Source organism: Serratia sp. KH_031 (assembly GCF_057839655.1).
In genome coordinates, this window is sequence record NZ_CM174496.1 from 3632719 (window position 1) to 3690389 (window position 57671).

Consider the following 57671-nt stretch of genomic DNA (forward strand, 5'->3'; position numbering starts at 1 on the left):
TTTTTTCCGGGGGTTCTGGTGCGGTAGAGGCCTATATTGAACGAGTCAGTCGTACCAACCGCTTTGAATATGGTCAGGTTCGCGTATCCGGCTGTATAGGCTGGGCAATTTGCGCCTCGTTGACCGGCATCTTATTCAGCATTAACCCTAATATCACCTTCTGGATCGCTTCCGGTTTTGCGCTGGTGCTGGCGGTTTTGTTGTTACTGTCGCGCCCGGCTCCGGCAACCTCTATGGATGTCGATATCAAGCAAAACCAAGAATTCTCGCTGCGCATGGTGGTGGAATTATTGAAGATGCCACGCTTCTGGGCATTTTTAATTTATGTCATCGGCGTTGCCAGCATTTACGACGTATTTGATCAGCAATTCGCCAACTTCTTCAAAGGGTTCTTTTCATCACCACAAAAAGGCACCGAAGTCTTTGGTTATGTCACCACGGGCGGTGAATTGCTGAATGCTACCATTATGTTTTTTGCCCCGTTCATTATTAATCGCATTGGCGCTAAAAATGCACTACTTATTGCCGGTGTCATTATGTCCGCCAGGATCACGGGTTCGTCTTTTGCTACCACCAGCACCGAAGTGATTATTCTCAAAATGCTGCATATGTTTGAACTGCCATTCTTGTTGGTCGGGACGTTTAAATATATTTCTTCAGTATTCGATCCGCGCTTATCGGCCACACTATTTTTAATTGGCTTTAATTTATCAAAACAGCTTTCTGGTGTAGTGCTATCCACTTGGGCTGGCTCAATGTACGACTCGGTGGGGTTCAGTCAGGCGTATCTGGTGCTCGGTCTGATAACGGCATCTTTCACCGTGCTTTCGTTCTTCACACTGAGTAACTCGCCAAAGCAGCCGTTTTTGGCTCAGGAAGTCGGTAAAGCATAAACTAACAGTCAATATCGAATATTAGCTTGTGGTTTTTCAATAACAAGTTGATTTTATTGGTGGTATATCGTTTCTCCGGCTTAATGGAGCGCTTGTTGGACAGCTTCTACACACAGGGGTAGTCAGAAATCACCGGGTAAGTCGCGCTATGCCTTGCCCGGTTTGATTTCAGACCAAAAGAACGTTACTTCACCTCTACCTGATAAAAAATATGCTTCCCAAACGGATCGATTTCATACCCGGTGACTTCTTTACGTACTGGCTCGAAAATCGTTGAGTGGGCAATCATCACCGCAGGCATCTGGTCATGCATAATCTGCTGGGCTTCCTTGTATAGGGTCACCCGTTTGTCGCGATCCCCCTCTGCACGCGCTTCCAAAATCAACTTATCAAACGGCGGATAACACCACTTCGATGAGTTAGAGCCGCCGTTCGCTGCCGTACAGGTAAACAGTGGGCCAAAGAAATTGTCTGGATCACCCGTTGCTGTGGTCCACCCCATTAACGCAGCCTGATGTTCACCACGTTTCACACGCGTCAGGTATTCCCCCCATTCATAAGTGACAACTTTCGTCATGACACCTACTTTCGCCCAGTCAGCCTGGATCATCTCCGCCATACGCTTAGCATTAGGGTTATATGGGCGCTGAACCGGCATCGCCCACAGATCGATAGTCATGCCGTTTGCGAAACCTGCTTCTTTCAGCAACGTTTTGGCTTTTTCTGGATCGTAATCGTAGTCTTTCAGTTGAGAATCCGCACTCCACACACCCGGCGGTAACAAGTTCTTCGCTACCGTACCAGTGCCGTGAAATACCGCAGCGATTATCGCCGGTTTATTGATAGCAAGAGCCAGCGCCTGGCGGACTTTCACATTATCCAACGGCGCTTTCTGAGTATTAAACGCCAAGAAACCGGTGTTTAATCCTGCCTTTTGCATCAAGTTTATCTCTTTGTTTTCCCTCATACTCGGTAGATCTGCCGGGTTAGGAAACGGCATCACCTGACATTCATTTTTCTCTAATTTGGCATAACGTACCGACGCGTCCGGTGTGATGGAGAAAACCAGACGGTCAAGTTTCGCTCTACCCTGCCAGTAATCTGGGAAGGCGGTAAACAGGATGCGGGAATCTTTCTGATACTGCTTCAGTTCGAACGGCCCGGTACCTATTGGATTCATATCCACCCGCTCAGGCGTGCCCGATTTCAACATCGCATCAGCATATTCTGCACTGAGAATTGAGGCAAAATACCAGCCCAAATCAGCGATGAATGGCGCTTCAGGATGAGCCAGCGTGAAACGCACTGTATGGTCATCAATCTTGTCGATAGCGGTGATCAACTTGCCAAATTCAAGACTTTCAAAGTTGGAGTAATTACCATTGGAGACATTGTGAAAAGGATGTTTTGGATCTTTCTGGCGCATAAACGAGAAGATCACATCATCGGCATTAAAACTACGCGTTGGTTTGAAATATTTGTTGCTCTGGAATTTCACCTCTTTGCGAAGATGAAATGTATATACCTTACCGTCTGCACTGACGTCCCAACTCTCCGCCAAGCTAGGCTGCAACTCGGTGGTACCGACTTTAAAATCCACCAAGCGATTATAGATGGGCACTGCGCTGGCATCCACGCTGGTACCGGAGGTATACAGTTGCGGGTTAAAGTTTTCTGGTGAGCCTTCCGAGCAATAAACCAGCGTGCTTGCCGCTGCGCCAGAGCTGATTGAAAGTGTGGCTATGGCCAACGTAAACGCAGTCATTTTTATTTTCATCGCTACCTTCCTATTGGTTATCCTGCCCCTGAACGAATAAAACTTGTACTAATCACCTTAATAAATAACATTATGTTTACATTGTCAGCAAACAACATCGAACAATAAGGAAATACTATGCCCGCGCCGCTCGCCACGCAGTTAACCCAACGTTTCTTCCGCTACCTAGCAGTGACTAGCCAGAGCGCCCCTGAAGTTAACACTCTGCCAAGTACCCTCGGCCAACATGAGATGGCAAAAATGCTGGCCGAGGAATTACGCCAACTCGGTTTGAGCAATGTGATCATTGACGAGCATGCGACAGTCACCGCGGTGAAAAAAGGCAATGTTTCTGGTGCGCCACGAGTCGGTTTTATCACACATATTGATACCGTTGATGTCGGTCTATCGCCGGATATCCATCCACAAATTTTGCGTTTTTCCGGTGAAGATCTTTGCCTGAATACAGAGAAAAACATCTGGTTTCGCACCGCTGAACATCCAGAAATCAACGCTTATCCGGGGGAGGAGATTATTTTTAGCGACGGTACCAGCGTGTTAGGTGCGGATAACAAAGCGGCAATAACGGTGGTGATGACGTTGCTAGAAAACCTCACTGCTGAGCACAAACACGGGGATATCGTGGTGGCATTTGTACCAGACGAAGAGATTGGTTTGCGTGGTGCAAAAGCTCTGGATCTAACGCGTTTCGATGTCGATTTTGCCTGGACCATCGACTGCTGCGAATTGGGCGAAGTGGTGTATGAAAACTTTAATGCCGCCAGCGCCGAGCTGCGCTTTACCGGGGTAACCAGCCACCCAATGTCCTCCAAAGGCGTACTCGTGAACCCACTGTTGATGGCGATGGATTACATCAGTCACTTTGATCGCCAGCAAACCCCTGAACATACTGAAGAACGTGAAGGTTATATCTGGTTTAACAGCATACAGGCATCACAAAGCGAAGCACTGCTGAAGGCCGCTATCCGTGATTTCGATTTAGCGAAATTTGAGCAGCGCAAAAAACAGATTGGTGAAATCGCAGATAAGGTTGCCAAACAGTATCCGACGGCTCGTGTGGAGTATCACATCAGTGACACCTACAGCAATATCAGCAACGCCATTACCGATGACCGCCGGGCAATTGATTTGATTTTTGCCGCATTGGCCGAGTTAAACATTGAGCCCAAAGTCATTCCGATGCGCGGTGGGACAGACGGCGCAGCGCTGTCTGCCAAAGGATTATTAACGCCAAATTTCTTTACCGGTGCGCACAACTTCCATTCACAGTTTGAGTTTTTACCCATTAAGTCGTTCGAGGCATCTTATAATGTGGCTTTAACGCTTTGTTTATTGGCGGCTAAGTAGGGCAAGATTCAAATCCTCAAGCTTGTAGTGGAATACTAAATCTAGCCACCTGAACAGAGGTGATTATTCTCAAGAGGCGGGCTCAATGTACGATTCAGTGGGATTCAGTCAGGTGTATTTGGCTCTGGAAACCGGTAAAGCATAGCCTAACAGGCAATATCGAATAGAATTCGACACAAATGCCATATCGAAAGACGCATGTTCAAACGGCAGAAACAACAAAGACCGGGCTCATGGTAGATCCCGGTCTTTGGCTGATAAATATCCCCTTTACGGGCGGTTTCTTAGGTCATGTGTCAGAAATTAACGCGCAACCCTAAATTCCCCGTGAGAGGTGATTCAGTATATTCACTCTTACCATAACTGGCTTCGAGCCAAACCTGAGTCGATGGCGTAACGGCCACGCTAACGCCACCCGTGATTCTCCCGCCAGTGCCGGTGAAATCATTGGTAAATTCATGGGCATCGTTAATCTTGGTACTTTCACTTTTCACCAGTTCTTGGAGAAGTGCCGTCGTTGCGAAAGGTGTCACTACCATTTTGCCAGCTTGCAGACTCGCCGCGATCCGCAGGCCAGCCTCTCCACGCAGTGAACGACCTGCGCCAGTCTCCGCGGTCATACCGTTGCTCAGGGTGACTGAATCAGACTGGTTCTGCCATGCGTTCACCCCCAGATAAGGTGTCAGGCTAAGCATCTCAGACAACGAGAGCTGACGCCCACCTTCCAGCGACAAGCCATAGCCCCAAGTCTCCCAGTTGCCACTAGCACTCACACCGTCACTCATCTTCGCGGAGAGTTTGCTATCAAAGTGGTTCAACTGCAGGGTGCCATTGGCATACCAGCCGTCACCTGAATATAAAGTGGCGTATATCCCACCACCATAACTGGTGATGCGGCTATCACCGCCACGAGCATGTTTCACTTTGCCGTTGGAATGGCTGAGAAAAGCACCAGTGGCGAGTTCACCCACGCTAAGCGACGAGACTTTGTCCCCGCCGAGCATAAAACCGTTCTGTTCCAGACGATAGGCGGATTGCCACGCACCGTCTACATCATTGCGGTTATTCAAATAAGTGCCCCAGGCTCCAGATTTGTGGTTCTGCTGGATATCTACCACGCGGGATTGCAGACTGGTCAACTCACCTTCATGCATAAATATCGGTGCTGAGGCCATGCTGAGCAGAGCGTCGGTCGAAGCCGATGTCGTGCGACCAGAAGACGACCCGTTGCCACCGGTTTGCACCAGCTCCCAGTTGTCACCGTTTTGGATTAATTCATGCTGCCAGGCACCGATGTCCAACAAACCGCCATCCAGCGCAAACTTTGCATCCCCACCACCAGCACGAACCAGATTTAATGCATCACTGCTTGAAGCATCCAGCCCCGTCGCTGCGATATGCAATACGTGTTGCCCAGTTGCACTGTCGGTAATATCAAGCAAATCGGCACGCCAATTGTTGATATCAACGTTCATATAAAAGTGACCATTACCGAGGAGCGAACCAAGAGTCAGTGTGCGGTGGCCATCCTCCGATGGCGGAGCAAACTTCACCGCCCCGCCTTCCATCGTCATGGTTTTAATGTCGGAATCAGCGGTCATTTCATAAATAGAGGCATTGCCTAGGCTCAACGTCCGAACGTTGGTCATCCCACCACTGAGTACACTGCCGTTAGTGAGAGAAACATCAACAATTCCCCCCTCTTCAGCGCGCACATTACCTGCTGCGCTGCTGCCATTCAGAGACAGAGAAACATTTGAACGCGCATCCGCGACTAACAGTTCACCACTCTGCGAACCCGCATGGCTGCCGTTGCCAAGAGAAATATCATAGTTTCCGTGGGCGACGTCAAAAGCCGGTCCATCGATTGACCAGACGCGAGAGCTCAGCAGTTGGAGAGAATATCGGTCATTGCCAAAACTTTCTAAATAAAAACCGGCATTTCCTCCAGTCACTATGCTATCGCTGAATGCTCCGCTTGAACTACTGAGATATACGGCACCGACGGAATGGGAGTCTCCTCTATCATCGAAACTCCCCCGATTGATAATAAATCCGCCGTTAGACGCATAAAATTGACGAACACTGATATTTGATGCTGAGAGTGTGGGCGAATCAACACCACCACCAAATAGGATGAGTTGCTGTTCAATCACTGTATTCGTAATGTCAGCTTTACCGTCTATGAATGCACTCCCGGTAATAGTGGTACTATCAATATTAGCGGTACCACCTTCCCACACGGTTAAATTACCATTCACTTTTGTACCATCATTCATAGCAAGATGGCTGCCACTCGCGACATCAATACTTCCGGTTGTGGCTCCATTTGCGGTGAGCGTCGATTTATTTTCAACGCTATACTCCTCATCAACCGGAGAATTACCATCAATAAGTGTGTCTTTTTCAATAATGGTGACTGCATTAGCCGCGCTCCCCCATCCGAGTAAAGCGATCAGAACAGCCTGTCTGATAAGGCTATAATTGTACGTTGTTTTCATTAATTCCCCGTGAAGTAAAAATAGTGCAATACCTAGGGTTACTATCGGGGGAAATCAAAATGACTAAAATTTAATATCTAAGTAAATAGAAATAAAAAAGTGAAAACAAAAAGATAGGAAATACAGGCCGTTTTTTGCTAAAAGCGGCCGATAAATAACGCGTTAACTAAGCTTTCGATTCTAACGGCTGTATGAGTTCACGTTTTTTGATAAGACGCCGGAGCCAATCGCATTCCCAGTAGCGTAATCACACAAATGATCGCACCAGCATAAAACGTGGAAGCCGCACCCCATGTTTCCCACAAAATACCGGCCCCCACGCTAGCCATCAGCAGTGCCACTCCACTCATCAGGTTAAATACCCCAAATGCCGTGCCGCGTAAATCTGCTGGTGAGGTATTCGCGATCATGGCGGCTAGCAGGCCTTGCGTCATCCCCATGTGGATACCCCACAGTGCCACACCGAACAACAATCCCACCCAATGGGTGCTGAGGGCAAGTACGATATCCGCCAGAATCAGCACCACCAGACCGGCCTGCAACATACCGCGGTGACTCATGCGGTCGGAGAGTTTCCCAAAAGGATACGCCGATGCCGCATACAGCAGGTTCATTGCGACCATGACCAATGGGATCAAGGCCAGGGGGATATCCATTTGTTGTGCTCGCAGTACGAGAAAAGCCTCACTGAAACGGGCGAGAGTGAAAATGGCCCCCAACCCGACAACCCACCAATAAGTTCGCCCTAACCTGACCAGATTTTCCTTTTTAATTGGATTACTGCGTTTATGTTCAACAGGGGATCTCGGTTCTTTAAGCCCAAAGAACAGTAAAATAATGGCCAATACCCCTGGGATCACCGCGACCCAGAAAATCGCCCGAAAATCATCGTGCCATAACAGCATCAGACCGACAGCCAGCAATGGCCCCAAAAATGCACCGACGGTATCCAGTGACTGGCGTAACCCATAAGCAGCACCGCGGATCTCAGGTGGGGTGACATCAGCCACCAGAGCGTCACGAGGTGCTCCACGAATCCCTTTGCCCACGCGGTCAATCATGCGGGCGCCAAAGACCCAACCTGAGCTGGACGCCATCGCAAACAAAGGTTTACTCAACGCACCCAGCCCGTATCCCAACAGGGCTAACCCCTTTCGCTTCCCTAAATAATCACTGAGTACACCGGAGAAGACCTTGATGATTAATGCCGTCGCTTCAGCGAGGCCTTCTATTAAACCAATGATGATGACACTCACTCCCAATGTGGTGGCCATGAACAACGGCAGCAAGCTATGGATCATTTCTGAAGACACATCCATCAACATACTGACACCACCCAACACCCAAACACCTTTAGGGATACGAGCTAATGTAGAAAACCGTGAAAACATGAGCCAACTCCAACACTGACGAGCATGATTGTAATCAATGGGCTATTAAATCAATCCTGAGAGCGTTTGGTAAGCTCCAAAAGAAAATAATTCTCAATTACATAGAGATGAAAACTGTGTCACTCAGGCATCGATCGCGCTCGATAGATTTGCCGATCGGCAGACTCTTGCGGAGATGTTGCATGCAATACCGCGCATGGAACAGCGAGATGTGGTTGTTTCAGGTTATTACCGAGTATCATCCCCTAGCACAAAAGGATAAAAGTCGGCTTGAAAATGCCACGCTAAGCGATCAGGAAATACAAGTCCAAGTGGTCGATAGCGATTGGTAGGATATCAACTTAGCGGCGTTCGATGCTTTATTAGTTGTCGAAAATCTGGACTGCTTTTATCAGCTGTCCCAATTTGGGCTTCCTACTAAAAACTTCCACTCACCGCTGATCATTTATCCTACAGTAAAGGCTCATCAACACAGAGATAGCTTCAAGTATGAATAACATACTACAAGTGATAAGGAAAGAAACTGTTCCTTTCCTTATCACCAGATAATTAATAATATAACATGGAGTTATTATATGTTATTCAAATATAATCACAAGATAATTCCGCGAACCTTCCCCAAACCTATAACCGATTTGAATGCCATTTACAGAAACCTCTAATAATATATATTAACCACGAAGTGCAGCCAATAGAAACACAGTTTCAAACATAGCCAAATCACAACACATAAGAACATACACTTTATGAAGCAAGGGGATTCAAGAAAAAAATGATATTCCTAAAGAAATTGACTCTATAATCAATAAAAGAAAAAGAGCTGTTAATAGAAACCAATATTTATACCCTGCGACGTTAGCATCTAATCCCATGCATTTGTTTTTTTTTGAATTGCTTTCTTCCTGTTTACTTAATACATGAACCTGGGCTACATTCATATTCTCTGACTCGCTCACATCTCCGTCTATGCACTCAACGATTACATCATCAGCCAAGGAAAAGCCTTTACGCCTGATAGTAACAATAATATCGTCGGTCAATCCGACTAACTTTAGTGATTTTCTCAGTATAGATATATTCTGGTAGAAGGTATTTTCAGCCACACATGAGCCATTAGACCTCCAAACCGTCTCCAGAAAGTCATCCCTTGAAATAACTCGATTTCTGTTCTCAAGTAAGAACTTCAAACATCGACTGGCTGGGAGGTTAAGATTGACTTTTTGATCTCCCTCACCGATATATGCCAGCTTACTTTCTTGCGGAAAGTATAGAACCTCTCTATTTATAATATAATACATACCCACTGGTTTAGTCATTCACAATGCATCCTTTCCTAAAATTCACATCATATTCACTACCATTATATCAACTAGTACGATGTCAGATCATAACCGTCTGGAAATGCCATTTAACCATATAGTGATATTAGATGTAAGAAAAAAACAACATAATTCACATACAGCACATATATGTTTCATGCATAACCAACATTCATATGAGCCTCTCAAACATGAATACTTCTGCATGAGAAACAATTCACTTTTAGATTTAGCTGTCAGTCAGTATTCTTCCCTGACAAAAAAAGTGGCAACGTCTATATATTATTGATGATCTAGATCTACTATTGATCTAGATCATCTTTTTTTTAAAAATATTATTATGGAATCTGAAAAATAACTTCGTCTATGAACAAAAATATTCATTAATATTATCTTTGTCCACCTTCAATATTTATTGCTGATGGTGCAGTCAGAAAAACCGATACCACTCTCTATTGGAGTGGTCGCTGAAATACTTAATGATGAATAAGCCAAAGCGCCACTAATCATTTAACAATGCAGTAAAATATCATACAGCAGCAGAAAAACATTACATTAAAATATATTAAAAATCATAAAATAAATAACAGTGATATAGCCAAAGGAATAACCAACGCGCAATGACGTTTGCTATCGAATAATACCAGATGATTAAAACAGTTATTTTTAATGAATAGCTGTTTTACCATGGCTATACATATGTGTGGCCTTTATCCTCCCTATTAAAAAGGGAATTTCTCTACAACTATGGAGTTTTATCAATGAAAGAATTATCTGTTATCGAAATGAATGATGTTTCAGGTGCCTATAGCTGGAACTTTTCTTCCATCACAAGTGCTGTTACGAGTGTTGTCAGTAACACGTTTGAAGCTGGAGCTTCTATTGCATTAGGTGCTGCTGCCGGAGGCGCTGTTGGTTCTATTATTGGTGGTGCTCACGGTGGTGACGGTGGTGGCTTGCTTGGTGTTGGTTCTATTGGGCAGGGTGTTGGCATGTTATATGGTTTGGCAGCTGGGGTTGTCATTGGTGGTGTAGCAGGTGGTTTGGTTGGTTGGGACACAACTTATAATGTTTCCGTCGGCTTTGCAGATGGCATGATCTCTGGCGATTTGGTTCTTTGGTAAGCATCTCTACTAATAAATAAAACAAAGGTCTGGTATGCCAGACCTTTTCCCTATTAAATTAATAATGTGATAATTATGAGCCGTAAGCTTTATCGTAAGGAAGCGATTGATTATAAGAAATACCATTGGAAAGGTAAGGCATTGCTACTTGCGGGGTTACCCGCATGGCTTATTACTTCACTTGCTTTTATATTTATAGCAATATTCCTTCTTGTTCTGATCTTCTGTCACTATACACAACGTATTGATGTGCGTGGTGAAGTCATTACCCTGCCTCATTCAATTAATGTTTTTGCCCCTCAGCAAGGATTCGTGATAAAAAAATGGGTGAATGTAGGTGATCATGTTAAGAAAGGCGATATTTTATATGAGTTGGATATTTCACGTAGTACCAGCAATGGCAATGTCAGTGATACCACCGCAACGACGATTAATGAGAAAATTTCTAATGCCAATGAAATCATTGATAATCTCATGCATAACAAACAAGAGACACTGGAAGCATTAAATATACAACAAGAAAATCTCACTACTTCCCTTAAAGAAACAGCACAAATGCAGGAAACCTCTTTGAAGGGGTTAAGAAAAATGCGTGAGTCACTGGCAAACTATGATAGCTATCTGCGCAGAGGGTTGATTAATAAAGAGCAATATAATTATCAACACTCTCTTTTCTTTCAACAACAAAGCAGTTATCAATCTCTTGCCAGCCAGAAAATGCAGCTAGAATCTCAGCTCACTCAGCTGAGAAGTGACAGAGTGGTAAAGTCTGCTGATTTCGACAATCAAATATCCAGTAATAAAAATCAGATCAACGATTTTAAAAATCAGCTTATCGAGTCTAACGCCAGCGGAAATTTGGTGATTAAGGCAACAACGGGGGGAAGCGTTGAGTCTCTCACGGTGACATCTGGCCAAATGGTAGACAAAGGAAGCAGTCTTGCACAGATAAAACCCATCGGAGATGTAAAGTATTATCTAGTGCTGTGGCTACCCAATAATAGCCTGCCTTATGTCAGCCCAGGAGATCCGATCAATATTCGTTACGACGCCTTTCCTGCAAGTAAATTTGGCCAATTCCCCGGTGTCATTTCTTCGATATCTTCCGTTCCGGCTACCCGACAAGAAATGGCAGAATACAATAATGTCAATAGCAATATGAACCAACCAGAATCTGCTTTATATAAAACCATTGTGGCAATAAAACAAAAAACCTTTACCTACAATGGGAAAAATTTATCACTCTCTAATGGTCTTAAAGCTCAGGCTATTGTTTTCCTTGAGGAACGGCCGCTTTATATGTGGATGTTCACCCCCTTCTATAACATTACACAGAGCGTAAATGGGCCGATTAATGAATAATGCATTGTTTAAAACCATTACTGACAACCTCAACTTCTCTTTAAAGAAGAAAATTCCGGTTATCATACAATCTGAAGCTACCGAATGTGGTATTGCCTGTCTGGCAATGATTTGTGGTTATTATGGACTGAATATTGATCTATTCAATTTCCGTCAGCGTTTTGGCTCAAGTACACAGGGAGCAACACTACTTTCACTGACGAAAATCGCTGAACAGGCCAATTTAAAGAGCCGAGCCCTGTCACTCGACCTAAATGAACTCAATCAGCTTAAGCTGCCCTGCATACTGCACTGGGGTATGAATCACTATGTTGTGCTGGTGAAAATTCGTAAATCTAGTTTTGTCGTTCATGACCCGGCGATGGGCAAACGAATTATCGGCATTCAGGAGATGTCGAACCATTTTACTGGTGTAGCACTCGAATTATGGGCAGATAGTCATTTCCAGCAGGAAACCGCCAAAAGCCGCTTACGGCTGATGGATCTAATGAAAAACATCGTTGGATTAAAAGCGGCCTTACTGAAGATTTTCGCGCTATCCGTCGTCATTGAGAGTATCAACCTGTTAATGCCTGTTGGCACACAACTCGTGACAGACCATGTGATTATTGCTCATGATCACAGCCTGCTGGCCGTTATCTGCATTGGGTTGGTCATGTTTACCTTGTTCCGTACGTTTGTCAGCATGCTACGTGCCTGGACCTCTTTAACGCTTAATACGCTAACCAATATTCAATGGAAAACAACACTATTTGATCATTTACTCAGTCTACCCCTGTCATTTTTTGAGAAACGTCATTTGGGGGATATTCAGTCACGTTTTTCCTCACTAGATACCATCCGTTCTACTTTTACTAACAGTATTGTCACCGGATTGATCGACAGCATTATGACCGTAGGTTTACTGATCATGATGACGTTATATGGGGGTTGGTTGGTATGGGTGGTGGTGGCATTTACACTTTGCTACGCCTTAATGCGCCTAGCAACTTACCGTTTCTATCGTCGTGTCGCAGAGGAACAAGTCATCAAAGGGGCTCGTTCTGGTTCGCATTTTATGGAATCACTGTACGGCATCTCGACCATCAAGGCGTTAAATTTGAAAGAACGACGCTCTCAGCATTGGTTGAATACCAATATTGACGCTTGTAACGCGGGCATTAAACAAACTCGCTTCGATATGCTGTATGGCGGCGTTAACGCGTTTATTACCAGTATGGATCAAGTCATCATTCTTTGGTTAGGTGCCATGATGGTTATCGATAACACTATGACGCTCGGGATGTTTATGGCATTCAATGCTTATCGTGGGCAATTTTCCCAACGAGCATCAAGTCTTATCGATCTCGCGATGCAATTACGCATGTTATCCCTTCATAATGAACGTTTGTCAGAAATTGTGTTCTCTGAACCGGAAGTTGATCAACCGATTCGGCGTATTTTTGAAGCCAATAAAGGAGTCTCACTAGAATTAAGAGGACTAGAATACCAGTATGATTCTTTTTCTCGCCCTATTTTCTCAGGCCTGAACCTCAGGATCCTTCCAGGGGAATCAGTAGCAATCGTAGGCCCATCAGGTGTCGGGAAGACGACTTTATTAAAGATCATGTGTGGTTTGCTGCACACCACAAAAGGTGATGTCATTGTCGATGGATTGGATATAACTAAAATTGGCCTGAATAACTACCGGCTCAATACTGCCTGCGTATTACAGGAAGATCGTCTATTTTCAGGTTCAATTGCCGATAATATCTGTTGCTTTGAAGAGAACGCGGACGAAGAAAGAATGATTGAATGTGCCAGACACTGCAATATCCATGAAGAAATCATGATGATGCCAATGGGTTATGAATCCGTTGTGGGTGAGTTAGGGCTGGGCATTTCTGGTGGTCAAAAGCAGCGTATTTTAATCGCCCGTGCATTGTACCGCCAACCCAGCATTTTATTTATGGACGAGGCAACCAGTCACTTGGATTTGGCAAATGAGTCCTATATTAACCAGTCTATTTCAACACTCAACATCACTCGTATTATTGTTGCACACCGTCCATCTACTATAGCCTCAGCAGATCGCATTATTGATCTCTCGCAGTATTGTGAAAAAAATATGAGAGAAGTTAACTATCAAGGAAGCAATAATGATTAACACTATAAAAGGCATCAATAGCGCACTCATCCTTCATGAGGATAAATTCTTTGCATTGTGTTTGAAAGTTAAAAATGCTGAAAACCAAGAGATGTGTTTTTATCTTCAGGTCCCAGTACTCAAAGATCTTCTACTCACTTTGGCCAGTCGTCTGAAAATCTGTCTTCAGCAGGAACTGAATGAAAATACAGCCATTGAGCAAGAAAGCAATCAATTGATAAATAATGCTCCGTTAATCCATGAAACAGAACTACAACGACCAGAGCCCTTACGGCGGGTAGGTTCCATCATGATGGAACCGAATATTGATAGCTACACCGTCCATTTTATTATGCAAAGCGAACAGATTAATAGCTTGTTGTTCCAAAACACCCAAGTTAAATTCATCTTACAGCTAATAGTGAAAACACTAAACAACGTGAACTCCACTGACCTCATCACCTTTTTGACATCGACTTTAGATTACCTTCCCTTATATGATGTTGAGTTCAAAGATAATGGGCACCTTCAATATGACCAATACCCTCAAGAACCTTGGAAACAGAAATTATTTACCTCGTATATAAAACTAACCTACGAATATAAAAAAGAAAACAATAAAAACGCCTACTTTGGTGCCATTATAAAGACCAGTTTACCACCTAAATCTCCTGAGATAGAACATATCGCCAAGTGCATTGTACAATTTAGTAACAGGCTGTGCGCATATAAAGAGCTACCCTACATAATTCATAGTGATATTATTCCTGCACCAGCAGGAACCATACTAACGATAAAAGAGTGTCTTTATTCATTTAAAAACCTCAAGTTTGACACAGAAGAAAAGTAAAAATAGGTCATGCATGATGATCAACGATTGCGGTCGCTGATCCGGGCAAACCAGTCGATAATAGCTTGACTGATCTCGGTTGGGCTATCTTCCTGCAAAAAATGTAATCCTTTTACTGTCACTTCCTGCTGGTTAGGGAAAGTACGGCATATCGCACGCAAAGATGGCGCGGCGTGCATAACAGGGCTGACAGAAATCACTTTAACGTTCTCCAGAGTGATCCGGTAATACTCCCCCCCTGCCCTGTGTCGTTGATATGGTAGAACCTGAACTCAGCAGAGTTGAGCGTCTGACCAGTAGCCGCAGCTTTGAAAAGATACGGACTGGAACTATCAAGCTCTTTGGTGAACTGGAAAGGTGAATGCTGACGAGTACCAGTGACTTACCCTGTCATTGGATCAGTAGGGATAGTTAAGCTATGGTGCAATCCTCGTAGCTTGATGCTCCCTTCACGTTCTTGCACATCGGAAGAACCGCACCACCGTCATCGGTCAAAAATAAATGTACTGGTACAGCCATTTATAAAGCTCCTTGCCTGGAACAACAACCCCAGCAGTGAGAAAGATGAGAGTAGATTCTAATACTGCGTGGGAGCTGTCACTCCGCCGCGCTGGGATAGAAAACTTCCGCTTTCACGATTTACGCCACACATGGGCAAGCTGGCTGGTTCAGGCTGGCGTTCCGCTATCAATTCTACAAGAAATAGGGGCTTGGGAAAGTATCGAAATGGTTCAACGATATGCACACTTAGCACCGAACCATCTGACTGAACACGCACGTAAAATCGACGCACTCTTGGCACCTGACGACACAAATACGACACAGGGAGATAATCAGGCAGGATTAAGGATTGCTTAAGTAGTTGATTCTTAATGGTACGCCCTACAGGGCTCGAACCTGTGACCTACGGCTTAGAAGGCCGTTGCTCTATCCAACTGAGCTAAGGGCGCATTGGGGATGCGGCAACCGAGGCTGCGGAGTTGGATTATACGGTCAGAGGTTGTCGAGTCAATGCCTTTTCATAGTGTTCCACCAACCCGCGTGTTTTATGCTGGTTTTTCATCCATGTGGAATGCTGGGAATATCCTAAGGCAATGATCTACCAACGCTAATTTCTTGCCATAACCCAGCATCGGCCAATGCCGTGCCATAACCCATTTGAGAAGAAGGATGTTCGGTTTGCTGCGGTGGTTTTTGACGTTGTTGACATAGACGAGTGGACTGAACCACCGCCCCAATATCCCCCCAATCGATACTTTGACCGTTCAGTACATGACAAGTCGCTAGCAGAGTTGGGATTCTTTCGGCATTGGACTGAGAATCCAATGAAGCATAACAAGATGGAATGAAAATCAGCGAGACAGCGAGCAATGGCCACTTAATCATTTTCCACGCCCTCTGCACCAAGCCGCGATACGCATTTTCCATGAAAGCGGTTGATTCTGTGTTTTACTTCGCTGATGTAGCTCAATTAACAACGTCACTTCCGCCGGATGCAATGATGAATCAAACACCGTTTCACCAATGTGTTTCGGCTGTTCTTGCATCATGTCGATAGACTGATGCAGCGGATAGAGCTGGGTAATTTTCATCATGATCGTCACTCCGCCAGTAGGTTGATGCAGCCAATGCTACGCTGCACCGAATAAAAAACTCGTAGAGGATCATTCTGTTGATATAAAAAAAACATAAATCCAAAAGCGCAGAAGGCTCGAATCCAAGAATTAGCTGTATTCAGCGCCTGACAGCGCGCTCAGCTTCTGCCAAAATAGCCACATCCCCCGCTTTTCTTTAATGATGGATTTCCTCACTGATGGCAGCAAAGATTATTGATGGTAAAACGATTGCGCAGCAGGTTAGAAACGAAGTGGCTGAGCAGGTTAAACAACGTCTGGCGGCTGGCAAACGCGCGCCGGGCTTGGCGGTAGTGCTGGTTGGTGAGAATCCGGCCTCGCAGATTTACGTCGCCAGCAAGCGCCGTGCTTGCGAGGAAGTCGGTTTTGTCTCTCGTTCTTACGATCTGCCCGTTACCACCAGCGAATCCGAGCTGCTGGCGTTGATCGACCAACTGAACAACGATACCGAGATCGACGGTATTTTGGTGCAATTACCGCTGCCGGCGGGCATCGATAACGTCAAAGTGCTGGAACGCATCCATCCTGATAAAGACGTTGATGGTTTCCACCCGTACAACGTCGGTCGGTTGTGCCAACGTGCGCCCAAACTGCGCCCTTGCACTCCACGTGGCATTGTGACTTTGCTTGAGCGTTACAACATCGACACCTACGGCCTGAATGCCGTGGTTGTTGGCGCGTCCAATATCGTCGGTCGTCCGATGAGTATGGAACTGTTGTTAGCGGGTTGCACCACCACCGTCACCCACCGTTTCACCAAGAACCTGCGTCATCACGTAGAAAATGCCGATCTGTTGATCGTTGCGGTAGGCAAGCCGGGCTTTATTCCCGGTGATTGGATTAAACCGGGGGCGATCGTGATTGACGTCGGTATTAATCGTCTGGAAAGCGGTAAAGTGGTCGGGGATGTTGATTTTGACGCTGCCAGCGAGCGTGCCGCCTATATCACGCCAGTGCCGGGTGGTGTTGGCCCAATGACCGTTGCAACACTGATTCAAAACACCTTGCAAGCCTGCGAGGAATACCACGACATTCAACCTAAATAGTCACTTACCTAAATAAATAAGGCCGTATGGAAATTTTTAATCTGGACAATCATCCCCACGTCGAACTCTGTGATCTGCTGAAGTTTCAAGGCTGGTGCGAGAGTGGCGGAACCGCCAAAGAAGTGATCGCCAAAGGTTTGGTCAAGGTGGACGGCAAAGTAGAAACGCGCAAGCGTTGCAAGATCGTCGCCGAGCAAGTCGTCGAATTTAATGGTGGCAAGGTCACCGTCAAGCCTTAATATCGTTGATCCGCAACCAGTTCAAACGGTTGCGGATTTCTACTCACACCTAAAATTGATATTTAATCCCAAGGGTAAGCGAAGTATTGCTATAACCCGCACCGCCCCATTGTTGGCTGACATGGCTCCACACACTCAGACCATTGCCCATTTGCCCCTGAGTGCCTAGCAACAGCTCACCGATATTACGACTCCCTGCCTGTTGCACTTCCATATCATTCAAAACAGCACCCGCTAATTCGCTGTTATACAGCCAATTCATCTCACCATAAACGGTGAATAGCCGCCCTTGTGCTTTATCCGCCGCGGTAGCGCCAACACGGGAAAGATTCAGCCCAAGCCGTGTCTGCACATTATCGCTACCGGTTGATTGCACTCGTGTTCCTTGCGCTTCGGTAATATCATCCGCTTGCAAGCCACTCCATATCACTTGCGCTTGCGGCGTCACGATCACCTGAGCATTTTCACTTTCGAGCCAAAGATAGTGATAACCACTTTCTAGAGCAGCACTCCAGCCATTAATGTCGTAGTACTCACTACCCAACGCATCGCCTTTGACACTGGCATTCAACCAACTGTATTGCAGCCAACTGTCAAGGTAAGCGCCTTGTTGACGCACCGCATCTTGATACCAAGTGGCATAGAGTCCGCTGGAATAACCATCCACCTGCCCTTTCGCGGCATAATCGCTACGACCAGAATCCGTATTAGTCGCGGCGGTGCCATAACCAAACATCACGCCCAACGCCAGCCGTTGATCTGCTGAGTTTTCCATGCTGAACAACTCGCCACCGCCTTGTACGACATAGCGATTGGTTGTGTTACGCAGTTGCCCTGAGCCATCATAAAAACGGCTATGCCCGCCCACTTGGCGTAACCATAAACTGGAGTTCTCTGCCTGACCTTCCCGGTCTTCTAGCCGCAAATTAAACAGTGAACTGGCCGCCGCCATGTTTGCCATATAACTCCCCGCCTCCGGGCGATATATCGGTTCATCACTGTGTGGCTGCTGCGAACGTAAATACCAATTACCGTTCTGCTGTGTCGGCGTTCCCTGATACAAAAAGTACTCATAAGCCCCGGCGACTACCCGTCCCGAGAGGTTAAATACCCCATCCGATTGCCCGCCTACCGAGACAACTTCAATCCCATCGACCGTCTGAGCCCCTTTACCACCTGCATTGTTGATCAATAATTGGCTACTGCCGTGGCTATCCCCCTTGATGACAAGCTTGTCAGTTAGAGAATGATCGCCTTCTAGCTGGCTGCTCAAAACCAGCTCGCCATGGCTACCGGTATAATTCCCTTGTACGACGAGTTGGCTGTTGGGTAATGCGCTAGCCATCACCACCCGCCCGGCATTATTCAAATTCCCACCGACGGTAAATTTACCCGTTGCCCCATCCGTAAATAGTGGCAATGCATCAGCCACTGCCAATGTTCCTCGGTTATCAACTTGACCAGTCACACCGCCATAACCCCCCAACACCGCACCGGGGGCAATAATGACCCGCTCACTCGCTAATGTGGTGGAAGAATGCTGTTGGTCACCCACGATCAGCGTCCCTTGTTGAATATCGGTCAGCCCGCGGTAAGTTTGCGTTTGGTTAAACAATAGTGTGTCGCCACCTTGCTTAATCAATTGACCATTGCCACTAATCACGCCGCTGAACTCATCGTCTAACGTCTGGTTTTTCAGGGTTAACGTCGCATTGCCTAGCGCGATATTGCCCGCACCAGATAGTTTATTGATACGTTGCGAGAAATTATTGAGATCGAGGCGAGCACCGCTGGCAACTTGTAGTTCGCTACTGCTAGCCAGCGCATCATCAATCCCCATCTGCAACGTCCCTTCTGCAATCTGCGTTGGGCCGCTGTAACGGTTATGAGCCGCGAGAGTTAATGTGCCAGCTCCTGCTTTATAAAGTGTTTTGCCATCCCATCCGGTGAGTGGGTTAGCCACCTGATCAAATAAGGGCGCTGCCAGTTCGAACGCATCATTGGCATTAACCAGAGTAAAATTCCCATGCGCTAATTCAGGTGTCTGTGTCAGGCCGTTATACCAACTCAAACTGGCATTGATATTGTAATTTTGGTGAAGAGAATCAATCCCATTAGTGATAGAAATATAATCTACCGAGGACGCTGAACCACCAATATGAATCGCAGAGAAATCACCGCTAATGCCTCCCGCAGTGGCAGTATGTATAACTTGGAGTGTTTTCTGTGCGAATGAAGCCAACCCAGCTGTTTCTTGGGCATAAAAACCTGCCAGATTAAATACCGAGTTAGCCCCCAATACGACATGGTTGGCATTAATGATCGGCTCAGTTTGTTCCCCAGCCAAAATAGCCAAAGTGCCATCGACTTCGAGTTGGTTTGTCACTTCAAGGTTAGCGGTTTTACCCAGTAATAACACCGCGCCTTCAGCCATGTTCACATCATGATTAACCGTAAACGCCCCATTTTGAACTAAACCCAAAGTGCCTTGGGTAATGTTGATATCCCCCATAGAAGAATTATCACCACTCAGCAATGCACTATAACTCCCCTGTTTGACTAACTGCCCGCTGCCAGAAAATACATTATTGAACATGCTGTGTTGTTGCATATCCAAGATCAGAGTGGCTTCATTGGTGACCGTTCCCGTTCCTAGGCTTTTGCCATTGGATACTGCCAGAGTGCCGTCATTGATCAGCGTTCCGCCGCTATAACTGCTATTCCCGGAGAGGGTAATCAATCCATCACCGGTTTTTTCCAATTGGAAGCTGCCGCCTTGTTCACTAATATCGCCACTAATAGTCCCGGTATACCCTGCATAAACAGCGGTAATACGGCTATCTCCCGCCAAAATGAGTGGGCCAGAAAGTTGGGCATTACTGTCTAAACGCAGCGCCCCCAGTTGCCCCATCGGTTCTGACCAACCTTCACCTTCAATGACCACCGGGGTGGTGTAATTGGCCGCATTACCCAGCCATAACGTACCGCCGTCTTTGACAAAGATATGGGATAACGGTAGTGGGTTTTTGCCTACCGCCTGCAATCTCGCTCCATTTTCGATAACAATATTACCGGTGAACGCAGTATTATTATTACTCACATCATAAGATGACTGATTGCTAACTCCGGTTCCTTTAAAATTAATCGTACCCGAACCGGTAATTGAAGAGCTAAAATCAAGCCCAAGATCAGAGCGGTAAATATTGAGAACACCTTGAATATTAATGACGCCACCATCAATATAACCATGACTGCCACCATCACCCACAGTTAATACCGTCCCCGCCCCGATATTAACTCCGCCACCATTCATAGCCACATTACCCGTTAAGGCTAAGCTACCTTTGTTAATATTTATTGCCGTGGGGTTGGCACCAGCAAAATTTATGTCACCGCTAAGTGACCAGTTAGTACCATTCATCTCTAACGCTGAAATACCACTATCTGAACTATTCCCATTAAAACTACTGCTCGTCGCTCCCGCACCTTGTAACACCACACGATTATTTAATCCTGCGCTAATGACATTACCTGAAAGGCTAGAACCTTCATTTAAGATCAAGGTGTTATTATCGCCTTGCATATTGATGGCAACACCACCGGTACCGGTTATAGCCCCATTATTGACGATCACCGCGCCGCCACCCGGCAACAGATCGATGCCATTGTTACCCACAATCGAACCATTATTGATGATATGGGTTCCATTAGTCGTTAACGAAGATAATACAACACCGGAATCCGCAGCATTAATTGAACCATCAACAAATAAATGCCAATCACCTGATTCACCTACAATACCATCACCAGTATTTGTTGTTAACGTTGCTGTCGGTAAAAGTAAAAACTCATATTCCGGGGTGTAATCATTTAAATTAATCGTGGTCGTTGATGTTAACGGTAAAGAGATGACCTCTGCCAATAATGGTTGATGAAGTAATAAATATGAAAAAGATAACCCTATACGAAGAGCCCATTTTTTTCGTCTTGAAAAATAATAATTACTAGACCTTGAAGCACACCCCATAGTATTGGCCTTCTATTAAAAATAATTGTTTTTATTCGATTTTTTATTTAATAAGAATAGCAGAGGATCCCTGACATTCCAGCAGAAACGCCAATCAATCTTTTATGTAGCAACGATTTGGATAAAAAAATACCACAGTATTTACCGTGGTATTTTAAACATTATCGAAAATTACTTGCGACGCCAGGTCGTTCCCTGTGCACCATCTTCCAATACGATATTCATCTCGTTCAAGCGATCACGTGCGGCATCCGCCAGCGCCCAATCTTTGGCTTTACGTGCATCATTACGCTGCTTGATCAAAGCTTCGATTTCCGCCACTTCAGCGTCATCTGCTTGCGCACCGTTTTGCAGGAATTGTTCGGGTTCCTGTTGCAGCAACCCCAGCACCTTCGCCAGCTTGCGCAGTTCGGCGGCTAACGCGCTAGCACTGACCATGTCTTCAGTTTTCAGGCGGTTCACTTCACGCGCCAGATCGAACAACACCGAATAGGCTTCTGGCGTATTGAAGTCGTCGTCCATCGCCTCACGGAAACGAGCAATAAAAGCTTCACCACCAGCAGGCTGAGCGTGAATATCGGTGCCACGCAGCGCGGTATATAAACGCTCCAACGCGGTACGAGCCTGCTTCAAGTTCTCTTCGCTGTAGTTCAACTGGCTGCGATAGTGACCTGACATCAGGAAATAACGCACGGTTTCGGCATCGTAATAACCCAACACGTCGCGGATGGTAAAGAAGTTGTCCAACGACTTCGACATCTTCTCTCTGTCGATCATCACCATGCCGGAATGCATCCAGTAGTTGACGTAGGGGCCATCGTGCGCACAGCTAGACTGCGCGATTTCGTTTTCGTGGTGCGGGAACATTAAATCCGAGCCACCACCGTGAATATCGAAATGGGTGCCGAGCTGTTTGCAGTTCATCGCTGAACACTCGATATGCCAGCCCGGACGCCCTGCGCCCCACGGGGATTGCCAGCTTGGCTCGCCCGGTTTGGACATTTTCCACAACACGAAGTCCATCGGATTGCGTTTTACATCATCAATCTCAACGCGAGCACCCGCCTGCAACTGCTCCAGATCCTGACGTGACAGCAAACCGTACTGAGGATCGCTATCAATAGAGAACATCACGTCCCCATTGCTCGCCACATAGGCATGATTACGAGAGATCAAACGCTGAGTGATCTCGATAATCTCCGCGATATGCTGAGTCGCACGCGGTTCTTGATCCGGGCGCTCGATCAGCAACGAATCAAAATCAGCATGCATTTCTGCCAACATGCGCTCAGTGAGTTGATCGCAAGTTTCGCCATTCTCTGCCGCGCGACGGATGATTTTATCGTCCACATCGGTCACGTTACGCACGAAGTTCAGATCGTACCCCAAGTAACGCAGGTAACGAGCAACGACATCGAAAGCGACAAAGGTACGACCATGGCCGATATGACACAGGTCATAGATGGTTACCCCGCACACGTACATGCCGACTTTGCCAGCATGAATGGGTTTGAATTCCTCTTTTTGACGACTCAGGGTATTAAAGATCTTTAGCATCAGGCTATTCCATGGTGTGCGTGATATTGATAGTCATATGAACAATCTTCGTATTGAACCGCGAAGGCGGCGTTTATGCAAGGTCAAGGCGGTGGTTTAGACCGTTACTGACTCATTAATTGAGATATGTTATAAGGTCGGTCTGATTTATCAGCCTCATCACTTCACTTATTTAGGAACATTATTATGGTTACTTTCCACACTAATCACGGCGACATCGTTATCAAAACTCATGCCGATAAAGCGCCTGTTACCGTTGAAAACTTCCTGAACTATTGCCGTGAAGGTTTCTATACCAATACTATTTTCCACCGTGTGATCAATGGCTTTATGATCCAAGGCGGCGGTTTTGAGCCTGGCATGAAGCAGAAAGACACCAAAGACCAAATCAAAAACGAAGCCAACAATGGCCTGAAAAACACCATTGGCACTTTAGCCATGGCGCGTACCAACGATCCACACTCTGCTACTGCCCAGTTCTTCATCAACGTTGCCGATAACGACTTCCTGAACTTCCGCGCTGAAAACAGCCAAGGTTGGGGTTACTGCGTATTTGCTGAAGTGGTTGAAGGCATGGACGTAGTTAACAAGATCAAAGCCGTGAAAACGGGTCGTAGCGGCATGCACCAAGACGTGCCGGTGGAAGATGTTATCGTCACCAGCGTTACCGTCAGCGAGTAATCGCAAACGCATGAGCACTCTGTTCATTGCAGATCTGCATTTATGCGCACAGGAACCGGCAATCACTGCCGGTTTTCTGCGTTTTTTGCAACGCGAAGCGATCCACGCCGACGCATTATACATTCTTGGCGATCTCTTCGAAGCTTGGATTGGTGACGACGATCCCGAGCCGTTACACGCCGAAATTGCTGCCGCACTAAAAACGCTGCAACAAGCCGGTGTTCCCTGCTATTTCATCCACGGCAACCGCGATTTTTTGGTTGGCAAACGCTTTGCCCACGCCAGTGGTACGACTCTGTTACCTGAAGAACAAGTGGTTGATCTGTATGGCCGCCGGATCTTGATCTTGCATGGCGACACACTCTGCACTGACGATCACGCCTATCAACAGTTCCGCCGAAAAGTACATAATCCACTGATTCAAAAACTGTTTCTGGCCTTGCCTCTCCGCTGGCGCTTAAAGATTGCCGCCCGTATGCGGGCTCGCAGCCAGCAAAGTAACCAATACAAGTCTGAAGCGATTATGGACGTCAATCCACAGGCAGTTGAGCAAGCGCTACAACGCTATCAGGTGCAATGGATAATCCACGGTCATACTCACCGCCCGGCGATACATCCACTGACTTTACCGAATGGCGAAGCCCATCGTGCGGTGCTCGGTGCTTGGCACGTTTCTGGTTCCATGATTAAGGTGACGCCAGAGGCCGTCGAGCTGATAGAATTCCCATTCTAACCCCTCAATAAAGTTCTCTTTTAGCCAACAAAACCAGCGACGCAACCGTTTTCCTTGCCGAATACTCGTGATATGCTCTACGCCCTCGAACCGGCCTGCCACGACGTTAATACGACAGCGCAACGGGCCAACGCTTTACAATCACAGGAGCCTTACCCCATGGGAGCCAACGCTGCCTCAGCCACCAATGCTGCGGTGAAAATCGCCATCGTAATGGGTTCAAAAAGTGACTGGGCCACCATGCAGTTTGCGGCTGACGTCCTGACCGAGCTTGCCGTCCCCTTCCATGTTGAAGTCGTTTCAGCCCACCGCACGCCAGACAAACTCTTCAGCTTCGCCGAACAGGCCAGCACGAAGGGTTTTGATGTGATTATTGCCGGTGCCGGTGGTGCTGCGCATCTGCCGGGGATGTTGGCAGCAAAAACGCTAGTTCCCGTTCTAGGTGTACCAGTGCAAAGTGCGGCGTTAAGCGGGGTTGATAGCCTGTATTCCATCGTGCAAATGCCACGCGGTATCCCAGTAGGCACATTGGCCATCGGTAAAGCTGGTGCCGCTAACGCCGGATTGCTGGCTGCGCAAATATTAGCCTTGCACGATCCCGCGCTGGCACAGCGTTTGGCGGCTTGGCGTCAGGCGCAGACCGATGAGGTATTGAATAACCCGGACCCGCGGGAGGAAGCATGAAACCGGTTTGCGTACTGGGCAATGGTCAGTTAGGGCGTATGTTGCGTCAGGCTGGCGAACCCTTAGGTATCGCGGTCTATCCCATAGGTCTCGACGCCGAACCAGAAGCAGTGCCTTATCAAAACAGCGTGATCACCGCCGAAATCGAACGCTGGCCAGAAACCGCGTTAACACGTGAGTTGGCAACCCATAACAGTTTCGTTAACCGTGATATTTTCCCCCGTTTGGCCGATCGCCTGACGCAAAAACAACTGTTGGATCAACTCAAGCTAGCCACCGCGCCATGGCAATTACTGGCCGATACCAGCGAATGGCCACAGGCGTTTGATAAGCTGGGTGAACTGGCGATCGTCAAACGTCGTGTCGGGGGTTACGATGGTCGTGGGCAATGGCGCTTACGCCCAGGGCAAGAATCTGAATTACCCGCAGACGCCTACGGTGAATGTATTGTCGAGCAAGGGATTAATTTCTCTGGTGAAGTCTCGCTGGTTGGTGCCCGTGGGCACGATGGTCAATCGGTGTTTTATCCGCTGACTCACAATCTGCACGAAGACGGCATTCTGCGTACCAGCGTGGCGTTGCCGCACCCCAATCCCGCGTTGCAACAGCAGGCGCAGCAGATGCTCAGTGCCATCCTCAACGAATTGAATTACGTCGGCGTGATGGCGATGGAATGCTTTATCGTTGGCGATCGTTTGTTGATCAACGAATTAGCGCCACGTGTTCACAACAGTGGTCACTGGACACAAAACGGGGCGTCGATCAACCAGTTCGAACTGCATCTGCGTGCCATTCTCGGTCTGCCGCTACCAACGCCAGTGGTGAATACCCCTTCGGTGATGGTGAACCTGATCGGCACCGCAGTGAATCTGCAATGGCTCTCGCTGCCGCTAGTACATTTGCATTGGTATGAGAAGGAAGTGCGGGAAGGCCGTAAGGTTGGGCATTTGAACCTGAACGATCCAGAGGCTTGTGCATTGCAACAAGCGCTGCAAACGCTAGCGCCGATGTTGCCGCCTGAATATCAGAGTGGTTTGGTCTGGGCGCAAAGCAAACTGTAAAACCAAAACTCACATCCCCTGCACGTACAGGGGATGTGGGTTTATTCCTTAAATACGTCCACGACCTGGGTTACGTCCCAAATGCCCACACTGATCGGTTGGCGGCCACGAACCATTCCCGGCATCATCTAGTTGTTTCCACGGGTAGGCCCCTTTGCCAGGTTCTTCCTCGGTACCCGGTTTAACCCCTTGATTCCACCAGTTAGCTTCCCAGTTGTGTCCATCCCAAGAAACTCTATCCCCCGCATTATATGCTTTGGTCGCTTCCCAAATCGGATAAAGAGTCACGGCTTTCACCACTACGCTGTGCGATTTAGAGGTTCTCAAACCAAGAATATCCGTTGCGGTGAGTGTAAAGTTCAAAGTGATATCACTACTCAGCGTCGGTGCAGTAAAGTTAATCACCGCATTGTTTAGTGAATCCACAGAGACACCCGCGGGCACTTCCCAGAAGTAATTTAGCGCAAAACCTTCAGGGTCATACGATTGACTCCCCGATAAGGTTGCCGCAGCACCACTATTCACCTGTATTGGCCCAGTAATTGTCACCACTGGCGGCAAGTTTTGCCCCCCCGCTACCTGAATGACATGATTTTTGGTATTGCTTTGCTTACCGTCAGATACCGTTAACGATAAGGTATAGGTTGACGCCGGATTGCTAGTCGGTGTTTTGACTTGAATGGTCACATTATTCAAAGCGCCAATGACTTCCAGCCCAGTTGCCGCAACCCAGTGATAAGTCAATGGGTTGCCTTCCGGATCAAACGACGGTGCCCCGCTATAAGTCAGTAGTTCTCCGGGCTGAACCGGATTTGTCGGCCCTGAGACTAGCGCTACCGGGGGCTGATCGATCGGCGATGGTCTGACATTCACCCCTTTAAAATAGAAAGGTGTCATATCAACCGCCAGAGGGGTCGTGGCTTTACTCCCCAGCCCTTCACGCACCGCGTTGACCAGCAGACCATTGTCTTGATCTACCGTCCAAGTAAACACTCCACCCAACCCTTTGTCGAGTGCATAAGCGCCCTTAGCTTTAGCTGTACGAGGGGTATCCAGCGACATGAACAACTGAGATTCTGGGTTATACAGATAATCGGCATCAGCCTTTTCATCGGTATACAGCGAAAAACCATTTTTACCCGCTTGAGTATTAAGATCTAGGTAGTTATAGAGAATGTCATACCATTCTGTAGTACCAGACTCGAAACTACCGGTAGTGGTTCCCAATTCGGGTTGAGGAACATAAGTGCCACTGAGCGGCGATTCACTAACAATATTGGCATTACGTGCATTACGGGTATAACCGGCATAACCAATATTAATATTGCCAGGATTCACTTTCAGTTCATCTATCAGGTAATTGACTGCAGCCTCAACGCTAAATGTGGTTTCACTGCTGCTTTTCAAGTTGGTATGGTGATTAAGTTTCTGAGCCCACGGAGTACCAAAGAAATCGTAGGTCATCAGGTTAATCCCCGAAACCCCAGCCTTAATTAACTCAGGTATATTTGCCAAAGCCATTACCACCGGATCGGCAGAAGTGGCAATACTGATCTTCACATGATCCAAATATGCTCCCGCTAATTTGGCTCTCAGTTCCGTGATCAACTGCTTATAATATAACCAATCATCCGGTGCGTGAGGATTACCATTACCCGGTGCACCTGGATATTCCCAGTCCAGATCCAGCTCGGTAAACATCGGAAAACGTTTGAGTAAATCCACCACACTGAGGCAGAAATTAGCTCGTCTCTGAGGATCACGAGCCGTATGGTAAAAACCATTACTCATGGTCCAACCGCCAATACTGAACGACAAGATCAGGTTATGCCCAACGGCTCGAGCTTCTGCTTGTTTTTTACGAAATCCACCCAGCACACCTTGAACTTTGTCTTGCTGAAAATCCTGCGGCATCGGGATATCTTTCCAGCTGGGAAAACCATTATTGACGAAGGCCTGACAATCCCCCCAATAATCTAAAAAAGTCACTTCACCGGGTTTTGAACGAGCAAAATAGGGAGCAGCGGAGGATATAGCCTTAGACTTCGCCCCCATATCACCCAGAATACCGGCAAAACCAATAATAATTTTATCGAATGCCGTCGGATCCAACAGTGCCAGATTAACACCACGGCCACGATCAGCTGGCGAGCATTCGGGATTAGTCAAACGCCCATCATATTGTGACCAGTCGGTATAATAACCAAATACTTTAGGCTTCCCTTCTTTGGGATAATGGTTATACAGTGGATTAGCGACTCGCGCCGCCGTATAACTCAGTTTTTGCGTTTCTCTTGCTGGAATAAAACCATCATTAACATACGATTTGTCAGTAGCATTATCAGGTTTGGTAATATTAGTCATATTATTTTCCTCATGGAAACGCGTGATAGCAATGTGCTGTCAATGTTAATTGACAAGTGTCAATCAAGCTGCACATAAATAAATGGAACTTATCAATTTACGCATAAGAAAGTATGTCGATAAAACCAGATAACTCCAGTAGAGTTGTTTTTTTAATTCATATAAAAAAACAATAACAAACATCATATCAATGTAATTTTTCATGCCCCCTGTCAGAAGTGACAGGTAATTTACCCACGTTATTAATATTGACAAAAACCCGAACAACAATAAAGCTAAGCTTAAGGTTTAAAACTACTAGCAGGATCTATGAGTGCGAAAAAAACCAGTCTTGAAATTACGCCTATCAGTGAGCGAGTGATACCGAAAAAATATATCGACGAAGTAAAGTCTTGGCTTTCTTCACTAGGCTTTGATTATTATGTTTATTGTGTTTTTCCAACGGATAGTTTTGATTATTGTCATGCATTGAATGGGTTTAGTGAACAGTGGACAAACATTTACATTGAAAGTGAACTCTACAAGAAAGATCCCATTATCATTCAATCTCGCGAAGGGCTTAGCCCCATTATATGGAACCATGATGATAATGATGACATTTATTCAACCATAGCTAGGAATTGTGGTATTAAGCATACCTATGCTATTGCCAGCCCATTTACAAAAAGAAATGCAAGCTTGCTAGCTATTTCAAGCAAGAATAATATCAAGTTTAATAATAAAGAACATTTACAACTATTCGGCGGCATGTCAATCCACTTAAAACAGCTCAATCAAATGATGTTATTCAACAATCATTATTTTTGTCAAAACCAAGAAAAAGCCGCACTGACTCACCGTGAATTGGATTGCTTGAAATGGATCTCCCAAGGGAAAACCGCTTGGGAAGCCAGTAAAATATTAGGGATCAGTGAGAGAACCGTCGTATTCCATTTGAATAATTGCAGCAAGAAATTACTCTCCAGCAATCGTATCCAAATGGTACATCAAGCCACTAAATTAGGGTTGATATAGCCGGTAGCTTACACTACCGGCTGATTATCAGGACTCAGAGTAACTTTTAAATAACGCCTGTCCGCGTAACAGCCGAACACCCAACCAACCGCCACACAGTGAAAGCAACAACGCACTTAGTAGCGGCAACGCCCACCACAGCAATGGCGTCGGTTGCCACGGGAAGTCGAACACTTTCACCTGCAACAACCATAATGCAGCTTCTGCGCCGACAGCGGCAGCGATGCCAGCGACAAATCCCAACAACGCAAACTCACACCACAGCGTATTGCGTAATAGGCGTTTACCGGCACCTAAGGTGCGGTAGACCACCAGCTCCTGTCGCCGCTGACGCATCCCGACCTGAATCTGTGCCATCAACAATAAACCACCGCAAACCACCACCAGCACCACCATCACTTCCAGCGCTCGGCTCACCTGCTGCAACACGCCACTGGCCTGTTTCAGTATCGCGCCAATATCCAGCAAACTCAGCGTTGGGAACTGACGGTTGAGTTGTGTCAATGCATTACCCTCACCTTGGTAACGGAAGCTGGTAAGCCAAGTTTGCGGCTGGCCGTCTAACGCCTTCGGTGGGAAGATGAAGTAAAAGTTCGGTTTCATGCTTTCCCAATCCACCTTACGCAGACTGGTGACTTTAGCTTCGATCGATTGCGTATCACCAGTAAAGGTCAGCGTATCACCCAATTTGATCTTCAAGCGCTCGGCTAAACCTTCATCTATCGAGACTTCACCGGCGTGTGGCGCTCCGTTACCTGCGGTCAGTGGATTGTGATCGGGCAAACCGTTCTGCCAAGTCAGATTCAGCTCACGGTTAACCGCTTCGCCGCCCGGCTCCTCCTCTTTAACTCGTTCGGTTGCGATTTGCTGGTTAATCTTTGTCAGCCGCATACGCACGATCGGGTAGAAGGTTTCTTCACGCAATTGATGTTGCTGGAGGAAGGTTTTCACCTGCGGCACCTGCGCTTCAGTCATGTTAAGCAGGAAATAGTTAGGTGAATCCGGTGGTAACTGTTGTTGCCAACGATCAAGCAGATCGCCACGCATCACCAATAACAATGCCAGCAGCATAAACGACAACGAAAATGCCGCCAGTTGGCTGACCGTCACCCAAGGTTGATGTAGCAGGCGATTGACCGCCAGCCGCAATGCCAAATTTTTCAGCGTGATACGGCGCAGTAACAGCAAACTCCCCCAGCCAATACCGCCCAACAATAACGCCAACACCACGATGCCACCGAGGATCGCCCACAGCAAAGTACTGGCGCCCATTAATCCGACCAACAGGAGCACAACAATCAGCACCGCCGCTGGCAGGAAATAACGCAGCGGCCAAACATTGGCGACCACGTCACGCCGTAAAACACGCAGTGGCTGGGTAGCAAGTAACTGACGATAAGGCCGTAGCCCTACTAGCAACGAAATCATCAGCAATGCGCCCATCGCCCACAACCACGGCCAAGCCCCCGCAGATGGCAGCTCACCCGGTAGTACCGGAGCCAACAGACGAACCAGCACCGCTTCAAGCCCCAAGCCGATGACACTGCCGCACACCGCAGCCAGCAATAACACCGCCAACCACTGACCTACGATCAACTTACGTAGCGCTTGTCGCCCCGCGCCCAAGGTTTTCAGCACCGCGATCAGATCGTAACGACTGCGGCAGTAATGGCTCATTGCCACGGCAACAGCTGCGATCGACAGCAACAACGTCAGCAAGGCTGACATCAGTAGGAACTGTTGTGAACGTTGTAATGATTTGCCCAGCGTATTATTAGAATCTTGCGCGCCAAGCCAACGCTGCTCAGGCGTAAGCTGTGGTAGCAAACGTTCCTCATAACGCTGAATATTTTCTGGTGAACCAGCAAACATATAGCGATAAGACAGACGACTGCCCGGTTGTACGGCGCCAGTTTTATCCACATCGGCCAGATTGATCATGATGCGCGGCGCGGTCTGGAACGGGTTGAAGCTAGCGTCCGGCTCTTGGATAATCTCACCAGCAATACGCAAGGTGGTATCACCGACGTCGAGATTATCCCCCACCTTCACGTCCAGCAGCGCCAACAAACGCGGCGCAACTAATACCGAACCCGGCTCCAATTTGATGTTGGCAGGGCGTGTTTCCAGCTTGCCGTACAGCGGATAGGCTAAATCAGTGGCTTTCACTTCGGCCAACTGTGGACGATCACCCGCGTAGGTCATGGTGGTGAACGATAGCTGGCGGCTCACCTTCAGCTCCTGCTGCTCGGCATCTAAAATCCAGCCGTCTGGCACTGCTCGCGCGGTACGCAACACGCGATCGCCAGCAATGAAATCACGGCTTTGTTGGTTCAACCCTTGATTCATACGATCGCTGATGCTGCCCAAGGCCAACACGCAAGCGACGGAGAGCGTCAACGCCAGCCAGACAATCAGCAGCGAAGGTGAGCGCCATTCGCGCCAAAACCAGCGCCAAATCATGCTTCCTCCCACAGCTTGCCTTCACGCAAGCGCAACCGACGTTGGCAACGTGCCGCTAGGGTTTCATCGTGAGTCACCAGAATCAACGTGGTAGCAAAATCTCGGTTGAGGGAGAACAACTGATCGACAATCCGTTCACCGGTTTGGCGATCGAGATTGCCGGTCGGTTCATCGGCAAACAAGATGCGTGGTCGGCCGCTAAAAGCACGCGCCAATGCCACACGTTGCTGTTCACCGCCGGAGAGTTGAGCGGGTAGATGGCTCAAGCGCTTACCCAAACCCAATTGTTCTAACAGCTGCACCGCCTGTTCACGGCTCTGACGCTCGCTTTCACCGCGCAGCAACGCCGGTAACTGTACGTTTTCCAAAGCGTTTAGCGTCGGCACTAACATGAACGACTGGAACACGAACCCCACATTTTTCGCACGCAGCGCTGCGCGCCCTTCTTCATCCAGCGCATTGAGCGATTGCCCTAACAGATGCACATCACCCTCGCTGCCATCGTCCAAACCGGCCAAAATACCCAGCAACGTTGACTTGCCCGAACCGGATTCGCCGATCAATGCGATGGTCTGCGCAGGTTTGACAACCAGCTCAACTCCGGTAAGGATGGTAAGCTGATGCTCACCCTGACCAACGTGTTTACTAAGATGATGAACTTCAAGAACGTTTTCCGCTGGCATCTTCCCTTCCTTTTATTGTTGGGATTATTCAGTTTACGTGCTGTCGCCGCCGATACCTTATTGATTCTAGGCGACAGTTTAAGTGCCGGTTATCGCTTGCCGGAAGCGCAAGCCTGGCCAACACTGCTGGCTAACCAATGGCAAAAACAGACTGGCGACCCTCAAGTGGTCAATGCCAGTATCAGCGGGGATACCGTCGCTCAAGGGTTGGCTCGTCTGCCAGAATTATTAAAACAGCACCAACCGCGTTGGGTATTAATTGAACTCGGCGCTAACGACGGTTTACGCGGCTTCCCCGCACCAGATATGCAACGCGATTTGGCTCAGGTCATCACTCTGGTGCAGCAAGCAAATGCTCAGCCGCTGCTGATGCAGATCCACATCCCACCGAACTATGGTCGCCGTTATACTGAGGCATTCAGCGCGGTTTACCCAACGCTTGCCAAACAGTTCAACATTCCGCTGCTGCCGTTTTATATGGAACAGGTCGCAGTCAAGCCGGAATGGATGCAGGATGACGGTTTGCACCCGAATCAAAGCGCCCAACCGTTTATTGCCACTTGGATGGCGGAACGTCTGGAACCGTTAGTAAAACATGAGTCTAACTAAATAAGACCCGTCGACTAGGTAAAGTTATGCAAAAAGCAGTATTAATTACCGGCTGTTCCAGCGGGATTGGTTTAATTGCGGCACAAGATCTGCGTAATCGTGGCTATCGCGTTATTGCCGCCTGTCGTAAACCACAAGATGTCGAAAATATGCGCCAATTTGGCCTAGAAAGCCTCGAGCTGGATCTGGACGATAGCGACAGCGTCGAACGCGCCGCTGCGCAGGTGATCGAAATGACCGGTGGCCGTTTGTATGGCCTGTTCAACAACGGCGGGTTCGGAATGTATGGCCCGCTCATCGGCATTTCACGCGCCCAGTTGGAAAAGCAATTTGCCACCAATCTGTTCGGTACCCATCAACTGACCCAATTGCTGCTGCCAGCGATGTTGCCACATGGCGAAGGCCGCATTATCCAAACCAGTTCGGTGATGGGGCTGGTTTCCAGCGCAGGCCGTGGGGCTTATGCCGCCAGCAAATTCGCATTAGAAGCTTGGTCTGATGCGCTGCGTATGGAGTTGCACGGTACCGGCATTCAAGTCAGCCTAATAGAACCCGGCCCGCTGACCACCCATTTCACCCAGAACGTGAACCAGACTCAAAGCGATAAACCGGTGCACAATCCTGGGATCGCCAAACGGCTGACGCTACCACCAGAAGCCGTACTGCCCAAACTACGCCACGCGCTGGAAAGCCCACGCGCTAAGCTGCGTTATCCAGTGACATTACTGGCACATGCGCTAGGTTTGTTGCGCCGCATTTTGCCGGGGCGCGCACTGGACTGGGTGTTACGCAGTAACGGTTAATTAAGGCGCGAGGGTTGATAACGCTCGCCGCCGCCCGCATATGGCAATCTATAGCCGCAAGATCAGAGAGAAATTATGCTAGCTCAATCCGTCGTCAATATTAACGAAACAAACCTGCATCAGACGCTGGAACAATCGATGTCCGTTCCAGTGCTGTTTTACTTCTGGTCAGAACGCAGCCAGCACTGCCAACAACTCGGCCCGGTGCTGGAAAAATTAGCCGCCGAATATGTCGGTCAGTTCGTGCTAGCTAAGCTCGATTGCGACACCGAGCAGGCGATCGCGTCTCAATTTGGCTTACGTTCTATCCCGACCGTTTATCTGTTCAAAGACGGTCAACCGGTGGATGGTTTCCAAGGGCCACAACCAGAAGAAATGATCCGCGACTTGCTGCAACGTTTTCTGCCAAAACCAGAAGACGTGAAATTGACGCAAGCCACTGAACTGTTACAAGCAGGCAATGCCGCAGAAGCGTTGCCGTTGTTGAAAGAAGCTTGGCAGCTCAGCAACCAGCGTGGCGATATCGGTTTGAGTCTGGCGCAAGCGCAGATTGCACTGAACAAATCCGAAGATGCCGAAGCGACGCTGGCCACCATCCCATTGCAAGACCGCGATACGCGTTACCAAGGTTTGGTCGCGCAGATCGATTTGTTGAAACAAGCTGCCGACACGCCAGAAATTCAGCAATTGCAGCAGCAAATTCAGCAACAACCGGAAAACGTTGAGCTCGCGGTACAGTTAGCATTACAACTGCATCAGGTGGGGCGTAACGAAGAAGCGTTGGAATTGCTGATGGGGCATTTGAAGAAAGATCTCTCGGCTGCCAATGGTAATGCACGTAAAACACTGCAAGACATCCTCGCCGCACTCGGCACCGGTGATGCACTGGCCGCCAAGTATCGCCGTCAGTTATATTCTTTACTGTATTGATGTATTAAGGGCGCAACTCGCCATTGCGCCCTACTTTCAACTCACCGCTACTTTTCCCTCTTTGACAAACAGCATGGCGATAAAGCCCACCACGGTAATCATGGCGGCGAAATAAAATCCCGCATTCAACGAGCCAGTGCTGTCGGCAATAAAGCCTGTCACATAAGGCGCAAAGATCGAAGCCGCCATACCAAAGAAGTTATAAAGCCCAAAAGCGGTGCTCAATGCCGCACGTGGCGCATTATCCGCCACCAGCGCGATCAATACTGGGTTGAGGCTGATTTTGCCGATAAAACCGTATAACACCAGCACCGCAATCAACGCGGCTTCACTGGTTGAATAAACGATGCCGAAGATCGCCAATAATGAGAACGGCAGCATGCAAAGTACCACCTGCTTTCTACGGCCTAATTTGTCGGAGATATAACTGCAAATCAAAGTACCCAGTACTGAAATCCACGGCACTATCGAGGCGATGCTGGCGGCATGTACAATGTCCATCCCTCGTTCTTTTTGCAGGTAATAAGGCAACCAAGTAATGATCACAAAGAAGCCGTAGATCGAACAAAAGATAGTGATATACGCCATCAATAAATTGCGATTTTTAAACAAATCCCAAAAATTGAACTCACTTTTTTGCGCTGTCGACGCTAGGTTATTCGCTGAATCTTGCGGGGCTTTCTCTCGAATAAAGAACAGCATTAACAGCGCAACAATGAATACCGGGATCGCCATCGCCAGAAATGGCATTTTCCATGAGGCATGAAATTGCTCGATCATAATACTGGAAAGATAATAGCCCATGGCGATACCGAACGACATTCCACTGCCGATCACCGCGCTCCCCAGCGTAATCCATTTCTTGGGGATCGTCTCAGACGAGAGGGCATACTGCGGGCCATAATAAACCCCTTGCGCCGCTCCGGTCAGCATCCATAACACAATGAAGATCAAAAAATTAGCGGAGATACTGACCGATGCGATAAACAGTGCAAACAACATAAACCCGCTGACCAAAATGCGTTTTCTACCCAGACGATCGCCCAACAGTCCAGCGGGTACTTGCAAAATGGTGTAGGTCAAAAAAAACAGACTACTGATCAAACCTAAATGGCTTTTGGACAGGCCAAATTCATTTTGGATCTGCGGCATTATGGGGCTAAGCACCGAACGTCCGGCATAAATAACCACCCAACCGAGGAAAAAGATAATGACGGTTTTAACCCAATAGGGGATAACTTCTTTTTTAGTCGCCTGCATATTCTATTCCCTCAGTTGAATCCATTCTAATAGCTATACCCTAAATAATTGGAGTTGCATCAAGGCGGCAATTGAAAGACAAATTGGTCGTCAGACCGATTTGAACAGCGCTTGCGCTGGCCCGAAGGGTGAGCTGAGGAACGAAGCTCATAATCCCGATGAGCTTACGCCAGTAAGTGATTCGGGTGAGCAAGAGCAGCCAACAAAGATGCAGCTTCAAGTATGACGGGTATAGTTACGGCGTAATCGATGTACCTGCAGTCCCCGCCAGAACCGATTCAATATCTTTTAACGCACCGATATGAGCCACTTTCCCGCTACGTCGCACAAAACGGCTGACCGCCATAATTTTTGGCCCCATAGCCCCATCAGCCACCGCCATTGGTGCTAACTCTTGTACGCTGGCCGAGCGAATAGCTTTTTGCTGTGGGGTTCCCCAATGCTGATAAATCGCATCCGCATCAGTGAGGATCACCAAGTGATCCGCTTCCAATGCCTCAGCCAGCAACGCAGAGGCCAGATCTTTGTCGATAACAGCTTCGCTACCGACCATCCCTTCAGCACTGTTCACCATTGGAACGCCACCACCACCATTGCAAATCACAATGTGGTTTTTGGCTAACAACAGATTGATCGCTTCAATATCGATAATCTTTTTAGGTTCTGGTGAAGGAACCACACGGCGCAGATATTTCCCATCCAGTTTCATGCTCCAACCGTATTTCTGCTCCAACTCCCGTTGCATCTGCGGCTCATAAACCGGTCCAATAAATTTGCTGGGTTGTTGATAAGCAGGATCTTGGCTGTCCACTAACACACGAGTAAGCAATGTGGACACGGGTTGGCTAGGATGAAATGCGCCCAATTGCTGTGCCAACATATAGCCAATCATGCCCTGACTTTCGGCCACCAGAATATCCAGTGGATAAGGTGACACGTCACGGTAGGCTAGGTTTTGCAACGCTAACAACCCCACTTGTGGGCCATTGCCATGCACGATGGCAATACGATACTTTTTCGCTAGTTGCCCAATACTGTCCGCGATCAAGGCAATGCTTTTATATTGATTTTCAGCAGACAGCGGCTCACCACGTTGCAATAGGGCATTCCCCCCCAAGGCAATAACTAAAGTTTCCATTTCAATACCTATCTAAAAATGCCTGTTTGGCATGCTGATTAATGTTTATCGCAGATTGATCGCCTGCGTGCCCAGCCAGACACCCAACAAAGTATCTGCACCAGAAAAATGCCCGACCTGTAACAGTGCCTGTACCGCCTGCGGTAATAGCGAGGGTTCCAATAGCCCACTCGCTAAAGTGTGCAACGGAGTAGCGAAAATACCCTGTACGGCATAATGCAAATAATTGGCACTGATCAAGGTCGTCAATGCATTAAGCTCGACCTGACTTTCAAAAAAAGGAGGTAATGCCAGCACATCCACTCGGCTATCGAGATGCGCGACCAACAACATGCCAAGTAGCGTGTCGTCATTGCTTGGTGTCAACCCCGGACCTTTGCCCAGCATAGAACGCCAATCTCCCCCTTCCCCTTGTAACCAGCGGGCAAAGGTCTGTTGCAACTCCCTCACTTCACTATTTGCTGAATACTCAATCAGATAACCAAGACGCCCAAACAACCCGGTACGTGCCGCTTGTGGGCCTAACACCGTCTGCAATGGCGATAGCGCTATTTCACCTTGCGTGGTGAGTGTCAGGTTGAGCAAAGGGTTGCACGGCTGAATGCGCAATTCGCCCAGTTCAATACCCGTTGGCGTCAATTGCCCGTGTTCAGTCGTCAGTAAGGTGTCGAAGACATCGTCAAAATCAGCATCATCAATTTCCCATCCCACTGGGCTCAAACCACGCCCAGTGCGATGTAACGTCAGTAACTGTTGATGATGAGTGAGGAAGTTGATCGCATTGTTAAAGCGACCCACACAACGCAACTGACCATAATCCTGGCTGGCATGGAGGCTGACCGTTAATGCCTGAATATTCATCCCACCTCCCACGTCCATCCACTTGCAGAGTGGATTAGGCGCTGATACCCAATTTATCCGCCAGTGCTTCGATCGCTTTTTCAAAGCACCCCAGCGGAGCCCGTACAGTACCGGCACCGATCTGCCCCACACCGGCTTCACGGTGGGCAATACCGGTGTTAATCAGCGGGGTAATGCCGGTTTCAACCACCCGACGCGCATCCAGCCCAATACAAGCCCCTTGGAAATCCCAGGTTGGGATCTGCAACATCATGTTGCGTTCCAGATAGATTTCCGCCATTTCTTCGGAAATTTCTACCGCGGCACTCATTCCCCCCGCCGCGCCGACAAAACGTGTGACGCCAGGAGCCGCCACCATGGCTGCACCGCCGATACCGAAGGTTTCAGTAATCGCACTGTCGCCAATATCAGGGTTGGCATCCGCTTGGCTGAAACCGGAGAAGAACAGACCTTCCGGCATGTTGACCGGTGCAGTAAACCATTGATCGCCCATACCACTGATTTTGACGCCGAAGTTTTTACCGTTACGGGTCATGACCGTCACGATGGTGCCTTGCTGAATTTCAGCACCGGCATCCATAGCCGCTTTGCAGTAAGCCATTGCCAAGTTCAGGAAGAATTGGTCGGTAATGCTGAGGAACTGCAGCACTTTGGCCAATTCGGCTTTATCACGCTCCAGCAAACTGATCTTCGGTGCCAACAAACGCATCAACAAGGCTGAGGCGGCAATATTACGCTGGTGGAATTCATCCCCCATGGTGATCGCTTGCGCCATAATGGCGGTCAGATCGATGCCGCCTTCCATGTCGGTCAAGACTTCTTTCAGCACTGGCGCCAATACATCACGCATCCAACACAAACGCGCTTGGACATCAGGACCGAAGGCACCAAAACGCATCACCTTGCCGATACCTTCGTTGAGGTTGCAGTAAGCGGTGTTGCCGTGAACCGTATTCTTGACCACCACCATCGGCATATTGGCCGAAGTGATCCCGCCCATCGGGCCAACTGCACTCACGTTATGGCACGGAATAAATTCAATTTCGCCCTGCTCCAACAGCGCCAACGCCTGTTGTTCATCGACTGCCCACTGCTCAAATAGGCAGGCACCAATGCAAGCACCACGCACAGGTCCACTCATTTCAGCCCAAGTGACTGGCGGACCGGCATGCAGCAACTTGCGCCCCTGCGTCAATTGTGGGATCAGATTTTTAGCCAGTTCAACACCCTGCCAATGTGGCCGTGCTTCACGGATACGAGCGATAACGGCGGCGTTGGCTTGTTCAATCGTTGCGTACATAGTCAGTCCCTTAATTCAATTTTTTCAAAATATTGGCTAATCGCTGATTACCACCGGCGACAGGCGCCCACTGGTAATGCACCACAGGAATATCATTGGTTTGCAGATCGTCAGCGAAGCTGCGTAACCCGGCGTTAATCACCGAAACCCCCGCTAACAACTCGGAAACCGGCAACTCTTTAACCAACGGAGGTGCTGAGATCAATTGATGCGCCAGTAGCACGGCTGCGGGTAAGGAAGGCATTACCGCAATACCCGCCTCAGTCAGCGTCGCTATCTGTTGGCTACGGTTCTGTGGATCTTGCTCGGTGCCGGTGACGGTGGCGATCACGGCTAAAGGATGTGCATTGCCGCGTTTCTCACGCAGCCGCTGCACTTCTTGTGCTAACGACGCGGCAGGATCTTGCTGCGCGCCAAAACCAATCACGACGTCAAGCAATAACACGCCGATCTGCGGCTGCTGTGCCAAATTGGCAATTTCCTGATTACGGGCGGTAGGATCGATCATCGGGTGCGGGCGCCCTTGAGTATAAAAATCGTCACCCATATCAATGATCCGATGCCCATTGGCCGACAACATCTGCCCATGCGGATGTTCGGCATCCAGTGGAAGGTGCAGACGTTCCGCCAGTAACATCGCGCATTCTGCCGCCAGCGTACCTCCGGCATACAGGCCTGCAATGGCACCACCTTCAACGCCGGGTTGCTGTAATGCCGCTTGCTGCACTTGCCCTAACATCGCCGCCAAACGCGCGGCTTCATCCAACGTATCGGCAAAATAAATATTACCGTCTTGCCGGGTTGCCGCTTTGGCACCAAGGAACAACGCCACCACAGGCTTGCCCAGCGTTTTCATGGCAGCAATCACTTGCTGACGCACTTGTGGAGCCGGGGGCTTAGAAACGAACGCCAATACCAAGCTCTGTGGATCGGCGGCCAACATCTGTAATGCCGTTAGGGCGCTAATCCCGCCAATCTCTGCACTAAGATCGCGCCCTCCCAGCCCGATGGCGTGAGTGATCCCTTGCCCGGCCAGCGTGATTTGTGAGGTCAATTCCTGAATACCGGTGCCAGAAGCCCCAATAACACCAATCACCCCTGGTGGTGTTTTATTGGCAAACGCCAGCGGTGCGCCAGCGATATTGGTGGTGCCACAATCGGGTCCCATCACAATCAGCCCATTGGCTCTGGCCTTGGTTTTCAATGCGCGTTCTTGTTCCACACTGACGTTGTCCGAGAACATCATCACATTACAACCCGCATCCAACGCCTGATCCGCCAACCCAGCAGCGTATTCACCGGCAATCGAGATCAAGACCAAATTGGCCTCTGGCTGTTTTGCTTGCGCACTGCGCCAGCTCCGCGCTTTATGTAACGTTTTCCCGCCCTGCTGCCCCTGAGCAATCGCTTTTAGCGCCGCATCCAGCAGTTCGCTGATTTCTGCGGTAATACCGGCGTCGGCAGTTTCGGTTTTGATCGCCACACAAATATCATTCGGCGTCGCTTCATTAAATTGTTCATGCCAGAACCCGGTGACCTCCAACAACGATTTATTAGCCGGAGTCCCCATCATCACCGAAATTTCTTCAACATTAGGAGAGTCACTGAGCTTGCGAGAAATCAGCATCAGGCTGACAGAATCCTGAAAACTGCCCTTTTTTATAAATGCATGGATCATAGTGATGTCCTTATTACACAGTCTCTGATATTTTATCTCGCTAGTCATTTAGCAATTAAATACCAGTGATAAATATTGACGCTCAAACTACAAATAAATCCCCCTCGCAACGGTGAGTGTGATCACAGTTTATTTATTGTTAAAAACTCTCATTTAATCACTGCATGATTAAGATAATTTTCTTGTTCTTGCTTGTGGTGTCATTTGAATTTTTCTAATAATCGATACCACATTCAATGAAAATTTCAGCCAATAAAACAAACCCTATCTAGATCACATAATTTTTTCTACGGGCTTATACATTAGCCACCAGAGGTGGTTTTTAAACCGTAGTAACAAAAAGGACTCAGTATGAAAGTTACCAAAGCACAACTACATCAGCTCATTCAAAATAAAATTCATGCTGCCGGATTAAGTCAGGAACATGCAGGGATTGTCGCTGATGTGCTGGCACATGCCGATGCACGCGGTATCCACTCCCACGGCGCAGTACGGGTAGAATATTATTCAGAACGTATCAGCAAAGGCGGCACCAATAACCACCCCAATTTCACGTTTGAGAAAACTGGCCCTTGCAGCGCGGTTTTCGACGGTGACAACGGTGCAGGGCACGTTGCCGCCAAACTGAGTATGGATCATGCCATTGAAATGGCCAAAGAGAACGGTGTCGCAGTGGTCGGTGTGCGGCGTATCGGGCACAGCGGCGCCCTCTCTTATTTTGTGCAGCAAGCCGCACGTGCTGGCATGGTCGGTATTTCTCTATGTCAATCCGATCCTATGGTCGTTCCTTACGGCGGCGCCGAAGTTTATTACGGCACTAACCCTATCGCCTTTTCAGCCCCTGCCGAAGGGGATGAGATTGTCACGTTTGACATGGCGACCACCGTACAAGCTTGGGGCAAAGTGCTGGATGCCCGCTCGCGTAACGTGCCAATCCCTGACACTTGGGCAGTAGATAAAGAAGGTAACAATACCACCGATCCTTTTGCTGTCAGTGGGTTACTGCCGATTGCCGGGCCAAAGGGTTACGGCTTGATGATGATGGTAGATATTCTTTCTGGCGTGCTGCTCGGTTTACCGTTTGGCAAACATGTCAGTTCGATGTATCACGATCTGAGCGCAGGCAGAGAACTGGGGCAATTGCATATCGTGCTGAACCCGAGTTATTTCACTAATGAAGAGATGTTCCGCAAAAATATTAGCCAAGTGATGCAGGAACTTAATGCCACCAAACCTGCACCTGGCGTTAAAAAAGTCCTGTATCCGGGGCAAGGTAGCCACTCACGTGAAATAGAGAGTGCGAAAAATGGCATAGAGATTGTCGATGAAATATATCAGTACCTTATTTCAGATGATATCTTCCAGCGTTCTTATGATAATAAAAGCCCTTTCGCCAGCTAACCGGAATATTTTCATCGGCTATTAACAATAAATAATAGCCGTCTATACCCAAAATAATTCGAGTTGTATCGAGGCAGCTTGAAGTATGGCGGGTATATTTCAATGAAGCATTTATTTAATTGGAACACGGAAAATGAAATCTTTCGAACAGGAAGTTATTGCTTCTTCACAATGGTTATCGGCATTTGGCCGTGATCCCTCAGGGGGCATGACTCGCCTACTCTATACCCCCGAATGGCAAGCCGCTCAACAGGCATTAAAACAAGCGTTTGAAGCCGAGGGGCTCCGCGCCAGTTTTGACGCTGTTGGCAATCTCTCAGGCCAGCTCATAGGCAGTAAATATCCCGCAGAAGTGATCATGTCCGGCTCGCACATTGATACCGTGGTTAACGGTGGTAATCTCGATGGACAATGGGGAATTGAAGCCGCCTTTATCGCCATCCGTTATCTACGCGACACTTATGGTCAACCCTTACGTACCCTGGAAGTTATTTCGCTAGCAGAAGAGGAAGGTAGTCGCTTCCCTTATGTCTTCTGGGGTAGTAAAAACGTGCTCGGTCAGGCAAAGAAATCGGATGTCAGTGAAATTTGCGATGTTAAAGGTGTCAACTTTATCGACGCGATGCAGAAAGCCGGTTTTACCCCAAGTGAAGAGAGTCAACCAGCACGTCAGGACATCGCCGCCTTTGTTGAATTGCATATTGAGCAAGGCAAAGTGCTGGAAACCGAAGGGCAAACCATCGGTGTGGTCACTAGCATCGTCGGTCAACGTCGCTATGGTGTAACGCTGACCGGAGAAGCCAACCATGCGGGCACTACGCCAATGAGTTATCGCAAAGATACGGTAGAAGCCTTCAGCCGTATCTGTTGTGAATCTCTCGCCAAGGCACGAGCCGAAGGCGATCCGCTGGTGCTAACTTTTGGCAAGGTAGAACCACGTCCCAATACGGTTAACGTCGTACCGGGCATGACACAGTTCACCATTGATTGTCGCCATACTGATGCTGCCATTTTGCAACGTTTTACTCAGCAGCTTGAAGCTGATATCCAGAGAATAGGTCACGAAATGGGGATTCAGGTGGCGATTGATCTGTGGATGGACGAAGCCCCCATTCCGATGGATAAACGATTGGTGCAAGGTGTATCTCAGTTGTGTGAAGCTCATCGCCTTAACGCCCGCTTGATGCACAGCGGCGCAGGCCATGATTCACAAATTTTTGCGCCACAGATACCCACAGTGATGCTGTTCGTTCCCAGTATTGGCGGCATTAGCCACAATCCGGCAGAACGTACTGCGGTCAGTGATTTATGCGAAGGGGTTAAGATCCTCGCGCATACCCTTTATCAATTAGCCTATTTGGAACAACCAGACTGGCGCTGAACTTATCGCGCAACAGACGTCTGACGCGCAAAACTGAATTTAGGAGAATTAACATGGGCTACATTAATAATCAGATCGGCTATCCAGCAGATATTCTTTCTTCACGTTCTATTATCAAGCGTGACAACTACGCATTAATTACACCGGACGGGTTGGTACGTAATCTTATCCCTGGTTTTGAAAACTGTGATATCACTATTTTATCGACCCCAAAACTTGGTGCTAGCTTTGTTGATTATTTGGTGACACTGCATCAGGACGGCGGTAATCGCCAAGGGTTTGGTGGCGAAGAGATTGAAACCTTTGTTTATGTGATTGAAGGTAACATTACCGCCAGCGCAGGCACAGAGAGCTATCAACTGACCCAAGGTGGTTATCTGTATTGCCCGGCTGGGGTGTTGATGCGATTTGAAAATAACAACGCAGGCCAAAGCAGCAAACTGTTCCTGTACAAGCGTCGTTATCAGCCAACTGCCGGACATCAAGCTCATGTGGTGTGCAATAACGTCAATAAACTGGAAAAGATCCACTACGAAGGTATGAGCGATGTGATCCTGCTGGATCTGCTGCCAAAAGAACTTGGCTTTGATATGAACATGCACATTCTTTCATTCAAACCAGGTGCTAGCCATGGTTATGTCGAAACTCACGTGCAGGAGCATGGGGCTTATATCCTCAGCGGTGCCGGGGTTTATAACTTGGATAATACTTGGGTGCCGGTGAAGAAAGGGGATTATATCTTTATGGCCGCCTATGTTCCGCAGGCGGGTTATGGCGTTGGGCAAGAAGAATTCAGCTATATTTATTCCAAAGATTGCCACCGCGATGTAGATATTTGATTCGTCGATAACTGAACTGATTTGATTAAGGCCACGCTTCGACGTGGCCTTATTGATCGCTTACTTTTTGATCGCTTACTTTGCTAATTGCTGACCAATTTTAATCGCCTGCGCCACGTTACGTGCGCATTGCTGTAAATTCACTTCTCCTTGTGCCAATACATCGTCCAATGGCGCCAGACGAGGCAAAATGCTGAACACCGCATCAATCCCTTGCTCATAGACTGCTTCCACTCCATCGCCAAATACCCCCGCCAAAGCAATCACTGGCAATTGGCATTGTTTAGCGAGCTTGGAGACTCCCGTAGGTGCTTTTCCTCCGGCAGTTTGGCTGTCCATGCGCCCTTCACCGGTGATGACTAGATCGGCACTGGCAAATGCCTGCTTCAGTTGTACCGCATCCATAATAATATCAATACCCGGCTTAAGCTCACCACCGAGCAATACTTTGGTCGCAATACCCATGCCACCGGCAGCACCACCGCCCGGCAAGGTCCGCACGTTCTGGCCAATTGACTGTTCAATAACGTTTGCCAACTGATTCAGACCCTGCTCCAGTTGTTGCACCATTTCTGGCGTAGCGCCTTTTTGTGGACCGAACACCGCTGCTGCGCCTCTCGGGCCGACCAACGGATTATCAACATCACAGGCCACTTCCAGCTGACACTGTGCTAAACGTGGATCTAATTGACTAAGATCGATCGCCTCTAGCTGTGCCATTTCCCCCCCACCAAATGCCAGTTCGTTACCGGATTGATGTTGGAAGCGACCACCTAGCGCCTGTACCATGCCGATGCCGCCGTCTACCGTCGCACTGCCGCCAATACCCAAAATGATATGACGAATACCACTGTCCAGAGCATGACGGATCAACTCCCCTGTACCGTAGCTGGTTGCCAGCAGTGGGTTACGTTGCGCCGCAGGTACTAGCATCAACCCACTGGCCGCCGCCATTTCAATCACCGCCGTGCGACCGTCTCCAGTCACACCATAGAAGGCGGGGACTGCGTTACCCAGCGGTCCGGTAGCCGTTAGGGAGACTTTATGCCCCCCGGTAGCAGCAATTAACGCATCGACCGTTCCCTCGCCACCATCGGCAATCGGCAACCGCAGACACTCAACATGTGGAAACACCTCACGAAAACCACGCTCAACCGCTTTGGCAGCCTGTTCAGCGCTCATACTTTCCTTAAACGAATCTGGCGCGATGACAATTTTCATCTTTTATCCTTTAACCCGATTATTTAATGCGATCCCATGGGATCAGATTCTCCATCAGCAACGCGATCAAAATGCCCACCAGCATCCCATTGCTAAGCAATGGACGGATGATCATTGGTACGGTTTGCAGGAATGAGACAGGGACGCTCATCAAAAAGATCCCGAAAAATAGTGGAATGGCCAGACGGTAAATATTTCTGGCATTCAATGACATCTGCCCAACAAACAACAGTGCCGAATAGAGTAGTGGGAGATAAGACACCAGCATCACAGCACTGCTGATGGTTAGTGGAATACTACAAAACAGGCTGGTCAATACAGAGCTGACGCCAATGGCTAAAAACAGCAGGCAACCAATAATGAACGAACGACTGCTGCTATCTTGAGTTTGTGTTAACAGGCCAATCGATGACACAAAGGGAGCAAATGGCACAATCCCCAACGGAGCGGATCCCAATGTCATTAACCCAGACACCACGAAACTACGCCGATACAGCGCCTTTCCTGCCGGGGAGCCGCCATAAAAATGATCAGTACCACGGATAGCACCAAAGTTATTGGAAATATTTACCACTCCCGTCAGTACGATGGTGATAATAATTCCCCAGCGTAAATGACCAGGCTCCCCAAGAGGGAACAGCAACCAGCCTTGCCCACTAGAGATCAACGGCGCGGGGGTAAACAACAACAGATAAAGTGCCCAACCCAATAGTGCCCCCATCAGCAAGGCATATTTTGCCATCCGGTACGGCAACCCAATAATCATGGCAACGGTAAATGACATCACCAACAGCGCCAGTGCAAAGGAACTAGGGTTAAGCACCACGGCTCCACTGGAAACACCAAAAGGCATTCCTAACATGCCTTTCATAAATACACCGATCAACTGAGCACCGAGCAGAAACATAAACACGGCCATCACGCCAGGGCGAAACCACACAGCCATCCGGTGCCCTAATCCGCTGATACCAATAAAGATAGTCACCACTCCAGCAATCATGATCCCGACAGCCAAATTACCGCCAATCACTGCTAGAGGAGTGCCGTTGGCAGATTCCCCCAGTGTCACGGTAAGAATAGTGACCCACCATAGCCCGGTAGGGCCTTCCATAATGGCGCGTTTGTGCCCCCACAAAACTTGGCATAGACAAGCAATAGCAGTGGCAATAAAAGTGTATTGGGTGATGCAGAACGTCGTTGCTGATGACAGGTGAAAAGCCGACTGCAGCGTGGGAGGCACTACCACGGTATTGCAGAAAATAAAGAAAAACCACTGAAAGCCAGACAACCAGTGGTTACGATCGCCTTGGACTGCGTGCATCAAGACATTACCTCGTCAAATTTTCCAAACAACCGGACACGCCCTGATGGACGCGTCCGGCATAAGACTATTGCTGATGTTTCAGAACAAACTTGCCGGTACGATCGGCAGAGACACCGGTATTGATGTCGTAAATCACCTTGCCACGCAGAATAGTTTTCGCTACGCGCGCATTGATTTTACGGCCAATGTAAGGACTAACCTTGTGGCGATATTCCAGATCTTCGGCTTTCAGCACATAGCTGCTATTGGGCTGAATGAAGACAAAATCGGCATCTTTACCCGGAGCGATACGCCCTTTGTGCTTCAGACCAAAAATATCTGCCGCGTTGGTTGCCATCAACTTGGCGAAGGTCGGCAGCGCCATACCGCGCTTTTGCACCGCTTCGTCATACATCATGTCAACACAGTTCTGTAGCCCGGCAATGCCGCCCCACGCCTTCATGATGTTGCCTTCTTTCATCTCCGGTGGGCATGGTGAGTGATCGGAAACCAAACAGTCTATTTCACCGTTGAACAGTTTATCCCACAGACCACGTTGGTTTTCTGCATCGCGGATTGGTGGTGAACATTTGGCTAACACGCCAATTTCTTCAAATTGATCAGTATCCAATACCAAATAATGTGGGCAGGACTCACAGGTCACCTGTTGGCCTTCCTGACGAGCGCGCGTCACTTCAGCCACCCCTTCCGGGCTACTAATGTGACAAATATGCAGGCGGCAACCGGTCACTTTCGCCAAATACAATACGCGGCGAATGGCCTCCACTTCGGTAAATACCGGACGTGAAGCGACATAATCATGCGCCGTCAATTTGCCCGCTGCTTTGGCTTCACGACCCAACTCATCACAGATCAATGCGTTTTCCGCATGGACGGCAACCAGTTGATCCAACTTGGCTAAAGTCTGCAACCCCTTGTAATACTCGAAGTCGTTAACATCACGGAAGTCATTGCTGACGCTGCGATCGCCACAAGTTGCCACGAAGCACTTGTAAGCCACCACGCCAACTTCATCCAACTCATGTAAACGATCCAGGTTATAAGATACCAATCCACCGAATTGCGCGGCGTCGATCGTCAACTTGCCTTCAGCTGCGGCAAATTTCATTTGGATAGAAGCACCATCCACCGTAGCAGGCAGTTGGTTAAGTGGCATTTCAATCATGGTGGTGATACCACCTTTAGCTGCCGCACGGGTGCCGGTTTCATAACCTTCCCAATGAGTACGACCCGGCTCAGAGATATGCGTGTGGGCATCCACCATTCCCGGTGACACGACCAGACCGCTGGCGTCGATCACTTCCTTGGCACCCGTCAATCCGTGACCAATCGCCGCAATTTTGCCATCTTTAACGGCAATATCGGTCACCAGCGCTTCATTTTCTAAAATTACAGTACCGTTCTTGATGATCATATCGAAAGACATTATTTCTCTCCTTGGTAAAATATTATTTTTTATTTCCAGAACAGCAAATAAGATCATGCATACTCAGGTTTTCTGATTGTGGTTCTGCGCTTAATGACGACATACAACACGAAAGCACTGATAACCCCAACAAACCAGGAAACACGCGACAACGGTTCCAGCAACGGAATAAACTTGCCACCCAATGACAGAACCACAGCGATTAAGGTCACAACAAAGGCCGAGGTATTGAAGCCATTATCGTAATACTTATAGTTACCATCCTCGGTATATAAGGTATCCAGATCGATATTCCGACGCATAATGATAAAATAATGCGCCATCATAATACCGATAACCGGGCCGAGAATGCCACCGATAACATCTAGGAATAGATAGATACTTTCCTGATTCTCCATCAACTTCCACGGACAGATAATAACACTGATAATACTGGCAATAATCACGCCATTTTTATAAGTGAGTTTTTTCGGCGCGATAGCGGCGATTTGATATCCAGCAGGAATAATATTCCCCGTCGCGTTAGTGGAAATTGTCGTCATCAGTATCACTAATACAGCAAACACCGAAGCGAACAGGCTGTCCCATTTCTGTACAATATCCAATACGTTCCAAGTATCTACACCATAGTGAATACTGGCACCCGCTAGAATACAAACGCTAGCAACGGCGAATAAAATATAAGCCACGACTAACCCGGCAGTTTGCCCCAATGCTTGTTGACGGAAGCTACGGGCATTTTGCGTAAAGTCTGATGCACTGACTGCCGGTGCAGCCCAGACTGCAACCACCGCATTGATTACCACCAAAAACATAAAGCCGCTATGCTCAGTCATGGTCACGTTGGCAGGAACATAATTAATAATGTTATCAATCCCGGCCAGTGAAATGGACCAAATAGCCATACCACCAAACACAACATAGATACACGGGTTAAGAATTGCGGTGAACTTATTCAGGATACCGCCGCCGCCCAAGCCGATAGCCACGTTAATCGCCCAGAAAACCAAAAAGGCAATCAGTCCTGGCAGTTGCAGCCCCAGAATATTGAAATCGCCCCCCAAGGTCAGGAATTCAGGCCATAGCTTGCCAATTAAAATAAGGAAAGCCAATGAACCTGCGTAACATTGCAACCCGAACCACATAATGGCGGCGACACAGCCTCTCAAGATGCCGGGAAACAAGGCACCACGTACACCATAAGAGGCTCGTAAGATCATAGAGAAAGGGATGCCGTACTTAGAACCCGCGGCACCATTCATAACCATAATGAATGAAATAATCAACGCGCTGAGAATAATCGCCGCCATGATACTGATGGTAGACAGCCCGAGAATGAAGAACCCACCAACAGCAACGTAATTAGGCACGTTGTGTACTGAGCCCATCCATAACGTAAAATAGTTAAATGCTCCCCAAGTTTTCTTATCGTTTTCTTTGGGCAGCAGGTCTTCATGATACCCCCGGCTACGATAAACTTCCCGTTTATTATCCTTTGCTTCGTTCATTTTTATTTTCCGTTTTAAATAAACCAGGTAAATAATGACTATCAATAACCTTCTCGATACGATGGAAAACTCAGCTCAGTCAGATTTTATTGTGAGCATTATGGTTATTAATAATATTCTTATCGCTCTACTATTTTATTTACTCTTTGATATACCGATGAGATTCCAGAGGTATTGGTATATCAATAACGGCATGATTCTTTGCTATAACGAACTATCGGAATAATTATGTTGCCCAACCTAAAACTAATAGGTTGGGCAGAACCCCAGACTTAACCTGCGATTTTATGGTTAGCCATCAACTCTAATGCTTGTACCAATGCCGAGTGATCCAGATCTTTCGCGCCATTGGCAGCACATAGATTGAACAACTCCTGACATGTCGCGGTATTCGGCAAGCTCAGTGACAAGGCTTTAGCCCCTTGCAGCGCCAAATTGAGATCTTTTTGGTGCAGCGAGATACGAAAACCTGGGGCGAAAGTGCGTTTGATCATGCGCTCGCCGTGGACTTCCAGAATACGCGAGGAAGCAAAGCCCCCCATCAGCGCTTCACGCACACGCGCAGGATCGGCTCCGGCCTTAGCGGCAAAAATCAATGCCTCAGATACCGCTTCGATGGTCAACGCCACGATAATCTGGTTAGCTACTTTGCAAGTCTGTCCATCACCATTACCACCGACCAAAGTGATGTTTTTACCCATCAGCTCCAACAGCGGTTTTACTTTCTCGAAAATGGCTTCTTCACCGCCCACCATAATGGTCAGCGTGCCTTGCTTGGCCCCTACTTCGCCCCCCGAGACTGGCGCATCCAGATAGGCAGCACCGAGCTCATTGATACGCTTGGCAAAAGTTTTGGTTTCCAGCGGTGCGATCGAACTCATATCAACCACAATTTTGCCCTTCAACTGGGCTTCTGCACAGCCAGAGGTAGCAAACAGCACTTCTTCAACTTGTGGCGTGTCCGGTACCATAATGAAGATAATGTCAGCCTGATCGGCGACCTGTTTTGGTGTGGAGCAGGCGATCGCGCCTTGATCCAACAATGAGACAGGAACTTGATTCAACGTATTAGCATATAACTGATGTCCACCGGCAATCAGTTTCTCTGCCATTGGTGTTCCCATGATGCCCAGACCAATAAATCCTACTTTCATGTCAAACTCCTTAATGTTGATATTTCTTCATCCATGACAGACCTGCAGTCGTCGTGGTGGCTGGTTTATATTCACAACCGATCCAGCCGCTGTAACCCATCTGTTCCAAGGCACTGAAGATATAGTCGTAATTAATTTCACCGCTGCCTGGCTCATGCCGCCCAGGATTATCCGCAACCTGGATATGGGCAATTTTGTCCAACAACCGTTGCATAGTCTGGGTTAATTCCCCTTCCATGCGCTGCATATGATAAATATCGTATTGCAGATAAAGGTTCGGGTTATCGACCCGCGCCATTAACTCCAATGCCTGCCGGGTGTCTTTTAAATAAAACGCGGGCATGTCGTATTTATTAATCGGCTCAACCAGAAAACGAATATTCTCTTTTGCCAGTTCTTTAGCGGCATAACTGAGGTTTGCCACCACGATTTCGTCGGTTTTAGCCGGGTCCAACCGTTCGTCAGGGTTGCCAATCAAGCAGTTGATCTGCTTGCACCCTAAAGCGCGAGCATACTCAATAGCGAGGCCAACACCATCACGGAATTCTCCTTCACGCCCAGGCAAGCAGGCAACACCGCGCTCTCCGGCAGCCCAATCCCCTGCAGGTAAATTATGCAGAACCTGGATTAATTGGTTTTCTGCCAGTTCGTTGCGTAAGGTATCGATGGCGTAATCGTACGGGAACATATATTCCACCGCCTGAAACCCTTGCTGACGCGCGGCACGAAAGCGTTGCAGGAAATCGACCTCATTGAACAGCATGGATAAATTAGCCGAAAACTTAGGCATAATATTTCTCCTTAACGGTAATCAAAGTAGGCGATGGCGGTCGGAGCATCTTCTGGCGTTTCCGCTACCGGCTCAAATTCATTGACGTTATCCAGTTCGGTTCCCATAGAAATATTGGTGACACGCTCCAGAATAACTTCTACCACTACCGGTACGCTAAATTGCTTCATCAGCTGTTTGGCTTGTTCAAATGCCGGGGCAATATCTTCTGGTTTGAACACGCGAATCGCTTTACAGCCCAATCCCTCAACCACTTTCACGTGATCGACGCCATATTCGCCAATTGCTGGGTTATTGATATTTTCGAATGACAATTGAACGCAATAATCCATGTCGAAGCCACGCTGCGACTGGCGGATTAACCCGAGGTAAGCGTTATTCACCAGCACGTGGATGTATGGCAGTTTAAATTGTGCCCCTACCGCCAGTTCTTCGATCATAAATTGGAAGTCATAATCACCGGACAGCGCCACCACTTTACGTTGTGGATCAGCAGCACAGACGCCGAGCGCAGAAGGGATCGTCCAACCCAATGGACCCGCTTGGCCGGCGTTGATCCAATGACGAGGTTTAAATACGTGCAACATTTGTGCGGCGGCAATCTGCGATAGGCCGATGGTGGTGACGTAGCAAGCATCACGCCCAAACGCGCGGTTCATTTCTTCATAAACCCGCTGTGGTTTTACCGGGACGTTATCGAAATGCGTCTTGCGCAGCATGGTTTGCTTGCGATGCTGACAAGCAGCAACCCACGATTCCCAATTAGGTAAATGATCTTGGTTGAAGCGCTGACGAGCAGCATCCACCAACATTTGCAACGCGAGCTTGGCATCAGAAACAATCCCCAGATCCGGGCAAATCACGCGGCCAAGTTGAGTCGGCTCAATATCAATGTGAATGACTTTACGACCTGCAGTATATTTATCGACCGAACCGGTATGGCGGTTAGCCCAACGGTTACCGATACCAAAGACCAGATCAGAATCCAGCAGGTTGGCGTTACCGTAGCGGTGAGCCGTTTGCAACCCAGCCATACCTGCCATCAATGGATGATCGTCTGGGATCGCCCCCCAGCCCATCAACGTCGGGATCACCGGAACGTTGCAGATTTCAGCCAACTCTTGCAACAAATCTGCCGCATCGGCGTTGTGAATACCGCCGCCAGCAATAATTAACGGCTTTTTGGCTGCACACAGCATATCCAGCGCTTTGTCGATCTGCGCCTGAGTTGCTGTCGGCTTATACGCTGGTAATGAAGCGTAAGTATCAGGATCAAATTCAATTTCAGCCATCTGCACGTCATAAGGCAGATCGACCAATACTGGTCCAGGACGACCCGAACGCATCAGGTGGAAAGCTTGCTGCAACACACGGGGTACTAACGCTGGCTCCAGCACTGTGACTGCCATTTTGGTGACAGGTTTGGCAATAGCCTCAATGTCTACGGCTTGGAAGTCTTCTTTGTGCAACCGGGCACGTGGCGCCTGACCGGTAATGCATAAAATCGGAATAGAGTCAGCAGATGCAGAATATAACGCAGTAATCATATCTGTCCCTGCTGGGCCAGAGGTGCCCAAACAAACACCGATATTACCCGCTTTAGCACGAGTATAACCTTCGGCCATATGGGATGCCCCTTCCACATGCCGCGCTAGGAAGTGCTTGATTTTCCCATGTTTGCGCATCGCATTATAGAATGGGTTGATTGCCGCTCCCGGCACACCAAAAGCGGTGTCGACCCCTTCCTTCTCAAGCACATACATAGCCGCGTCTACAGCTCGCATCATTGCCATTTTTTACTCTCCAAATTATGGAAAAATTTTCCAAATCAAAAAAGAAGCTAAAAAAACCCGTTTTAAGCAACGGGACTTTTACATCAGTTTTTCAGATAACAGGAGCAGGAAGGGACCCAATCGACACGCGTTAGATCTTGTTGCGTGATTCCCCTAATGCCGTGCTGATATCGTTGGCGATACCGCCCACCAGTTCACCCAGCTCTGTAAATCTGTCTTCACTCATTCGTGAACTCGGCCCCGATATGGAAATAGCCGCGATCACATCATTGCTGCGATCGAAAATCGCGGAAGCGATACAGTTCAATCCTAGAGCATGCTCTTCGTCATCAACCGTATAGCCTTGTTCACGCGCTAGCAGTAGATCCTTTTCCAACATATTCAGGCTAGTGATGGTTTTTGGGGTATAGGATTGCAACCCTGCCCGCACCATCAAATCCAACCTTTCTTCTTCCACTAACGGATACAGTAACGCCTTGCCAGCACCAGAAGCATGTAACGGCAAGCGACTGCCTAGCGGAGCACACATGCGCACCATTGCTTGGCATTCACACTGGCGTATCAACACCGCATCCATATTATTGCGGATCGCCAAGTTGGCGGTTTCACCTGATAACAACATCAGACGACGCATATAAGGACCCGCGATCGACACCACATCACGGTCGTTCATATAAGCTGAACCGACAGTAAATGACTGAATACCAATATGCCACCAACCGAGTTGTGGATCCTGAAACACAAACTCAGACTTCTCTAGTACTTTCAGTAGCCTGAAGGTCGTAGAAAGTGGCAACTCCAGTTTCTCTGACAGAACAGAAACTGTCGCACTACCGCCAGCATTTGCCAGGTATTGTAAGATCTCTAATCCACGATCCAACGCCTGTGCACCTTTGGTCGCTCCGGCATCAGCCTGCGATGGCCGGCCTTTTCTGCGTACTTCAGTCATTCAGATATCCTTCGTCATGCAGCTTACGATTACGAGTTAGTCCTCCTTATAATAGTCACTACCCGACATTGACGACCAGCGTTATTAGAACTGAATCTTATAAGTCTCAGGCAAATGAGCCACAATACAGTTATCTGCACCGCCCCGATCCACGGTCAGAAAATCCGTGACTGTTTGGTAGGCAAACAGTGGGTGATGCCAAACTCCACAATGGTAATTCACCCCTTGGTGCCCATCGGTGATAAACGCACGTAAGGAATGCAGCGGGATCTCGTCTCCGGCCAGCGCAACGATGGTGATAAAGCGCTCACCCTTCATCGGGATAAATGCCTGTGAAGAAAGCGGATGCTTTTCCAGCAGGGAAAACGTCAGTGGCATCGCACAGGGTTGTGAACGATTAATACTCACCAACACACGGTTCCCGTCCGTCACTTCAACTTTAGCAAGATCATGATAACGTTCGGTCTTACCTTCATTTATATGAAAAAATTCATTACCTTCGACTTGAATGACATCCCCATAAGGTGCAAACGCTTTTGCCGTCAATGGTTCTAATTGTAGCTCCATGCCCTTCCCCGCTTTGGTTGACTTGAACAAGCTAAACCTGCTCAATGAATATCCTTAGTAAGGTTACTTTAATCAGGCTAACGACGATTTCCCAGTTGTTTTTGGAAAATTTTTCCACAACAAGATCGCCAGCACATTTTTTCGATACAAATAAAATAAAATGCAATAAAATCAAACAATAAAAATACACACCAATACAGAACAATCAGTTAACAATAATGATAACTTTGCCCCGATAATGAAAACGGGCGACCACAACGTCGGCTGCTATGCAGAAAGTTGACGATTAACAAAAAGGGAATGCCATGCTTGATCATGAAACAATAGGTTCGTTTATCGCCGTGGCAGAATGCCAGAGCTTTTCCCGTGCCGCCGAACAACTCTATAAAACAACGGCAACCATCAGTTATCGCATCAAAATGTTGGAGGAAAGTATTGGTACCCAACTTTTTGTCCGTACCACGCGTAGCGTGAGTCTGACGCCAGCGGGTGAGTATCTGCTGGAGCGCTGCCGTCAGTGGCATAATTGGCTGGGTTCAATGCCAGACGAACTACGCCAAATCAACAATGGCGTAGAACATCAGGTCAACATTGTGATTAACAATCTGTTGTACCAACCCGCAACTGTTGCCAACCTGCTGGCGTATCTGAAAAGCAAATTCCCCTTTACCCAGTTTCATATTTCTAGGCAGGTTTATATGGGGGTATGGGATGCCTTGCTTAATGAGGATTGCCACCTAGCCATTGGCGCCGCAGGTAGCGAAGCGTTGGACAACAGCATCAACATATTGCCGCTCGGCAAGATCGAGTGGGTATTTGCCATTGCTCCGCAACATGCACTGGCAAGCGCAACCGAACCGCTAACTAATGAACTGCTGCGTCAATATCCGGCGATCAATGTGCAAGACACCGCTCGCCATTTGGCTAAACGTATTGCCTGGCGGCTTTCCGGCCAACAAGAAATTATCGTGCCGGATTTACATTCCAAACTGGAATGTCAACTGAACGGCGTGGGTACGGGTTTTCTACCGCGAGATCTCTGCCAACCTTATCTTGCCAGCGGTCAACTGATACAAAAACAACTGCGCGATCCCCGCCATCCCTCAGCCCTATCACTGGCTTGGTCAACCGAACGCTGTGGCAAAGTGGTGCAAGATATTATTGACCTGTTCCAACAGCGAGATCCGCTCATTGCCTCTTTTATTCCGTCGACTTGAAGTAGGTTTTCACTGAATGTTGACGTAAACTGAAAAGATATATCTGACAGGAGGTTGCACTTATGTTGACGTTTATTCCGATCGTGGTGATTGTCGCGTTAATTATTGTTTTCGCGGGGATCAAAATTGTACCGCAAGGTTTCCAATGGACGGTCGAACGTTTCGGTCGTTATACCAAGACGCTGATGCCGGGGCTGAATTTAGTCGTCCCTTTTATGGATCGCATTGGTCGCAAGATCAATATGATGGAACAAGTGCTGGATATTCCTTCACAGGAAATTATCTCGCGCGATAACGCTAACGTAGCTATCGACGCCGTTTGCTTTATTCAGGTCGTCGATCCTGCACGTGCCGCCTACGAAGTCAGTAACCTCGAACTGGCAATCGTCAACCTAACCATGACCAACTTCCGTACCGTGCTCGGTTCAATGGAGCTGGACGAAATGCTCTCTCAGCGTGACAACATCAACAGCCGTCTGCTGCATATTGTTGATGAAGCCACCAATCCTTGGGGCGTTAAAATCACCCGTATTGAAATTCGTGACGTGCGTCCACCGGCTGAACTGATTGCTTCAATGAACGCACAGATGAAAGCCGAACGTACCAAGCGTGCCGATATTCTGGAGGCCGAAGGGGTTCGTCAGGCC

Annotated in this window: 47 protein-coding genes, 1 tRNA gene and 2 pseudogenes (2 of these 50 only partly in view); 22 read left to right on the forward strand and 28 right to left on the reverse strand. The window is 48.1% G+C overall.

The genetic code is table 11. The annotated features are described in order from the left end of the window. Positions 1–893, forward strand: the 3' portion of a protein-coding gene (locus AC3ISQ_RS16280) for an MFS transporter (protein WP_489348165.1). It extends 364 nt beyond the left edge of the window; only the last 893 of its 1257 coding nucleotides appear in the window; the start codon falls outside the window, past its left edge; it ends in the stop codon at positions 891–893. Between the two features lie 184 nt (positions 894–1077). On the opposite strand, the gene AC3ISQ_RS16285 is transcribed toward AC3ISQ_RS16280, so the two are convergent. Next, positions 1078–2670 carry an ABC transporter substrate-binding protein gene (locus AC3ISQ_RS16285; RefSeq protein ID WP_489348167.1) on the reverse strand — a complete coding sequence of 531 codons (1593 nt, stop codon included), beginning with the start codon at positions 2668–2670 and terminating at the stop codon, positions 1078–1080. A gap of 117 nt (positions 2671–2787) precedes the next feature. On the opposite strand from AC3ISQ_RS16285, the gene pepT reads away from it, so the two are divergent. Continuing rightward, positions 2788–4017, forward strand: a complete 1230-nt coding sequence (gene pepT, locus AC3ISQ_RS16290) for a peptidase T (protein WP_489348169.1) — start codon at positions 2788–2790, stop codon at positions 4015–4017. 296 nt (positions 4018–4313) lie between these two features. Here the strand turns inward: pepT and AC3ISQ_RS16295 are convergent, their stop codons facing one another. The 3 genes from AC3ISQ_RS16295 to AC3ISQ_RS16305 form a co-directional block, all read right to left on the reverse strand. Beyond that, positions 4314–6518, reverse strand: coding sequence for an autotransporter outer membrane beta-barrel domain-containing protein (locus tag AC3ISQ_RS16295; RefSeq protein ID WP_489348171.1), 2205 nt, complete (start codon positions 6516–6518; stop codon positions 4314–4316). A 197-nt stretch (positions 6519–6715) separates the two neighbouring features. After that, positions 6716–7909: an MFS transporter gene (locus AC3ISQ_RS16300; protein ID WP_489348173.1), complete on the reverse strand. Its 1194-nt coding sequence runs from the start codon at positions 7907–7909 to the stop codon at positions 6716–6718. Positions 7910–8670: 761 nt separating this feature from the next. Next, complete coding sequence (locus AC3ISQ_RS16305; RefSeq protein ID WP_489348175.1) at positions 8671–9225, reverse strand: winged helix-turn-helix domain-containing protein; 555 nt, start codon at positions 9223–9225, stop codon at positions 8671–8673. A 764-nt stretch (positions 9226–9989) separates the two neighbouring features. On the opposite strand from AC3ISQ_RS16305, the gene AC3ISQ_RS16310 reads away from it, so the two are divergent. From AC3ISQ_RS16310 to yjeJ, 4 genes are all read left to right on the forward strand, one after another. Further along, positions 9990–10352, forward strand: coding sequence for a hypothetical protein (locus AC3ISQ_RS16310; protein ID WP_489348177.1), 363 nt, complete (start codon positions 9990–9992; stop codon positions 10350–10352). Positions 10353–10427: 75 nt separating this feature from the next. Continuing rightward, positions 10428–11714: an HlyD family secretion protein gene (locus tag AC3ISQ_RS16315; RefSeq protein ID WP_489348179.1), complete on the forward strand. Its 1287-nt coding sequence runs from the start codon at positions 10428–10430 to the stop codon at positions 11712–11714. Beyond that, positions 11707–13860 carry a peptidase domain-containing ABC transporter gene (locus AC3ISQ_RS16320; RefSeq protein ID WP_489348181.1) on the forward strand — a complete coding sequence of 718 codons (2154 nt, stop codon included), beginning with the start codon at positions 11707–11709 and terminating at the stop codon, positions 13858–13860. Before AC3ISQ_RS16315 ends, AC3ISQ_RS16320 begins: the two co-directional genes overlap by 8 nt. After that, a complete protein-coding gene (gene yjeJ, locus AC3ISQ_RS16325) occupies positions 13853–14689 on the forward strand; it encodes a YjeJ family protein (RefSeq protein WP_489348183.1) in 837 nt (278 codons plus the stop codon). Before AC3ISQ_RS16320 ends, yjeJ begins: the two co-directional genes overlap by 8 nt. Before the next feature lie 20 nt (positions 14690–14709). On the opposite strand, the gene AC3ISQ_RS16330 is transcribed toward yjeJ, so the two are convergent. After that, positions 14710–14889 (reverse strand): hypothetical protein, encoded by a 180-nt coding sequence (locus tag AC3ISQ_RS16330; RefSeq protein ID WP_489353452.1) that lies wholly within the window; start codon positions 14887–14889, stop codon positions 14710–14712. After that, positions 14863–15208 (reverse strand): annotated as a pseudogene (locus AC3ISQ_RS16335) (Hcp family type VI secretion system effector); the annotation flags it as partial. The pseudogene AC3ISQ_RS16335 and the gene AC3ISQ_RS16330, both read right to left, overlap by 27 nt. An 18-nt stretch (positions 15209–15226) precedes the next feature. On the opposite strand from AC3ISQ_RS16335, the pseudogene AC3ISQ_RS16340 reads away from it, so the two are divergent. Beyond that, positions 15227–15547: pseudogene (locus AC3ISQ_RS16340) on the forward strand (tyrosine-type recombinase/integrase); the annotation flags it as partial. Positions 15548–15562: 15 nt separating this feature from the next. Here AC3ISQ_RS16340 and AC3ISQ_RS16345 read toward each other — a convergent pair. From AC3ISQ_RS16345 to AC3ISQ_RS16355, 3 genes are all read right to left on the reverse strand, one after another. Continuing rightward, positions 15563–15639, reverse strand: a tRNA-Arg gene (locus tag AC3ISQ_RS16345). 136 nt (positions 15640–15775) lie between these two features. Continuing rightward, a complete protein-coding gene (locus AC3ISQ_RS16350) occupies positions 15776–16075 on the reverse strand; it encodes a hypothetical protein (RefSeq protein WP_489348184.1) in 300 nt (99 codons plus the stop codon). Beyond that, positions 16072–16284, reverse strand: a complete 213-nt coding sequence (locus AC3ISQ_RS16355; protein ID WP_489348186.1) for a hypothetical protein — start codon at positions 16282–16284, stop codon at positions 16072–16074. Before AC3ISQ_RS16355 ends, AC3ISQ_RS16350 begins: the two co-directional genes overlap by 4 nt. Before the next feature lie 218 nt (positions 16285–16502). On the opposite strand from AC3ISQ_RS16355, the gene folD reads away from it, so the two are divergent. Continuing rightward, a complete protein-coding gene (gene folD / locus AC3ISQ_RS16360; protein WP_489348188.1) occupies positions 16503–17369 on the forward strand; it encodes a bifunctional methylenetetrahydrofolate dehydrogenase/methenyltetrahydrofolate cyclohydrolase FolD in 867 nt (288 codons plus the stop codon). A 26-nt stretch (positions 17370–17395) separates the two neighbouring features. Next, positions 17396–17608 (forward strand): ribosome-associated protein YbcJ, encoded by a 213-nt coding sequence (ybcJ, locus tag AC3ISQ_RS16365; protein ID WP_489348190.1) that lies wholly within the window; start codon positions 17396–17398, stop codon positions 17606–17608. A 49-nt stretch (positions 17609–17657) separates the two neighbouring features. Here ybcJ and AC3ISQ_RS16370 read toward each other — a convergent pair whose 3' ends face one another. Together AC3ISQ_RS16370 and cysS are read right to left on the reverse strand one after the other, a co-directional pair. Next, the gene (locus AC3ISQ_RS16370) at positions 17658–21530 is read right to left on the reverse strand and encodes an autotransporter outer membrane beta-barrel domain-containing protein (protein ID WP_489348192.1); all 3873 of its coding nucleotides are present in this window, start codon (positions 21528–21530) and stop codon (positions 17658–17660) included. Between the two features lie 276 nt (positions 21531–21806). Continuing rightward, positions 21807–23192, reverse strand: coding sequence for a cysteine--tRNA ligase (cysS, locus tag AC3ISQ_RS16375; RefSeq protein ID WP_489348193.1), 1386 nt, complete (start codon positions 23190–23192; stop codon positions 21807–21809). A gap of 186 nt (positions 23193–23378) precedes the next feature. On the opposite strand from cysS, the gene ppiB reads away from it, so the two are divergent. The 4 genes from ppiB to purK all read left to right on the forward strand — a co-directional run bounded on the left by ppiB (position 23379) and on the right by purK (position 26351). Further along, the gene (gene ppiB, locus AC3ISQ_RS16380; RefSeq protein WP_489348194.1) at positions 23379–23873 is read left to right on the forward strand and encodes a peptidylprolyl isomerase B; all 495 of its coding nucleotides are present in this window, start codon (positions 23379–23381) and stop codon (positions 23871–23873) included. A gap of 10 nt (positions 23874–23883) precedes the next feature. Next, a complete protein-coding gene (locus AC3ISQ_RS16385) occupies positions 23884–24606 on the forward strand; it encodes a UDP-2,3-diacylglucosamine diphosphatase (RefSeq protein WP_489353339.1) in 723 nt (240 codons plus the stop codon). 159 nt (positions 24607–24765) lie between these two features. Continuing rightward, positions 24766–25290: a 5-(carboxyamino)imidazole ribonucleotide mutase gene (purE, locus tag AC3ISQ_RS16390; protein ID WP_489348195.1), complete on the forward strand. Its 525-nt coding sequence runs from the start codon at positions 24766–24768 to the stop codon at positions 25288–25290. After that, entirely contained in the window at positions 25287–26351 is a 1065-nt protein-coding gene (gene purK / locus AC3ISQ_RS16395) for a 5-(carboxyamino)imidazole ribonucleotide synthase (protein WP_489348197.1), read from the forward strand. Before purE ends, purK begins: the two co-directional genes overlap by 4 nt. Before the next feature lie 48 nt (positions 26352–26399). Here the strand turns inward: purK and AC3ISQ_RS16400 are convergent, their stop codons facing one another. Next, positions 26400–28715, reverse strand: a complete 2316-nt coding sequence (locus AC3ISQ_RS16400) for a glycosyl hydrolase family 18 protein (protein ID WP_489348199.1) — start codon at positions 28713–28715, stop codon at positions 26400–26402. A 309-nt stretch (positions 28716–29024) separates the two neighbouring features. Here AC3ISQ_RS16400 and AC3ISQ_RS16405 point away from each other — a divergent pair, with 309 nt between their 5' ends. Continuing rightward, positions 29025–29729 (forward strand): helix-turn-helix transcriptional regulator, encoded by a 705-nt coding sequence (locus tag AC3ISQ_RS16405; protein WP_489348201.1) that lies wholly within the window; start codon positions 29025–29027, stop codon positions 29727–29729. A gap of 27 nt (positions 29730–29756) precedes the next feature. On the opposite strand, the gene ybbP is transcribed toward AC3ISQ_RS16405, so the two are convergent. Together ybbP and ybbA are read right to left on the reverse strand one after the other, a co-directional pair. Next, complete coding sequence (ybbP, locus tag AC3ISQ_RS16410) at positions 29757–32192, reverse strand: putative ABC transporter permease subunit YbbP (protein WP_489348203.1); 2436 nt, start codon at positions 32190–32192, stop codon at positions 29757–29759. Further along, complete coding sequence (gene ybbA, locus AC3ISQ_RS16415; protein ID WP_489348205.1) at positions 32189–32875, reverse strand: putative ABC transporter ATP-binding protein YbbA; 687 nt, start codon at positions 32873–32875, stop codon at positions 32189–32191. Before ybbA ends, ybbP begins: the two co-directional genes overlap by 4 nt. Here ybbA and tesA point away from each other — a divergent pair. From tesA to AC3ISQ_RS16430, 3 genes are all read left to right on the forward strand, one after another. Beyond that, positions 32846–33484, forward strand: a complete 639-nt coding sequence (tesA, locus tag AC3ISQ_RS16420; RefSeq protein WP_489353341.1) for a multifunctional acyl-CoA thioesterase I/protease I/lysophospholipase L1 — start codon at positions 32846–32848, stop codon at positions 33482–33484. The two genes, ybbA and tesA, sit on opposite strands and share 30 nt — an antisense overlap. Before the next feature lie 26 nt (positions 33485–33510). Then, on the forward strand, positions 33511–34287 hold the full coding sequence (locus AC3ISQ_RS16425) for an SDR family oxidoreductase (protein WP_489348206.1): 777 nt from the start codon (positions 33511–33513) through the stop codon (positions 34285–34287). Positions 34288–34362: 75 nt separating this feature from the next. Then, a complete protein-coding gene (locus AC3ISQ_RS16430; protein WP_489348208.1) occupies positions 34363–35217 on the forward strand; it encodes a tetratricopeptide repeat protein in 855 nt (284 codons plus the stop codon). Between the two features lie 36 nt (positions 35218–35253). Here the strand turns inward: AC3ISQ_RS16430 and AC3ISQ_RS16435 are convergent, their stop codons facing one another. The 5 genes from AC3ISQ_RS16435 to AC3ISQ_RS16455 form a co-directional block, all read right to left on the reverse strand. After that, the gene (locus tag AC3ISQ_RS16435) at positions 35254–36477 is read right to left on the reverse strand and encodes an MFS transporter (RefSeq protein ID WP_489348209.1); all 1224 of its coding nucleotides are present in this window, start codon (positions 36475–36477) and stop codon (positions 35254–35256) included. 235 nt (positions 36478–36712) lie between these two features. After that, on the reverse strand, positions 36713–37615 hold the full coding sequence (locus tag AC3ISQ_RS16440; RefSeq protein ID WP_489348211.1) for a carbamate kinase: 903 nt from the start codon (positions 37613–37615) through the stop codon (positions 36713–36715). Positions 37616–37660: 45 nt separating this feature from the next. Further along, positions 37661–38476, reverse strand: a complete 816-nt coding sequence (locus tag AC3ISQ_RS16445) for an oxamate carbamoyltransferase subunit AllH family protein (protein WP_489348213.1) — start codon at positions 38474–38476, stop codon at positions 37661–37663. A gap of 34 nt (positions 38477–38510) precedes the next feature. Further along, positions 38511–39776, reverse strand: a complete 1266-nt coding sequence (locus AC3ISQ_RS16450; protein ID WP_489348215.1) for a YlbE family protein — start codon at positions 39774–39776, stop codon at positions 38511–38513. 10 nt (positions 39777–39786) lie between these two features. Further along, positions 39787–41454 carry an acyl-CoA synthetase FdrA gene (locus AC3ISQ_RS16455; RefSeq protein ID WP_489348217.1) on the reverse strand — a complete coding sequence of 556 codons (1668 nt, stop codon included), beginning with the start codon at positions 41452–41454 and terminating at the stop codon, positions 39787–39789. 351 nt (positions 41455–41805) lie between these two features. Here AC3ISQ_RS16455 and allD point away from each other — a divergent pair, with 351 nt between their 5' ends. The 3 genes from allD to allE all read left to right on the forward strand — a co-directional run bounded on the left by allD (position 41806) and on the right by allE (position 45075). Then, the gene (allD, locus tag AC3ISQ_RS16460; RefSeq protein WP_489348219.1) at positions 41806–42855 is read left to right on the forward strand and encodes an ureidoglycolate dehydrogenase; all 1050 of its coding nucleotides are present in this window, start codon (positions 41806–41808) and stop codon (positions 42853–42855) included. Between the two features lie 133 nt (positions 42856–42988). Beyond that, entirely contained in the window at positions 42989–44236 is a 1248-nt protein-coding gene (gene allC / locus AC3ISQ_RS16465; RefSeq protein WP_489348221.1) for an allantoate deiminase, read from the forward strand. 53 nt (positions 44237–44289) lie between these two features. Beyond that, positions 44290–45075: a (S)-ureidoglycine aminohydrolase gene (gene allE / locus AC3ISQ_RS16470; RefSeq protein ID WP_489348223.1), complete on the forward strand. Its 786-nt coding sequence runs from the start codon at positions 44290–44292 to the stop codon at positions 45073–45075. 75 nt (positions 45076–45150) lie between these two features. Here allE and AC3ISQ_RS16475 read toward each other — a convergent pair whose 3' ends face one another. From AC3ISQ_RS16475 to AC3ISQ_RS16515, 9 genes are all read right to left on the reverse strand, one after another. After that, complete coding sequence (locus tag AC3ISQ_RS16475; RefSeq protein ID WP_489348225.1) at positions 45151–46296, reverse strand: glycerate kinase; 1146 nt, start codon at positions 46294–46296, stop codon at positions 45151–45153. Positions 46297–46315: 19 nt separating this feature from the next. Further along, positions 46316–47617: a uracil/xanthine transporter gene (locus AC3ISQ_RS16480; protein ID WP_489348227.1), complete on the reverse strand. Its 1302-nt coding sequence runs from the start codon at positions 47615–47617 to the stop codon at positions 46316–46318. Positions 47618–47684: 67 nt separating this feature from the next. Then, entirely contained in the window at positions 47685–49046 is a 1362-nt protein-coding gene (gene allB, locus AC3ISQ_RS16485) for an allantoinase AllB (protein ID WP_489348228.1), read from the reverse strand. Positions 49047–49099: 53 nt separating this feature from the next. Next, positions 49100–50554 carry an allantoin transporter gene (locus AC3ISQ_RS16490; RefSeq protein WP_489348229.1) on the reverse strand — a complete coding sequence of 485 codons (1455 nt, stop codon included), beginning with the start codon at positions 50552–50554 and terminating at the stop codon, positions 49100–49102. Between the two features lie 272 nt (positions 50555–50826). Beyond that, positions 50827–51708 carry a 2-hydroxy-3-oxopropionate reductase gene (gene glxR / locus AC3ISQ_RS16495; RefSeq protein WP_489348231.1) on the reverse strand — a complete coding sequence of 294 codons (882 nt, stop codon included), beginning with the start codon at positions 51706–51708 and terminating at the stop codon, positions 50827–50829. 10 nt (positions 51709–51718) lie between these two features. After that, complete coding sequence (hyi, locus tag AC3ISQ_RS16500; protein WP_489348233.1) at positions 51719–52498, reverse strand: hydroxypyruvate isomerase; 780 nt, start codon at positions 52496–52498, stop codon at positions 51719–51721. Positions 52499–52509: 11 nt separating this feature from the next. Next, positions 52510–54291 carry a glyoxylate carboligase gene (gene gcl / locus AC3ISQ_RS16505; RefSeq protein ID WP_489348234.1) on the reverse strand — a complete coding sequence of 594 codons (1782 nt, stop codon included), beginning with the start codon at positions 54289–54291 and terminating at the stop codon, positions 52510–52512. A gap of 130 nt (positions 54292–54421) precedes the next feature. Next, on the reverse strand, positions 54422–55240 hold the full coding sequence (allR, locus tag AC3ISQ_RS16510) for an HTH-type transcriptional repressor AllR (RefSeq protein ID WP_489348236.1): 819 nt from the start codon (positions 55238–55240) through the stop codon (positions 54422–54424). An 84-nt stretch (positions 55241–55324) separates the two neighbouring features. Beyond that, on the reverse strand, positions 55325–55807 hold the full coding sequence (locus AC3ISQ_RS16515) for an ureidoglycolate lyase (RefSeq protein WP_489348238.1): 483 nt from the start codon (positions 55805–55807) through the stop codon (positions 55325–55327). Between the two features lie 305 nt (positions 55808–56112). On the opposite strand from AC3ISQ_RS16515, the gene allS reads away from it, so the two are divergent. Both allS and AC3ISQ_RS16525 read left to right on the forward strand, forming a co-directional pair. Beyond that, entirely contained in the window at positions 56113–57024 is a 912-nt protein-coding gene (allS, locus tag AC3ISQ_RS16520) for an HTH-type transcriptional activator AllS (protein WP_489348240.1), read from the forward strand. A 62-nt stretch (positions 57025–57086) separates the two neighbouring features. After that, on the forward strand, positions 57087–57671 hold the 5' portion of the coding sequence (locus AC3ISQ_RS16525; protein WP_489348241.1) for an SPFH domain-containing protein. It continues 321 nt past the right edge of the window; only the first 585 of its 906 coding nucleotides appear in the window; its start codon is at positions 57087–57089; the stop codon falls past the right edge of the window.

What these genes read in the sequence shown, in the direction of transcription:
- allC (WP_489348221.1), top strand. Translation starts at nt 42,989, where the DNA reads ATGAAATCTTTCGAACAGGAAGTTATTGCTTCTTCACAATGGTTATCG.
- AC3ISQ_RS16515 (WP_489348238.1), bottom strand. Translation starts at nt 55,807, where the DNA reads ATGGAGCTACAATTAGAACCATTGACGGCAAAAGCGTTTGCACCTTAT.
- AC3ISQ_RS16385 (WP_489353339.1), top strand. Translation starts at nt 23,884, where the DNA reads ATGAGCACTCTGTTCATTGCAGATCTGCATTTATGCGCACAGGAACCG.
- allS (WP_489348240.1), top strand. Translation starts at nt 56,113, where the DNA reads ATGCTTGATCATGAAACAATAGGTTCGTTTATCGCCGTGGCAGAATGC.
- AC3ISQ_RS16490 (WP_489348229.1), bottom strand. Translation starts at nt 50,554, where the DNA reads ATGAACGAAGCAAAGGATAATAAACGGGAAGTTTATCGTAGCCGGGGG.
- AC3ISQ_RS16355 (WP_489348186.1), bottom strand. Translation starts at nt 16,284, where the DNA reads ATGATGAAAATTACCCAGCTCTATCCGCTGCATCAGTCTATCGACATG.
- AC3ISQ_RS16455 (WP_489348217.1), bottom strand. Translation starts at nt 41,454, where the DNA reads ATGATCCATGCATTTATAAAAAAGGGCAGTTTTCAGGATTCTGTCAGC.
- AC3ISQ_RS16305 (WP_489348175.1), bottom strand. Translation starts at nt 9,225, where the DNA reads ATGACTAAACCAGTGGGTATGTATTATATTATAAATAGAGAGGTTCTA.
- ybcJ (WP_489348190.1), top strand. Translation starts at nt 17,396, where the DNA reads ATGGAAATTTTTAATCTGGACAATCATCCCCACGTCGAACTCTGTGAT.
- allD (WP_489348219.1), top strand. Translation starts at nt 41,806, where the DNA reads ATGAAAGTTACCAAAGCACAACTACATCAGCTCATTCAAAATAAAATT.
- allR (WP_489348236.1), bottom strand. Translation starts at nt 55,240, where the DNA reads ATGACTGAAGTACGCAGAAAAGGCCGGCCATCGCAGGCTGATGCCGGA.
- yjeJ (WP_489348183.1), top strand. Translation starts at nt 13,853, where the DNA reads ATGATTAACACTATAAAAGGCATCAATAGCGCACTCATCCTTCATGAG.
- allE (WP_489348223.1), top strand. Translation starts at nt 44,290, where the DNA reads ATGGGCTACATTAATAATCAGATCGGCTATCCAGCAGATATTCTTTCT.
- pepT (WP_489348169.1), top strand. Translation starts at nt 2,788, where the DNA reads ATGCCCGCGCCGCTCGCCACGCAGTTAACCCAACGTTTCTTCCGCTAC.
- hyi (WP_489348233.1), bottom strand. Translation starts at nt 52,498, where the DNA reads ATGCCTAAGTTTTCGGCTAATTTATCCATGCTGTTCAATGAGGTCGAT.
- glxR (WP_489348231.1), bottom strand. Translation starts at nt 51,708, where the DNA reads ATGAAAGTAGGATTTATTGGTCTGGGCATCATGGGAACACCAATGGCA.
- cysS (WP_489348193.1), bottom strand. Translation starts at nt 23,192, where the DNA reads ATGCTAAAGATCTTTAATACCCTGAGTCGTCAAAAAGAGGAATTCAAA.
- AC3ISQ_RS16315 (WP_489348179.1), top strand. Translation starts at nt 10,428, where the DNA reads ATGAGCCGTAAGCTTTATCGTAAGGAAGCGATTGATTATAAGAAATAC.
- folD (WP_489348188.1), top strand. Translation starts at nt 16,503, where the DNA reads ATGGCAGCAAAGATTATTGATGGTAAAACGATTGCGCAGCAGGTTAGA.
- ybbP (WP_489348203.1), bottom strand. Translation starts at nt 32,192, where the DNA reads ATGATTTGGCGCTGGTTTTGGCGCGAATGGCGCTCACCTTCGCTGCTG.
- AC3ISQ_RS16430 (WP_489348208.1), top strand. Translation starts at nt 34,363, where the DNA reads ATGCTAGCTCAATCCGTCGTCAATATTAACGAAACAAACCTGCATCAG.
- AC3ISQ_RS16440 (WP_489348211.1), bottom strand. Translation starts at nt 37,615, where the DNA reads ATGGAAACTTTAGTTATTGCCTTGGGGGGGAATGCCCTATTGCAACGT.
- AC3ISQ_RS16310 (WP_489348177.1), top strand. Translation starts at nt 9,990, where the DNA reads ATGAAAGAATTATCTGTTATCGAAATGAATGATGTTTCAGGTGCCTAT.
- AC3ISQ_RS16405 (WP_489348201.1), top strand. Translation starts at nt 29,025, where the DNA reads ATGAGTGCGAAAAAAACCAGTCTTGAAATTACGCCTATCAGTGAGCGA.
- ppiB (WP_489348194.1), top strand. Translation starts at nt 23,379, where the DNA reads ATGGTTACTTTCCACACTAATCACGGCGACATCGTTATCAAAACTCAT.
- ybbA (WP_489348205.1), bottom strand. Translation starts at nt 32,875, where the DNA reads ATGCCAGCGGAAAACGTTCTTGAAGTTCATCATCTTAGTAAACACGTT.
- AC3ISQ_RS16320 (WP_489348181.1), top strand. Translation starts at nt 11,707, where the DNA reads ATGAATAATGCATTGTTTAAAACCATTACTGACAACCTCAACTTCTCT.
- AC3ISQ_RS16480 (WP_489348227.1), bottom strand. Translation starts at nt 47,617, where the DNA reads ATGCACGCAGTCCAAGGCGATCGTAACCACTGGTTGTCTGGCTTTCAG.
- AC3ISQ_RS16285 (WP_489348167.1), bottom strand. Translation starts at nt 2,670, where the DNA reads ATGAAAATAAAAATGACTGCGTTTACGTTGGCCATAGCCACACTTTCA.
- AC3ISQ_RS16450 (WP_489348215.1), bottom strand. Translation starts at nt 39,776, where the DNA reads ATGTACGCAACGATTGAACAAGCCAACGCCGCCGTTATCGCTCGTATC.
- AC3ISQ_RS16295 (WP_489348171.1), bottom strand. Translation starts at nt 6,518, where the DNA reads ATGAAAACAACGTACAATTATAGCCTTATCAGACAGGCTGTTCTGATC.
- tesA (WP_489353341.1), top strand. Translation starts at nt 32,846, where the DNA reads ATGAACTTCAAGAACGTTTTCCGCTGGCATCTTCCCTTCCTTTTATTG.
- gcl (WP_489348234.1), bottom strand. Translation starts at nt 54,291, where the DNA reads ATGGCAATGATGCGAGCTGTAGACGCGGCTATGTATGTGCTTGAGAAG.
- purE (WP_489348195.1), top strand. Translation starts at nt 24,766, where the DNA reads ATGGGAGCCAACGCTGCCTCAGCCACCAATGCTGCGGTGAAAATCGCC.
- AC3ISQ_RS16400 (WP_489348199.1), bottom strand. Translation starts at nt 28,715, where the DNA reads ATGACTAATATTACCAAACCTGATAATGCTACTGACAAATCGTATGTT.
- purK (WP_489348197.1), top strand. Translation starts at nt 25,287, where the DNA reads ATGAAACCGGTTTGCGTACTGGGCAATGGTCAGTTAGGGCGTATGTTG.
- AC3ISQ_RS16445 (WP_489348213.1), bottom strand. Translation starts at nt 38,476, where the DNA reads ATGAATATTCAGGCATTAACGGTCAGCCTCCATGCCAGCCAGGATTAT.
- AC3ISQ_RS16300 (WP_489348173.1), bottom strand. Translation starts at nt 7,909, where the DNA reads ATGTTTTCACGGTTTTCTACATTAGCTCGTATCCCTAAAGGTGTTTGG.
- AC3ISQ_RS16435 (WP_489348209.1), bottom strand. Translation starts at nt 36,477, where the DNA reads ATGCAGGCGACTAAAAAAGAAGTTATCCCCTATTGGGTTAAAACCGTC.
- AC3ISQ_RS16475 (WP_489348225.1), bottom strand. Translation starts at nt 46,296, where the DNA reads ATGAAAATTGTCATCGCGCCAGATTCGTTTAAGGAAAGTATGAGCGCT.
- AC3ISQ_RS16350 (WP_489348184.1), bottom strand. Translation starts at nt 16,075, where the DNA reads ATGATTAAGTGGCCATTGCTCGCTGTCTCGCTGATTTTCATTCCATCT.
- AC3ISQ_RS16425 (WP_489348206.1), top strand. Translation starts at nt 33,511, where the DNA reads ATGCAAAAAGCAGTATTAATTACCGGCTGTTCCAGCGGGATTGGTTTA.
- allB (WP_489348228.1), bottom strand. Translation starts at nt 49,046, where the DNA reads ATGTCTTTCGATATGATCATCAAGAACGGTACTGTAATTTTAGAAAAT.